General features: G+C 70.5%; 51 protein-coding genes (1 of these 51 running past the window's edge). 27 read left to right on the top strand and 24 right to left on the bottom strand.

From position 1 onward, the window contains the following. The 3 genes from RCO28_RS23495 to RCO28_RS23505 form a co-directional block, all read right to left on the bottom strand. Nucleotides 1-552, bottom strand: a 552-nt coding sequence (locus tag RCO28_RS23495) for an SDR family oxidoreductase (RefSeq protein ID WP_308943206.1), incomplete at its 3' end; no start/stop codon positions are given. A gap of 62 nt (nucleotides 553-614) precedes the next feature. Then, complete coding sequence (locus RCO28_RS23500; RefSeq protein WP_374991228.1) at nucleotides 615-1,424, bottom strand: hypothetical protein; 810 nt, start codon at nucleotides 1,422-1,424, stop codon at nucleotides 615-617. Nucleotides 1,425-1,808: 384 nt separating this feature from the next. Then, a complete protein-coding gene (locus RCO28_RS23505) occupies nucleotides 1,809-3,494 on the bottom strand; it encodes a PucR family transcriptional regulator ligand-binding domain-containing protein (RefSeq protein WP_308943208.1) in 1,686 nt (561 codons plus the stop codon). A 418-nt stretch (nucleotides 3,495-3,912) separates the two neighbouring features. Between RCO28_RS23505 and RCO28_RS23510 the strand changes: the two genes are divergently transcribed. The 5 genes from RCO28_RS23510 (at nucleotide 3,913) to RCO28_RS23530 (ending at nucleotide 10,902) form a co-directional block, all read left to right on the top strand. Then, nucleotides 3,913-4,806 carry an FAD binding domain-containing protein gene (locus tag RCO28_RS23510; RefSeq protein WP_308943209.1) on the top strand — a complete coding sequence of 298 codons (894 nt, stop codon included), beginning with the start codon at nucleotides 3,913-3,915 and terminating at the stop codon, nucleotides 4,804-4,806. Nucleotides 4,807-4,808: 2 nt separating this feature from the next. Then, on the top strand, nucleotides 4,809-5,450 hold the full coding sequence (locus tag RCO28_RS23515; protein WP_308943210.1) for a 2Fe-2S iron-sulfur cluster-binding protein: 642 nt from the start codon (nucleotides 4,809-4,811) through the stop codon (nucleotides 5,448-5,450). Between the two features lie 2 nt (nucleotides 5,451-5,452). Continuing rightward, nucleotides 5,453-7,873, top strand: a complete 2,421-nt coding sequence (locus RCO28_RS23520; RefSeq protein WP_308943211.1) for a molybdopterin cofactor-binding domain-containing protein — start codon at nucleotides 5,453-5,455, stop codon at nucleotides 7,871-7,873. 315 nt (nucleotides 7,874-8,188) lie between these two features. Next, complete coding sequence (locus RCO28_RS23525; protein ID WP_308943212.1) at nucleotides 8,189-9,622, top strand: NCS2 family permease; 1,434 nt, start codon at nucleotides 8,189-8,191, stop codon at nucleotides 9,620-9,622. A gap of 98 nt (nucleotides 9,623-9,720) precedes the next feature. Next, nucleotides 9,721-10,902 (top strand): XdhC family protein, encoded by a 1,182-nt coding sequence (locus tag RCO28_RS23530; protein ID WP_308943213.1) that lies wholly within the window; start codon nucleotides 9,721-9,723, stop codon nucleotides 10,900-10,902. Between the two features lie 16 nt (nucleotides 10,903-10,918). Here the strand turns inward: RCO28_RS23530 and RCO28_RS23535 are convergent, their stop codons facing one another. Further along, the gene (locus tag RCO28_RS23535) at nucleotides 10,919-11,275 is read right to left on the bottom strand and encodes a DoxX family protein (RefSeq protein ID WP_308943214.1); all 357 of its coding nucleotides are present in this window, start codon (nucleotides 11,273-11,275) and stop codon (nucleotides 10,919-10,921) included. Nucleotides 11,276-11,393: 118 nt separating this feature from the next. Between RCO28_RS23535 and RCO28_RS23540 the strand changes: the two genes are divergently transcribed. The 3 genes from RCO28_RS23540 to RCO28_RS23550 all read left to right on the top strand — a co-directional run bounded on the left by RCO28_RS23540 (nucleotide 11,394) and on the right by RCO28_RS23550 (nucleotide 14,702). After that, on the top strand, nucleotides 11,394-12,317 hold the full coding sequence (locus RCO28_RS23540) for a LysR family transcriptional regulator (RefSeq protein ID WP_308943215.1): 924 nt from the start codon (nucleotides 11,394-11,396) through the stop codon (nucleotides 12,315-12,317). Nucleotides 12,318-12,356: 39 nt separating this feature from the next. Continuing rightward, on the top strand, nucleotides 12,357-13,229 hold the full coding sequence (locus RCO28_RS23545; RefSeq protein WP_308943217.1) for a universal stress protein: 873 nt from the start codon (nucleotides 12,357-12,359) through the stop codon (nucleotides 13,227-13,229). A 195-nt stretch (nucleotides 13,230-13,424) separates the two neighbouring features. Further along, nucleotides 13,425-14,702, top strand: a complete 1,278-nt coding sequence (locus RCO28_RS23550; RefSeq protein WP_308943218.1) for a hypothetical protein — start codon at nucleotides 13,425-13,427, stop codon at nucleotides 14,700-14,702. Here RCO28_RS23550 and RCO28_RS23555 read toward each other — a convergent pair. Genes RCO28_RS23555 through RCO28_RS23565 form a run of 3 tightly spaced genes read right to left on the bottom strand, consistent with a single transcriptional unit; the run spans nucleotide 14,689 to nucleotide 16,421 of the window. After that, nucleotides 14,689-15,303 carry a DUF6461 domain-containing protein gene (locus tag RCO28_RS23555; protein ID WP_308943219.1) on the bottom strand — a complete coding sequence of 205 codons (615 nt, stop codon included), beginning with the start codon at nucleotides 15,301-15,303 and terminating at the stop codon, nucleotides 14,689-14,691. The two genes, RCO28_RS23550 and RCO28_RS23555, sit on opposite strands and share 14 nt — an antisense overlap. Nucleotides 15,304-15,309: 6 nt before the next feature. Then, nucleotides 15,310-15,567, bottom strand: coding sequence for a DUF397 domain-containing protein (locus RCO28_RS23560; RefSeq protein WP_308943221.1), 258 nt, complete (start codon nucleotides 15,565-15,567; stop codon nucleotides 15,310-15,312). Next, entirely contained in the window at nucleotides 15,564-16,421 is an 858-nt protein-coding gene (locus tag RCO28_RS23565; protein ID WP_308943222.1) for a helix-turn-helix transcriptional regulator, read from the bottom strand. The genes RCO28_RS23560 and RCO28_RS23565 overlap by 4 nt, the downstream gene beginning before the upstream one ends. Before the next feature lie 103 nt (nucleotides 16,422-16,524). Between RCO28_RS23565 and RCO28_RS23570 the strand changes: the two genes are divergently transcribed. The 6 genes from RCO28_RS23570 (at nucleotide 16,525) to RCO28_RS23595 (ending at nucleotide 22,259) form a co-directional block, all read left to right on the top strand. Next, the gene (locus RCO28_RS23570) at nucleotides 16,525-16,944 is read left to right on the top strand and encodes an ATP-binding protein (protein WP_308943224.1); all 420 of its coding nucleotides are present in this window, start codon (nucleotides 16,525-16,527) and stop codon (nucleotides 16,942-16,944) included. 160 nt (nucleotides 16,945-17,104) lie between these two features. Continuing rightward, nucleotides 17,105-17,857, top strand: coding sequence for a peptidoglycan-binding domain-containing protein (locus RCO28_RS23575; RefSeq protein ID WP_308943225.1), 753 nt, complete (start codon nucleotides 17,105-17,107; stop codon nucleotides 17,855-17,857). Nucleotides 17,858-18,055: 198 nt separating this feature from the next. Then, nucleotides 18,056-18,868, top strand: coding sequence for an ABC transporter substrate-binding protein (locus RCO28_RS23580; protein WP_308943437.1), 813 nt, complete (start codon nucleotides 18,056-18,058; stop codon nucleotides 18,866-18,868). Then, entirely contained in the window at nucleotides 18,868-19,656 is a 789-nt protein-coding gene (locus tag RCO28_RS23585) for an amino acid ABC transporter permease (protein WP_308943226.1), read from the top strand. Before RCO28_RS23580 ends, RCO28_RS23585 begins: the two co-directional genes overlap by 1 nt. A gap of 8 nt (nucleotides 19,657-19,664) precedes the next feature. Beyond that, complete coding sequence (locus tag RCO28_RS23590; RefSeq protein ID WP_308943228.1) at nucleotides 19,665-20,471, top strand: amino acid ABC transporter ATP-binding protein; 807 nt, start codon at nucleotides 19,665-19,667, stop codon at nucleotides 20,469-20,471. Between the two features lie 246 nt (nucleotides 20,472-20,717). Next, nucleotides 20,718-22,259 carry an AMP-binding protein gene (locus tag RCO28_RS23595; protein ID WP_308943230.1) on the top strand — a complete coding sequence of 514 codons (1,542 nt, stop codon included), beginning with the start codon at nucleotides 20,718-20,720 and terminating at the stop codon, nucleotides 22,257-22,259. Nucleotides 22,260-22,365: 106 nt separating this feature from the next. On the opposite strand, the gene RCO28_RS23600 is transcribed toward RCO28_RS23595, so the two are convergent. After that, nucleotides 22,366-23,607 (bottom strand): Tm-1-like ATP-binding domain-containing protein, encoded by a 1,242-nt coding sequence (locus tag RCO28_RS23600; RefSeq protein ID WP_308943438.1) that lies wholly within the window; start codon nucleotides 23,605-23,607, stop codon nucleotides 22,366-22,368. 93 nt (nucleotides 23,608-23,700) lie between these two features. Between RCO28_RS23600 and RCO28_RS23605 the strand changes: the two genes are divergently transcribed. Further along, nucleotides 23,701-25,311, top strand: coding sequence for an AMP-binding protein (locus RCO28_RS23605; protein WP_308943231.1), 1,611 nt, complete (start codon nucleotides 23,701-23,703; stop codon nucleotides 25,309-25,311). Nucleotides 25,312-25,400: 89 nt separating this feature from the next. Here RCO28_RS23605 and RCO28_RS23610 read toward each other — a convergent pair whose 3' ends face one another. After that, nucleotides 25,401-26,126 (bottom strand): hypothetical protein, encoded by a 726-nt coding sequence (locus RCO28_RS23610; protein WP_308943232.1) that lies wholly within the window; start codon nucleotides 26,124-26,126, stop codon nucleotides 25,401-25,403. Between the two features lie 307 nt (nucleotides 26,127-26,433). Here RCO28_RS23610 and gcl point away from each other — a divergent pair, with 307 nt between their 5' ends. Further along, the gene (gene gcl / locus RCO28_RS23615) at nucleotides 26,434-28,230 is read left to right on the top strand and encodes a glyoxylate carboligase (protein ID WP_308943233.1); all 1,797 of its coding nucleotides are present in this window, start codon (nucleotides 26,434-26,436) and stop codon (nucleotides 28,228-28,230) included. 1,103 nt (nucleotides 28,231-29,333) lie between these two features. Here gcl and RCO28_RS23620 read toward each other — a convergent pair. From RCO28_RS23620 to RCO28_RS23690, 15 genes are all read right to left on the bottom strand, one after another. Continuing rightward, complete coding sequence (locus tag RCO28_RS23620; RefSeq protein ID WP_308943234.1) at nucleotides 29,334-30,791, bottom strand: catalase; 1,458 nt, start codon at nucleotides 30,789-30,791, stop codon at nucleotides 29,334-29,336. Between the two features lie 284 nt (nucleotides 30,792-31,075). Then, complete coding sequence (locus tag RCO28_RS23625) at nucleotides 31,076-31,969, bottom strand: 2-hydroxy-3-oxopropionate reductase (RefSeq protein ID WP_308943235.1); 894 nt, start codon at nucleotides 31,967-31,969, stop codon at nucleotides 31,076-31,078. Nucleotides 31,970-32,082: 113 nt separating this feature from the next. Continuing rightward, a complete protein-coding gene (locus RCO28_RS23630) occupies nucleotides 32,083-32,940 on the bottom strand; it encodes a TIM barrel protein (RefSeq protein ID WP_308943236.1) in 858 nt (285 codons plus the stop codon). A 182-nt stretch (nucleotides 32,941-33,122) separates the two neighbouring features. Further along, on the bottom strand, nucleotides 33,123-33,956 hold the full coding sequence (locus tag RCO28_RS23635; RefSeq protein ID WP_308943237.1) for a hypothetical protein: 834 nt from the start codon (nucleotides 33,954-33,956) through the stop codon (nucleotides 33,123-33,125). Between the two features lie 38 nt (nucleotides 33,957-33,994). Further along, the gene (locus tag RCO28_RS23640; RefSeq protein WP_308943238.1) at nucleotides 33,995-34,573 is read right to left on the bottom strand and encodes a hypothetical protein; all 579 of its coding nucleotides are present in this window, start codon (nucleotides 34,571-34,573) and stop codon (nucleotides 33,995-33,997) included. Beyond that, nucleotides 34,570-35,853 carry an MlaD family protein gene (locus RCO28_RS23645; protein WP_308943239.1) on the bottom strand — a complete coding sequence of 428 codons (1,284 nt, stop codon included), beginning with the start codon at nucleotides 35,851-35,853 and terminating at the stop codon, nucleotides 34,570-34,572. Before RCO28_RS23645 ends, RCO28_RS23640 begins: the two co-directional genes overlap by 4 nt. 75 nt (nucleotides 35,854-35,928) lie before the next feature. Further along, entirely contained in the window at nucleotides 35,929-37,230 is a 1,302-nt protein-coding gene (locus RCO28_RS23650; RefSeq protein WP_308943240.1) for an MCE family protein, read from the bottom strand. After that, nucleotides 37,227-38,387: an MCE family protein gene (locus RCO28_RS23655; protein WP_308943241.1), complete on the bottom strand. Its 1,161-nt coding sequence runs from the start codon at nucleotides 38,385-38,387 to the stop codon at nucleotides 37,227-37,229. The genes RCO28_RS23650 and RCO28_RS23655 overlap by 4 nt, the downstream gene beginning before the upstream one ends. Then, nucleotides 38,384-39,394 (bottom strand): MCE family protein, encoded by a 1,011-nt coding sequence (locus tag RCO28_RS23660; protein WP_308943242.1) that lies wholly within the window; start codon nucleotides 39,392-39,394, stop codon nucleotides 38,384-38,386. The genes RCO28_RS23655 and RCO28_RS23660 overlap by 4 nt, the downstream gene beginning before the upstream one ends. Beyond that, complete coding sequence (locus tag RCO28_RS23665; protein WP_308943243.1) at nucleotides 39,391-40,440, bottom strand: MlaD family protein; 1,050 nt, start codon at nucleotides 40,438-40,440, stop codon at nucleotides 39,391-39,393. The genes RCO28_RS23660 and RCO28_RS23665 overlap by 4 nt, the downstream gene beginning before the upstream one ends. After that, on the bottom strand, nucleotides 40,437-41,708 hold the full coding sequence (locus RCO28_RS23670; protein WP_308943244.1) for an MCE family protein: 1,272 nt from the start codon (nucleotides 41,706-41,708) through the stop codon (nucleotides 40,437-40,439). The genes RCO28_RS23665 and RCO28_RS23670 overlap by 4 nt, the downstream gene beginning before the upstream one ends. Nucleotides 41,709-41,713: 5 nt before the next feature. Continuing rightward, nucleotides 41,714-42,532, bottom strand: coding sequence for an ABC transporter permease (locus RCO28_RS23675; protein ID WP_308943245.1), 819 nt, complete (start codon nucleotides 42,530-42,532; stop codon nucleotides 41,714-41,716). A gap of 6 nt (nucleotides 42,533-42,538) precedes the next feature. Beyond that, nucleotides 42,539-43,303, bottom strand: a complete 765-nt coding sequence (locus RCO28_RS23680) for an ABC transporter permease (protein ID WP_308943247.1) — start codon at nucleotides 43,301-43,303, stop codon at nucleotides 42,539-42,541. Next, nucleotides 43,300-44,238: an ABC transporter ATP-binding protein gene (locus RCO28_RS23685; protein WP_308943248.1), complete on the bottom strand. Its 939-nt coding sequence runs from the start codon at nucleotides 44,236-44,238 to the stop codon at nucleotides 43,300-43,302. Before RCO28_RS23685 ends, RCO28_RS23680 begins: the two co-directional genes overlap by 4 nt. Before the next feature lie 324 nt (nucleotides 44,239-44,562). Beyond that, nucleotides 44,563-45,603 carry a sigma-70 family RNA polymerase sigma factor gene (locus RCO28_RS23690; protein ID WP_308943250.1) on the bottom strand — a complete coding sequence of 347 codons (1,041 nt, stop codon included), beginning with the start codon at nucleotides 45,601-45,603 and terminating at the stop codon, nucleotides 44,563-44,565. Between the two features lie 127 nt (nucleotides 45,604-45,730). Between RCO28_RS23690 and RCO28_RS23695 the strand changes: the two genes are divergently transcribed. The 11 genes from RCO28_RS23695 to RCO28_RS23745 form a co-directional block, all read left to right on the top strand. After that, nucleotides 45,731-45,982: a thiamine-binding protein gene (locus RCO28_RS23695; protein ID WP_308943251.1), complete on the top strand. Its 252-nt coding sequence runs from the start codon at nucleotides 45,731-45,733 to the stop codon at nucleotides 45,980-45,982. Continuing rightward, nucleotides 45,979-46,356: a helix-turn-helix domain-containing protein gene (locus RCO28_RS23700; protein ID WP_308943252.1), complete on the top strand. Its 378-nt coding sequence runs from the start codon at nucleotides 45,979-45,981 to the stop codon at nucleotides 46,354-46,356. The genes RCO28_RS23695 and RCO28_RS23700 overlap by 4 nt, the downstream gene beginning before the upstream one ends. Before the next feature lie 180 nt (nucleotides 46,357-46,536). Further along, complete coding sequence (uraD, locus tag RCO28_RS23705; RefSeq protein ID WP_308943253.1) at nucleotides 46,537-47,064, top strand: 2-oxo-4-hydroxy-4-carboxy-5-ureidoimidazoline decarboxylase; 528 nt, start codon at nucleotides 46,537-46,539, stop codon at nucleotides 47,062-47,064. After that, nucleotides 47,061-47,459, top strand: a complete 399-nt coding sequence (uraH, locus tag RCO28_RS23710; protein ID WP_308943254.1) for a hydroxyisourate hydrolase — start codon at nucleotides 47,061-47,063, stop codon at nucleotides 47,457-47,459. Before uraD ends, uraH begins: the two co-directional genes overlap by 4 nt. A 5-nt stretch (nucleotides 47,460-47,464) precedes the next feature. Beyond that, on the top strand, nucleotides 47,465-48,388 hold the full coding sequence (gene pucL, locus RCO28_RS23715; protein ID WP_282533436.1) for a factor-independent urate hydroxylase: 924 nt from the start codon (nucleotides 47,465-47,467) through the stop codon (nucleotides 48,386-48,388). Between the two features lie 70 nt (nucleotides 48,389-48,458). Then, entirely contained in the window at nucleotides 48,459-49,874 is a 1,416-nt protein-coding gene (locus tag RCO28_RS23720; RefSeq protein WP_308943255.1) for a nucleobase:cation symporter-2 family protein, read from the top strand. Between the two features lie 80 nt (nucleotides 49,875-49,954). Beyond that, the gene (locus RCO28_RS23725; protein ID WP_308943257.1) at nucleotides 49,955-51,343 is read left to right on the top strand and encodes an 8-oxoguanine deaminase; all 1,389 of its coding nucleotides are present in this window, start codon (nucleotides 49,955-49,957) and stop codon (nucleotides 51,341-51,343) included. Between the two features lie 335 nt (nucleotides 51,344-51,678). Next, on the top strand, nucleotides 51,679-53,148 hold the full coding sequence (locus RCO28_RS23730) for a nucleobase:cation symporter-2 family protein (RefSeq protein ID WP_374991229.1): 1,470 nt from the start codon (nucleotides 51,679-51,681) through the stop codon (nucleotides 53,146-53,148). 234 nt (nucleotides 53,149-53,382) lie between these two features. Next, a complete protein-coding gene (locus RCO28_RS23735; RefSeq protein WP_308943258.1) occupies nucleotides 53,383-54,474 on the top strand; it encodes a substrate-binding domain-containing protein in 1,092 nt (363 codons plus the stop codon). Nucleotides 54,475-54,695: 221 nt separating this feature from the next. Further along, the gene (locus RCO28_RS23740; RefSeq protein ID WP_308943440.1) at nucleotides 54,696-56,006 is read left to right on the top strand and encodes a sugar ABC transporter substrate-binding protein; all 1,311 of its coding nucleotides are present in this window, start codon (nucleotides 54,696-54,698) and stop codon (nucleotides 56,004-56,006) included. A gap of 166 nt (nucleotides 56,007-56,172) precedes the next feature. After that, nucleotides 56,173-56,684: the 5' portion of a sugar ABC transporter permease gene (locus RCO28_RS23745; protein ID WP_308943441.1), read on the top strand. 340 nt of this gene lie beyond the right edge of the window; the window shows 512 of its 852 coding nt (coding positions 1-512); it begins with the start codon at nucleotides 56,173-56,175; its stop codon lies off the right edge, out of view.

The raw sequence follows: 56,684 nt of genomic DNA on the forward strand, positions 1-56,684 counted from the left end.
CGACGCCTGGCACGGCACCTCGCCGCACGCCCGAATCACCCAAGTACGTCCAGTACGAGGGCGATCCGGGCGCACGCCGATGCACCGCACCAGACGCCGCGGGCTGATCCGCAAAGATCGGGGAGACGGGCCCCAGCCCCGCTCGGCCATCGTCGGCCCGAAGCGCTGCCCGAGCAGGAACGGGGCGTCGAGGTTGACCGCCATGGTGGTGTCCCAGTCCTGCTCGCTCAGCTCGTCGAGCGGGGGCCGCAGGTTGACACCGGCCGAGGTGACGAGGATGTCGGGCTCGCCGTACGCCTCGGCCGCGCGGTCGGCGGCGGCGCGCAGCGTGTCCCGGTCGCCGAGGTCGGCGCTCACCCAACTGGCCTGCAAACCAGCCGAGTTGATCTCATCGGCAACTTCCTTCAGCTGCTCTTCCCGACGGGCCATCAGGACGACCCGGGCTCCGGCACCGGCGAGCGCGTGGGCGATGGCCCGCCCGATACCGGAACTGCCGCCGGTGACGAGGGCCGTGCGCCCGCCGAGGCCGAAGTGTTGTTCGAGGTAGTTCATGGGGGAGAGTCTGTCCTGCTCAGAGCCTCCCTCGCGGAGCCGCCCCCTGGGCCCGGCCGCCCTCAGGCCGCCGGTGCGGGTCGGGTCAACTGGGCGGCCAGCCACGTCGGTACGTTGCCGAGCAGCCGGTAGAGCCGGGCGGCCTCGGCGCGCAGCCGGGTGGCCTCGGGCTCCGTCTCGGCCTCGGCGAGCGAGGTGAGCGCGGGGGCCGTGCCGACGAGGAAGCCGAGTTCTTCGCGGATCCGGAGCGTCTCCGCGAAGCCGTGCCGGGCCTCGGCCAACTCGCCGTCGCGCAGGGCGAGTCCGGCGAGGTGGCGCCAGGTGGAGGAGAGCAGCAGCTGGTCGCCGTTGGCGGTGGCTCCCGCGTGGGCGCGGCGGTAGGCGGCGCGGGCGGCCTGGGGGGAGTCGGCGAGGTGTTCGGCGATCAGGCCGCGCCGGTAGTCGAGCAGGGGGCGGGCCGCGGCGCCCGGTGCGATCAGGGCGGCGGCGCGGCTGAGGGCGACGCGGGCCTCGTCGGAACGGTCGCGGACGCCCAGGACCGTTGCGGCGTAGGCGAGTTGACCGCGCTCGCAGGCTGCGGCGCCGCGTTCGTCGTCCGTACCGGCGAGGGCTTCCGCGGCGCGCAGGGCGTCCTCGGCGTCGCTCCAGCCCTGTTCGGTGAAGAGGCAGCGCTCCACGAGGAGTGCGGTGCGCTGGAGTGCGGCGGGTGGGCTGTCGTCGTGTTCGAGCAGGGCTGCCGCGTCGGTCCAGCAGCCTCGGGAGCGCAGGCGCCACACCGCGTTCTGCACTGCGGAGGCCCGGGCGCCGGGGGCGGGGCCGCCGGGTGCGGGTGTGGACACGGAACCAGAATCAGACATGGCGGTGTCCGCCACATTCCCCTCCCCGGAGCGCGTCATTGAGCTGTGGCGTGCATCTCAGCACGGAATCCTGCGGGGCGCCAAGGGGGTAGGTGAAGGAATTCACAAACGGATGGCTTCCGTATCACGGAAAACTGCTTCCGTTAAGCGGCGATACGGGGCTCCGCCCCGGACCCCGTATCGCGCTGAGGCGCTCGTCCTCAAACGCCGGACGGGCTGGATTTGGGCTCGGCATCCGTGCCCCGAAAGGGGCGCGGGGCTGTGACATGTGCGGCTCCGCCGCGGGGCGCGACCAGCCACGACGGCGCGCCAGCCGAGCGACGGCAAAATCCAGCCCCTCCGGCGCTTGAGGAGCGGGGGCCCGGGGGCGGAGCCCCCAGGGGGCAGGCCCCTCCAACCTCAGCTCATCCGAAGAGCCAAGAAGAAGTCCAGCTTGTCCTCAAGCCGCGAAAGGTCGCGCCCCGTCAACTGCTCGATGCGCCCCACCCGGTAGCGCAGCGTGTTCACGTGCAGGTGGAGGCGGGTCGCGCAGCGGGTCCAGGAGCCGTCGCTGTCTAGGAACGCCTCCAGGGTGGGGATCAGCTCCGCACGGTGGCGGCGGTCGTAGTCGCGCAGGGGGTCCAGGAGGCGGGCCGTGAACGCGCGGCGTACGTCGTCCGGGACGAACGGCAGCAGCAGGACGTGGGACGCCAGCTCCTGGTGGCCGGCCGCGCAGACGCGCCCGGGGCGGGCCGCAGCGACCCGGCGGGCGTGCCGGGCCTCCTCCAGGGCGCCGCGCAGCCCCTCCGCCGAGTGCACGGACGCGCTGACGCCGAGGGTGAGCCGGCCGTCGCCGTCGAGGCCGCCGGACAGCGGGTCGCGGACCGTCTCCAGGAGCGAATCGGCAAGCAGGCCCGGCTCCGCGCCTTCCTGGTCCGCGGCGACCGCGGGCAGCGGTACGAGGGCGATCGCCTCGTCGCCGGTGTGCGCGACGGCGATCCGGTCCGAGGGCTCGGGCCCGGCCGCGTGCGGGTCGACCAGGATCTCCTCCAGGAGCGACTGGGCGACCGGGCCGCCCTCGATGTCCCCGCCCTCCCACTCGACCCGGGCCACCACGACCTGCCAGTGCGGGGCCGCGCCCAGGCCGGGCAGCAGCACGGGGGCCGCGACCCGCAGGCGGGCGGCGATCTCGGCGGGCGCCGCGCCCGTCTGGACCAGCTCCAGGACCTCCTGGGCGAGGCGGCGGCGTACCGTACGGGCCGCGTCGCGGCGGTCGCGCTCGACGGCGATCAGCTGGGTGACGCCCTGAAGGAGGTCGAGCCGCTCCTCCGGCCAGTCGCCCGCGTCGGCCTCGACGGCGAGGAACCAGTCCGACAGGACCGTCTCGCGTACGTCCCGCGCCGCCGCCGTCCCCGTACCGCGGCCGCTGCTGCGGATGGGGAAGAGCGAGTACGTCGTGCCGCCCCCTCCGACCGCCACGCGGTGCGGGCCCCGGCGGCCCGTACGGGAGGCGGCGAGGTGTTCGGCGGCCAGGGCGGCGCAGACCGGCGGGGGCAGCGCGGAGCCCGCGCCGCCGGAACCGGCGATGGGCCGGCCGGTGGGGGAGAGCACCCAGGCCCGCAGGTCCAGGTCGGAGCCGAGCAGGTCGAGGACCACGTCCGGGCCGCCGCCCGCCGGGCCGGAGGTCATCAGGCGGCGGTGCCGGTCCACGACCGCGGCCAGGTCGCCCGCCCGCTCGCCGGAGACCTGGCGGACCACGTGCTCGGTGATCGTGGCGAAGGCGACGCGCTCGTTGACCGCGAAGAGCGGGAGCCGGTGCTGCGTGCAGGCGGCGACCAAGTCCTCCGGTACGGCGCCGAATTCGGCCTCGCCCGCGGCGAGCGCGGCCACGCCCGCCGAGGCGAGGATGCGCACGAAGGGCTCCGAGTCGGCGGGCTCCTTGCGCCAGGCCATACCCGTAAGGACCAGCTCGCCGCCGGAGAGATACCGGCTCGGGTCCCGCAGGTCGGTGGTCATCACGCCGCGGACCGTCCGGTCCAGCTCGTCCTCGCCGCCGAGCAGCCGCAGCCCCAGCGCGTCGGTCTCCAGCAATGCGCGCAGCCGCATCTGTTCGCCGCCGATCCTGTCTCGAACTTGTCGTTGATCTTCGGACGGGTGTCAGCTGGAAAGAGTGAGATCGCCGAGCCCCGTCTTTCATACGAATCTACAAGATGGGCTGGGTCACCAGCCAACTCCTTCATGGTTTCGGTGACTGACCCTGGGACGGTGTTGAGCGGTGTACTAACGCCATTCCGCGTTAACAGAACATGAACGAGTCAGCCGAGCACCAGGGGCGATGGGCCCGAGGCCCGCACCGAACGCCCCGCCCCGAGGACTCGTACCGAACCAGCCGCCACCAGCCGAACCAGCCGCCACCAGCCGAATCGCCCGCCACGAGCCGAATCCCCCCCCACGAGCCGAACCCCCCCCCACGAGCCGCACCACCCACGAGCCGCACCACCCGCCACGAGGAAGAGAGCCGATCATGGACTTCCTTCGCCCCGCCACTTGGGAGGAGGCGCTCGCCGTCAAGGCCGAGCACCCCACGGCTGTGCCGATCGCGGGTGGCACCGATGTCATGGTCGAGATCAACTTCGACCACCGTCGTCCCGAGTACCTCGTGGACCTCAACCGCATCAGCGAGCTCCAGGACTGGCACGTGGGCGAGCAGACCGTCCAGCTCGGCGCTTCCGTCCCGTACAGCAGGATCATGGCGGAGCTCCGCGCCGAGCTGCCCGGTCTCGCGCTGGCCTCGCACACCGTGGCCTCGCCGCAGATCCGCAACCGCGGCGGCGTCGGCGGCAACCTCGGCACCGCCTCGCCCGCCGGTGACGCGCACCCCGCGCTGCTCGCCGCCGACTGCGAGGTCGAGGTCGAGTCGCAGGCGCGCGGCAGCCGGCTGATCCCGATCGACGCGTTCTTCACCGGCGTGAAGCGCAACGCCCTGGAGGCCGACGAGCTGATCAAGTCGGTGCACATCAAGAAGGCCGACGGACCGCAGCAGTTCTCCAAGGTGGGTACGCGGAACGCCATGGTCATCGCCGTGTGCGCCTTCGGTATCGCCCTGCACCCCGAGACCCGCACCGTACGTACGGGCATCGGATCCGCCGCCCCGACCCCCATCCGGGCGAAGGCGGCCGAGGAGTTCCTGAACGCCGCGCTGGAAGAGGGCGGCTTCTGGGACAACGGAAAGATCATCACTCCGTCGATCGCGAAGCAGTTCGCCGAGCTCTGCTCCGGCGCCGCCAGCCCGATCGACGACGTCCGCGGCACCGCGAGCTATCGCAGGCACGCCGTGGGCGTCATGGCCCGCCGCACCCTCGGCTGGACCTGGGAGTCGTACCGCGGCAAGAGCCGCGGCGCGGAAGGAGTTGCTTGACCATGCGCGTCCACTTCACGGTCAACGGCCGTCAGCAGGAAGCCGACGACGTCTGGGAGGGCGAGTCCCTGCTCTACGTCCTGCGCGAGCGCATGGGCCTGCCGGGCTCGAAGAACGCCTGCGAGCAGGGCGAGTGCGGTTCCTGCACCGTCCGCCTCGACGGTGTGCCGGTGTGCGCGTGCCTCGTCGCCGCCGGTCAGGCCGAGGGGCGCGAGGTCGTCACCGTCGAGGGCCTCGCCGACTTCGCCAAGCAGCGTGCCGAGCACGGGAGTTGCGCCACCGGAGCCACCGGAGCCACCGGTGCCTGCGGTTCCGACCAGGGCGCGTCCGGCACGTCCGGCACGTCCGGCACGTCCCTCCAGGACGCCCAGCACTGGCGGGCCGAGGGCACCGACTCGCAGACCGGCGAGGGCACGGACCTCGCGCCCGTCCAGCAGGCGTTCATCGACGCCGGAGCCGTCCAGTGCGGCTTCTGCACCCCCGGTCTCCTCGTCGCGGCCGACGAGCTCCTGGAGCGCAACGACTCGCCGTCCGACGCGGACATCCGCGAGGCGCTCTCCGGCAACCTCTGCCGCTGCACCGGCTACGAGAAGATCCTGGACGCGGTCCGGCTCGCCGCCGCCCGACAGGGAGAGGCGGTCTGACCATGGCTCGTACCAGCGCACAGACCCCCGCACAGACCCCCGCACAGTCCCCCGCGGGCGTCCCCACCAACGTCACCCAGGGCTCCCGGACCAAGGGCGGCGTCGGCGAGTCCACGCTGCGCCCCGACGGAACCCTCAAGGTCACCGGCGAGTTCGCGTACTCCTCGGACATGTGGCACGAGGACATGCTGTGGGGCCAGATCCTGCGGTCCACCGTCGCGCACGCCGAGATCGTGTCGATCGACATCACCGAGGCCCTGACCGTGCCGGGCGTCCACGCCGTCCTCACCCACGAGGACCTGCCGGCCGCGAAGAACTACGGCATGGAGTTCCAGGACACCCCGGTCCTCGCCTACGGCAAGGTCCGCCACCACGGCGAGCCGGTCGCCCTCGTGGCCGCCGACCACCCGGAGACCGCGCGCCGCGCCGCCGCGAAGATCAAGGTCGAGTACCGGGAGCTGCCCCTCATCACCGACGAGGCCTCCGCGACCGCCCCCGACGCCGTACTCGTCCACGAGCACCGCGCCGACCACCACGCCGCGCACGTCCCGCACCCGAACATCGTCCACCGCCAGCCGATCATCCGCGGCAACGCGACCGAGGCCGCCAAGAAGGCCGACGTGATCGTCAAGGGCGAGTACACCTTCGGCATGCAGGACCAGGCCTTCCTCGGCCCGGAGTCCGGCCTCGCCGTGCCCGCCGAGGACGGCGGTGTCGACCTCTACGTCGCCACCCAGTGGCTGCACTCCGACCTCAAGCAGATCGCCCCCTGCCTCGGCCTGCCCGAGGACAAGGTGCGGATGACGATGGCCGGTGTCGGCGGCGCGTTCGGCGGTCGCGAGGACATCTCGATGCAGATTCTCGCCTCCGTGCTGGCCCTGCGCACGGGCAAGCCGGTGAAGATGGTCTACAACCGGTACGAGTCCTTCTTCGGGCACGTCCACCGGCACCCCGCGAAGCTGTACTACGAGCACGGCGCCACCCGCGACGGCAAGCTCACGCACCTGAAGTGCAAGATCGTCCTCGACGGCGGCGCCTACATGTCGTCCACGCCTTCGGTCGTCGGCAATGCCTCGTCCCTGTCGGTCGGCCCGTACGTCGTCGACGACGTCGAGATCGAGGCGATCGGCCTCTACTCCAACAACCCGCCCTGCGGCGCCATGCGCGGCTTCGGCGCGGTCCAGGCGTGCTTCGCGTACGAGGCTCAAATGGACAAGCTGGCCGCGAAGTTGGGCCTGGACCCGGTGGAGTTCCGACAGCGGAACGCGATGGAGCAGGGCACGCTCATGCCGACCGGTCAGCGGGTCGACTCGCCCGCCCCGGTCGCCGAGCTCCTGCGCCGCGTCAAGGCCCGGCCCCTGCCGCCGGAGCGCGACTGGGAGAGCTCCGAGGGCGTCGACGTCCGCGCGCTGCCCGGCGGCCTCTCCAACACCACGCACGGCGAAGGCGTCGTACGCGGGATCGGCTACGCGGTCGGCATCAAGAACGTCGGCTTCTCCGAGGGCTTCGACGACTACTCGACCGCCAGGATCCGCATGGAGGTCATCAACGGCGAGCCCGTCGCCACGGTCCACACGGCCGCGGCGGAGGTCGGCCAGGGCGGCGTCACCATCCACGCGCAGATCGCCCGCACCGAGCTCGGCGTCCAGCAGGTCACCATCGCCCCCGCCGACACCCAGGTGGGCTCGGCCGGTTCGACCTCGGCGGGCCGCCAGACGTACGTGACCGGCGGCGCCATCAAGAACTCCTGCGGGATCGTCCGCGAGAAGGTCCTGGAGATCGGCCGGCGCAAGTTCGGCTCGTACCACCCCGCGTGGGCCAGTGCCGAACTCCTCCTGGAGGGCGGCAAGGTCGTCACCGACGGCGGCGAAGTGCTCGCCACCCTCGCGGAAGTTCTGGAAGACGAGGCCGTGGAGGTCGAGCAGGAATGGCGGCACCGGCCCACTCAGCCCTTCGACCGCGTCACCGGCCAGGGCAACGGCCACGTTCAGTACTCCTTCGCCGCACACCGCGCGGTGGTGGAGGTGGACACCGAGCTCGGCCTGGTCAAGGTCATCGAACTGGCCTGCGCCCAGGACGTCGGCAAGGCCGTCAACCCGCTCTCCGTGATCGGCCAGATCCAGGGTGGCACCACCCAGGGCCTGGGCGTCGCGGTGATGGAGGAGATCATCGTCGACCCGAAGACCGCGAAGGTGAAGAACCCCTCCTTCACGGACTATCTGCTCCCCACGATCCTCGACACGCCGACCATCCCGGTCGACTACCTCGAGCTTGCGGACCCGAACGCTCCGTACGGAGTCCGCGGTATCGGTGAGGCCCCGACCCTGTCGTCAACTCCGGCCGTCCTCGCGGCGATCCGGAACGCGACGGGTCTGGAGCTCAACAGGACGCCCGTGCGTCCCGAGCACCTCACCGGAACGTGACCCCGGCGGGGGCGCCGTGACTCTTCCGAAGCCGCGGCGGCCCCCCGAGGCCACAGCAGCACCCGGCACCACCCAGCAAGTACCCAGCGTCATCCAGCAAGTCCCCAGCACCACCCAGAAAGTCCCCAGCACCAACCCAGCAGTACCCAGCAAGTACCAAGCAGCACCAGGCAGTTCAGTTCCGGGGAGTCCGGCTCCCCCCTGTCCCCCGGAACTCGACCGTTCGTCTCGGGCCGTCCCCCGGGTCGTGCAGCCAAGCAACATCCCAAATTCCGCAGCGTGCGGATGTCCCTGTGAACCTTGGGAGAAGGCCCCATGACCCAATCGTCAGTGGAGCCCAAGACTGTCGCGGAAGACGCGGCCAACGGCTCGCGTGTCCCCGCCGGCAGGTCTTGGCTCGACCGGTACTTCCACATAACCAACCGAGGATCGACGATCCCGCGCGAAGTGCGCGGCGGCATCACCACCTTCATGGCGATGGCCTACATCCTCCTGCTCAACCCGCTGCTGCTCGGCGGTGAGGACGCGCTCGGCAACAAGATGAGCCAGCCGGCGCTGATCACCGCGACCGCTCTGGCAGCCGCGGTCACCACTCTGGCGATGGGTTTCATCGGCAAGGTCCCGCTGGCGCTCGCCGCGGGTCTGAGCGTCTCCGGCGTCCTGTCCACCCAGGTCGCCCCCGACATGACCTGGCCGCAGGCCATGGGCATGTGTGTGATCTACGGCGTCGTGATCATGCTTCTGGTCGCCACCGGCGTACGAGAAGTCATCATGAACGCGATTCCGCTGCCCCTGAAGCACGGAATCACCATGGGCATCGGCCTCTTCATCGCGATGATCGGCTTCGTCAACGCCGGTTTCGTGGGCAAGGGCGCGCCCGTCACCCTCGGCGTCGAGGGGCACCTGAGCGGCTGGCCGGTCGCCCTGTTCGCCTTCACGCTGATCCTGATCTTCATGCTGCAGTCCCGGAAGGTGCCCGGAGCGATCCTCCTCGGCATCGTCGTCGGCACCGTGATCTCGGTCCTCGCCACCTCCACCGGCCTGATCTCGGAGAAGGAGTGGGGCGGCAAGGCCCCGACCCTGCACGGCAGCGTCGTCTCCATGCCGGACTTCAGCCTCTTCGGAGACATCGAGTTCGGCGGCTGGGAGAAGCTCGGCGCCACCACCGTCGGCATGATCGTCTTCACCCTGGTCCTCGCCGGCTTCTTCGACGCGATGGCCACCATCATCGCCGTCGGCCAGGAGGCCAAGCTCGCCGACGAACGCGGCAAGATGCCCGGCCTCAACAAGGCCCTGTTCATCGACGGCGCCGGCGGCGCGGTCGGCGGTGTGGCCGGTGCCTCCGGTCAGACCGTGTTCATCGAGTCGGCGTCCGGCGTCGGCGAAGGCGCCCGTACGGGCCTCTCCGCCACCGTCACCGGACTGTTCTTCGCCGCCTGCCTGTTCTTCACGCCGCTCACCCAGCTCGTGCCGAACCAGGTCGCCTCGGCGGCGCTCGTCGTCATCGGCGCGATGATGCTGCAGAACGCCCGCCACGTGGACTGGACCGACTGGTCCGTCGCGGCCCCGGTGTTCCTGACGGTCGTCCTGATGCCGTTCACCTACACCATCACCGCCGGTGTCGGCTGCGGCGTCATCGCCTACTGCGCGATCAAGCTCGCGCAGGGCAAGTGGAGGGACCCGAGCATCTTCATGTGGATCCTCTCGGCCGTGTTCATCTTCTATTTCGCCACCGGATCCGGGCACTAGGCCGTCTCCCCCGGATCAGGCCAGGGCCTGGTCCGGGGCTGCGGAACGCGGCAAGCTCTCCCGCGCCCGCGCACGTATCGTTTTTGTTGGAGGCCGACATGCTGGACATCGCCGAAGAACTCAACCGGTGGGTCGAGCAGGGACGCGACTTCGCGATCGCCACCGTCGTGGCGGTCAGCGGCAGCGGTCCCCGTCAGCCAGGTGCCGCACTCGCCGTGGACAGCGAGGGCACCGCCATCGGATCGGTATCGGGCGGGTGCGTCGAGGGCGCCGTGTACGAGCTGTGCCAACAGGCGCTCCAGGACGGCCACAGCGTCGTCGAGCGCTTCGGCTACAGCGACGAGGACGCCTTCGCCGTCGGTCTGACCTGCGGCGGAATCATCGACATCCTCGTCACCCCCATACCCGCGGACGCTCCGGGACGGGGAGTGTTCGCGGCCGCGCTGGCCGCCGCCGCCTCTGGTGAGGCGGCGGCGGTCGCGCGGGTCGTCGACGCCCCGTCCGAACTCCTCGGCAACGCCCTGCTCGTCCACCCCGACGGCCGCTACGAGGGCGCCCTCGGCGGCCACCCCGAGCTCGACCGCACCGCGGCCGCCGAAGCCGTGGCCCTCCTCGACGCGGGCCGCACCGGCACCGTCAAGATCGGAGAGGACGGCTCGCGCTGCGCCGCCCTGGACGACGAGACCCCCACCGTGACCCTGCTCGTCGAGTGCGCCGTCCCCCCACCCCGGATGATCGTCTTCGGCGCCATCGACTTCGCCTCCGCGCTCGTCCGCATCGGCAAGTTCCTCGGCTACCACGTCACCGTCTGCGACGCCCGCCCCGTCTTCGCGACCCGCGGCCGCTTCCCCGAGGCCGACGACCTCGTCGTGGACTGGCCCCACCAGTACCTGGAGCGGCAGGACGAGGCCGGGCAGGTCGACGCCCGCACCGTCCTCTGCGTCCTCACCCACGACGCCAAGTTCGACGTCCCCCTGCTGCGGCTCGCCCTGCGCCTGCCCGTCGCGTACGTCGGCGCGATGGGCTCCCGCCGTACGCACGAGGACCGCAACCGCCGCCTGCGCGAAGTCGGCGTCACCGAGATCGAGTTGGCCCGCCTGCGCTCCCCGATCGGCCTCGACCTCGGAGCCCGTACGCCCGAGGAGACCGCCCTGTCCATCGCCTCGGAGATCGTCGCGAACCGGCGCGGCGGCCACGGGGTCTCCCTGACCGGCGCGCACACCCCGATCCACCACGACGGCCGGCAGCCGCCGACGGGACGGATCGGGTCGGTGGCCTGAGCCCCCCAAGCCAGGCCTACGCGGGGACCGCCACCCCCAGCCACAGCGTGACCGCCGAGAGCACCACGAGCCCGGCCGGCGCCCAGAGCGTGCTGTAGACCCGGGCCCGCAGGTGCGTCAGCACGGCCAGGATGAAGAACACCACCAGGCCCACGCCCGCGGCCACCCCGAGCCACCGCCAGCCCGCGAGGCCGAGCAGCAGCCCCAGCGTCGCCGCGACCTTCGGCACGCCGAGCGGCGCGACCCAGGAGACGGGCACGTCCACGGCCTCCGAGGTCGCAAGCACGGCAGGCACCCGACGGAGGTCGAGCACGCCGATCGCTCCGACGACGAGGGCGGTGACGAGGGTGAAGACGACGTACGCGACGAACATGGCGTGGTCCTTCCGACTCCGGCGGCCTCGGTGTCGAGGCCCCGCGGTGATGCGGTCACCTCGACCCTCGCCCCACCCCCGCCTGGCCGTCCAATACCTGCATCCATAACCTGAAGGCATGGATGTGGACTCCCGGCTCTTGCGTTCCTTCGTCGCCGTCGCGGAGGAGGGGAACCTGACCCGCGCCGCCGAGCGCCTCTTCCTCTCCCAGCCGGCCCTGACCAAGCAGATCAAGCAGTTGGAGCAGCTTCTCGGCGTACGGCTCTTCACCCGCTCCCGCAGCGGTATGGCCCTCACCGGACCCGGCCACGCCCTCGCCGAACGCGCCCCCGGCGTCCTCGCCGCCGTCGACACCGCCGTACGCGAGACCCGCAGCGCGGGCCGGGCGGAGGCGCGGGTGCTGCGCGTCGGGTTCCTCGCCAGCGCCGCCAACGAGGCCACGCAGGACATCGTCGCGGACTTCGGGCGCCGCCGCCCCGGACTGCGGGTCGAGCTGCGCCAGGCCGCCTGGTCCAACCCGACCGCCGGGCTCGCCGACGGCGAGGTGGACGCGGCGCTGCTCCGGCTGCCGTTCCCCGGCCAGGACACGTACCGCGTCGAGGTGCTGCTGACCGAGGAGCGGATGGCCGTCCTGCCCTCGGGACATGCGCTGGCCGGGCGCGAGCGCCTCGACTTCCCCGAGCTGTGGGACGAGCCGTTCATCGCCGCCCCGCCCACGACCGGCCCCTTCTGCGACTACTGGCTGGCCGCCGAGGCCCGCCCCGCCGACCGGCCCGCGAAGATCGGGGCCGTCACCGACCAGCCCGACGAATGGCTCAGCGCCATCGCCAACGGCTACGGCATCGCGCTCGCCCCCGCCTCGGCCGCCCGCTTCTACGCCCGGCCCGGTGTGACCTACGTCCCGGTCGACGGCGTCGCCCCCACCTCCGTGGGCGTCGCCTGGGCACCCGCCGACGACGAGAACCCGGTGGTCAGGGACTTCGTCCGCAGCTGCCTGCGCGCGGTGGCCCGCTCGCCGGAAGCCCGCACCTCGGGACCTTAGGCCCTGCCGTCCGACGCCGTCCGGCCGCACGCTGGAGAGATGAGTACGAGCGCTCCGGTCCTGGCCGCGGTCGACGGCTCCGAACCCAGCCTCAAGGCCCTCACCTGGGCCATCGAGGCGGCTCTCGGACATGGCACGGAGGTGGTCGCCGCGCACGTCCGCGCGGGCCGCGGCTCCGCGTCGACGGACGGCCCCGATCCCGTACGCGCCAAGGTCGAGGAGATCCTCGCCGGGTACGGGGAGCAGGCGCCGCCCGTGCGGTACGTCGCCGTCGACGGCCACCCCGCCCCCGCGCTCTGCGAGCTGGCCCGCAAGGCAGGCCTCCTAGTCCTCGGCTCCCGCGGCCTCGGCGGTTTCGCGGCGCTGCTCCTCGGCTCGACCGGCCGCAAGTGCGCCGCGCAGGCCCCGTGCCCTGTGGTGGTCGTCCCGCACGAGTCCCGCACCGCCGAAGCCTCCGGTCAGACCGGTCCGCCCGGCCGGGTCGTCCTCGGGCTCGACCCGGAGGAGACGGCCGACGAGGTCATCGAGTTCGCGTTCGCGGGGGCGGCACGGCGGGGCGTGGAGCTCCAGGTCGTCTCCACGTACCGGGTGCCGCTGCGGGCCCTGACGACGATGGGCGACCTGGTCCCCGGCGACGCGGCGGACGCGCGCGGTGTGGGCCTGGCGCTGACGGCGGGCCAACGCGAACGCCTCACCGCGTTCGCGGAGCGCTACCCGAAGGTCGCCGTCGACCCGGTGGTCGCCCCCGCCGACCCCGCGGGCCGCCTGGTCACGGCCTCCCGCACAGCCGACCTCCTGGTAGTCGGCCGCCACCACCGCCGCCTCACCACGGACTCCCTGATCATGGGCTCGGTCGCCAACGCGGTGCTGTTGCATGCGCATTGTGCGGTGGCTGTGGTGCCGGGGCGGTAAGCCCGTTCGGAGCCGGAAAGTTGACGACTGTGGAGGCCAAGTGGACTCCGTGAGTGGCGAATTGGGGGCGCTGCTACGCAGCGACGGGCCCATGATTTCATGATCACTCAATTGGCATGATCATGATCTAGGGGGAGAGCCGTGAGATCGGCTGCTGCAATATCCCGTACGGCTCTGCGCACGGCCCTGGTCGCCGTGCTGCTGGCGGGCGTGGTGTCATGCGGGCCTGATGAGGGTGCCGACGCGGAGGCCAAGGGCGGCGGCGGCAGGCCTCCCTCGCAGGTGATCGAACCTGCGGGCCGCGCGCCGCGAGCACAGGACGCCGGGGCCGTGAAGTTCGAGTTCGAGCGGACCTGTGCGAAGGTCAAGTCGGCGCTTGGACGGTTCTTGGACAAGGGGCTGGACCGGATCGGTTGCTGGGATGTCGGCAGGGCGACGAAGCCCGAGACGGAGGCCGGCACCGCTGAGCAGATCACGACCCGGGCCGGCGTCGCCTGCCGTGCCAATCCGGGTCGTTGGTGGTACACGCGCTTCGACGCGTGCGGCCGGACCACCCTCACGTACACCGTGATCGACCTGAGGACCAAGCGGCCCACCGGCCGTGCGGCCTTCACCGCCACTCAGCAGATCAAGCTCAGCCATGAGACAGGGCGGGTGAGCACCAGCAACACTCTGCAGCTCACTTCGGCACGAGGTACGGCGAAGGGGCTCACGGCCGCTTGGGGCACATCGTGCAGTGGCGGTGCGTGCCGCGCCGACTCCGCTTGGCCGGGGCCGCGGCCGATGCGTCCGGGACGGGTGCAGAGCGGGACGACTGACCACGCATGGACGGCTGGTGTGCCTGTGCAGAGCTTCCGCATGAAGAGCACGATCACCATTCGCGGCACGGCCCAAGTGCTCATCGCCCCGGCCTGGTTCGGCACGCCCATGAAGATCCGCTGTGACAAGACCTTCAACTTGAAGGCCTCACCGGACGGCAAGAGCCGCGGTTGTGTGTTCCCCGCTGCGGCACCTGTGCTGGAGTTGCCGCTCACGCATGAGGGGCATGCCAATGTTGCCTGGTCGATGAACAACCTCAAGGGGCACTGGGGCTGGCAGGGGCGAGGTAAACCGCTGGTCCGCCAGGCGAACAAGTCCACCCAGCGGACCAACCGGCGGATGATCTGCCGGGACGGAACCTGGAAGAAGGACCGCCGGGTGACGAGTGACAGTTGTGACGAGTTCCCGTTCGCGGCCACCCGGCAGAGCGGTGGCGAGTCCGGACTCAAGGGCAAGGACTGCGCTGAGATTCGACCGGAGAACAAGAACGGCAAGTGGGTCATCCACTACGTCCGCAATGTGACCCCGTCAAGTCGCTGCACCATCGGGCACGTACCGAGCACATACAACGTCTCGGTCGGCGGCACCCTCTCGCGTTTCTACCAGGACCGACGAGTGATCGACGGCGAGAAGTACTGGATCAGCGTGGGCTGAGCTCGCCGAGCAGACAGTCGTCGGCCTCCTGCGCGTCGAACGAAACTCCGGTGTATGCGTGCAGGAGCGCCAACGATGCGAACTGCGGCAGTTCTTCGTCGCCCATGTCGTCCCCGGCAAGGTCGTCCGCAGGCTCGTCGCGGAACCCGACTCGGCGCATGTGGTCCACCAGCCGGTCGGGGTCCGAGCCGTCCTCCTCGTGGCGCAGCTCGGGGGCGTCGTCGTCGAAAAAGGTGATCAACTCGCTGTCCACCCAGTGCTGTACGTAGCCCAGAGCGTTGCCGTTGTAGCAGCAACTGATCAGACGGGTGCCGTGGGAGGCGGCGGCGAGACGGTCTCCGTCGTTGGCAAGCAGGGTTCTGGGCTCAAGGGCCCAGGCCCAACCGGCCGAGACCCCGGCTTGCACGACGCCATGCTCCTGTCCGGCCGCTGCTGACTCCCTGGAGAACTCCTTCACGTCCTCGGGGCCTGCCGAGCGTCGCCTCCGACCTGGCGGGCACCCGAGCCGATCGAGCAGCTCCGAAGCAGTCAGGCCCTCCACCAAGGTCAGGCTGTAGCACATCTGGAACTCGGCGATCCAGGCAAGTGGGTTGTGCGGCATGAAAGTTCAGCGCCTCGCATACGTGAGGAACGCCGACCAGGCGTCGGGGCTGGTGGTGAGGTGGGGGAGGGTGGGGTTCTTGGAGTCGCGGATGTGGATCAAGTGCCCGGTGGTGCTGAGGGATTGGGCGAGTTCTAGGCACTCGCCGCCGCCACCGCCGCTGTACGTGGACTTGTGCCAGTCGTAAGCGACTTCGAGGCACTCGCCGCCTTCGCCGCTGCTGTAACTCGACTTGAACCAGGCGAGTTCCTCTGTGGAGTTCATCGCTTCCCCAGTTTCCTCTCGATCAGCTCCAAGGACTTGCGTGGCGTGAGAGCCGCCGCACGCATGATCCCATAGCGCTCCGCGAGCAGCCGGACTTCGGCGGCGTCGGTGACCAGCCGGGGATGGCCCTGCGATTCGGTGTAACCGATCTGGTGGTTCTGGTCCTTGGGAACCAGGAGGTTGAACGCGCTGTCCAGGCTTGGGTGTTCCTCGCAGTCTGTCGGCATCACCTGAAGTTCGACGTTCCGCATCTGGCCCACCGCAGCGATACGTCGCAGCTGCGTCTCATGTACCTTCCGCCCGCCGATCGGGCGGTCCAGGATGGCCTCTTCCAGTACGTAACTGATCACAGGCGCTGGTCGGCGGGCGAGCACCTTTTGACGGTCCAGCCGGTCTGCGATGCGCTTCTCGATGGTCTCTTCGCCCAAGAGCGGCCGACGGTTGCGGAACACGGACTCCGCATGCTCAGCGGTCTGCAACAACCCAGGTACACCAGCGTTGGCGTAGAAGTGCAACTCCACCGCCTCCCCCTCCAACCGCGCGTACCCCCGATACCACTCCGGATGCCGCGTCCGCGCCCGCGACAACGCCTCCCGTACATCCGGAATCGCCGCTGCCAGCACGCCCCCGGCGTCGAGAGCCTCATCGACCAGCTTCAGGAAGTCCGGTTGCGGGGTGCGAACGCCGCGCTCAACGGCGGACACCAGGTCCAGGCTGCAGTGCACCCGGTCGGCCAGCTCCTTCTGGCTGAGCCCCCGCGCTTCCCGGAACACCTTGATCTGTTTGCCGAGGGCGCTGAACAGATGCGCCGTACCGTCCGCTTCCACCGGCCGCTCAGGTCGTTCCTCACCCATACCCGTACCACCCCGTACACCCAGCGGAGCGGACCCGTACGGCTACGCTCCGTCGTTCAGTCGTCACTGGTCAGCGTAGGAGCAAACGGCCACGCTCGGGGACATGGAACCCCAAATCCGCCTCCTTTCCGTCCAGTTCGAGCAGAGGTTCAGCGCGACCCCGCGCGGCGCGCGCCTCGCTCGGCGGCTCGCTACCTGTCAGCTCGAAGAGTGGGGTTTCCCACACGGCGGTGAGACCTCCGACGCGGTCGCGTCGATCGTGGCCGAGCTGGCGGCGAACGCCGTCACGCACGGCCGCGTAGCCGGACGGGACTTCGCGCTCACCCTGGCGCGGCGCGGTGAACTCCTGCGTATCGAGGTGGCGGACGCCCGTGGGGAGCGTCGTCCGGAGGTGGGGAGCGCGGGCGGTCACGGGCTGCGGATCGTGTCCGCGCTGGCGGATTCCTGGGGCGTACGGGAGCGGGAGATCGGGAAGATCGTTTGGGCCGAAGTGTCGGGAATGAAGGGGTGGGAGGAGGAATGAGGGCGGTGTGCAGACGGCGCGATGGTCTGCATAATCGGTGGCTGCTTCATGGAAGGTGTGTGGACGAACGGTGAGTGGACAGAGCTGCCCCGGATGCGGAACCGCGTTTCAGGCGGACTTCAGGCCCGCCTGCGACTGTGCCCTGCGGGCGCGCGAGGAGGTGACGGCCGAACCCAGCGCCAAGGAGCCGCCTGCGGCCGAACCGAGCACCGCGGAGCCGCCGACGACCGACCCCGTCTTCGGGCACGTCGCCCCGCCCGACGCCGCCGACACCCAGCCGACTCAGGAAGTCCTCCAGCTCTTCGACCGCCCGAGCGCACTGCCGCCACGCGGACCCGTACAGGCCGAGCTCCCGCTCGAAGTGGAGGTCGAGTCAACGGAGTTGAGCCGGGCCGACGGCCCCGGAGCGGCGGGCAAGGGCTGGCGGTACGGGCTGCTCGCCGGGGCCGCCGCCGTCGTCGCGGTGACCGTCGGCGTGGCGGGCGGATTCTTCTCCGGCGGGGGCGAACCGGGTGCCGAGGCGGGCCCGGCGCAGACCGTTCAGGTCACCGATCCGGCCACGTCGGCCTCCCCGACGCCCACGGAGCGCAAGAGCGAGCGCGCGAGCCGCAGCTCGCAGCGGCCGACGACGCCCGCGACGCCCCGGAGCACCACGAGCGACCGCCCGTCCTCCGCAGCCGCCTCCGCCGCCGGAACCCTCCGCAGGGGTGACAGCGGAGAGCAGGTCACGGAGCTGCAACTCCGACTCCAGCAGTTGCAGTTGCTCGTCGCGTCCGCCAACGGCACGTACGGCCCGGCCACGGAGGCGGCCGTGACCCGCTTCCAGCAGGCTCGCGACATCGGCGAGGAGAGCGGTGTATACGGTCCGCTGACCCGGGCGGCGGTGGAGGCGGAGACCTCGGATCCGGAGTGACGGACCGGTCCAGGGCCGGTTCCGGCAGCCGATCGGAATCGGCCACGCGATCACCCCTGTCACAACCACCACGCGCGACTCTAAGATGCAGCAACTCGCCCGCCACGTGCGGCGCGGGACGAACCACGCACCACGCGCACCATGACGTACCACGCTGCTCGGTTGTCCGGCTGCTGCCGCCTTGGAGGCCCCGTGTCCGTGTCACTCCGCCCCGCCATACCCGTGACCGCAGTGGGCGCCGCAGTAGCGCTGCTGCTCACGGGCTGTACCAGCACCAAGTCGGACGGCAACTCCGGCGGCAAGGACGGCGGGGTGCAGCTCGTCTCCGAGGGCGTCCTCAAGACCTGTACGCACCTGCCGTACCCGCCGTTCCAGTCGAAGAAGGGCGGCGAGATCGTCGGCTTCGACGTGGACCTCGTGGACCTCGTCGCCGAGGAACTCGACGTGAAGCAGGAGATCGTCAACACGCCCTTCGAAGGCATCGAAACCGGCCAGGACTTCAACACCAACAAGTGTGACCTCGCCGCGGCCGGCATGACCATCACGCCCGAGCGCGACAAGGTCATGGACTTCTCGACGCCGTACTTCGACGCCACGCAGGCCCTGATCACCCGAAAAGGCAAGCCGTACAAGGAATTCGCCGACCTCAAGGGGCAGAAGTTCGGGTACCAGAAGGCCACCACCGGCGGTGAGTACGCGAAGAAGAACGCGCCGAAGAGTGTGGAGCTCGTCGAGTTCGAGGACGTCGGGCTGCTCCTCGCCGCCGTGAAGTCCGGACAGGTCGCCGCGGGCATCAACGACAATGGCGTGCTCTACGACTACGTCAAGCAGAACCCGGACACCGAGGTCACCGCCGAGTTCGACACCGGTGAGCAGTACGGCATCGGCTTCCGCACCGGCAACGACGCGCTCCGCGAGAAGGCCGACGCGGTCATCAAGGCGGCCAAGAAGGACGGCCGCTACGACAAGATCTACAAGAAGTGGTTCGGCACGGCCCCCAAGAGCAAGTGATGGCGCCCCTCTCCCGCAGACAGCGGGCCCGCGCCTTCCGGGGCGCCCAGTACGCACTGCTCGCCGTCGCACTCCTCGCCGTCGTCCTGCTCGCCGACTGGGAGCGGCTGCGGCAGGCGTTCTTCGACGTCGAGGTGGCGAAGGCGCAGTTCCCCGACATCCTGGTGACCGCGCTTGTCAACACCGTCCTGTACACGCTGCTCGGCTTCGGCTTCGGGCTCGTGCTCGGGCTTGTCCTCGCGCTGATGCGGCTGTCGTCGGTGCCGCCGTACCGCTGGCTCGCCGTCACGTACATCGAGTTCTTCCGCGGTGTGCCCGCGCTGCTCGTGTTCATCGCGCTCGGCTTCGGTGTGCCGCTGGCCTTCGAGGTCGCGCTCGACAAGTACGTGACGGTGATGCTCGCGCTCGGACTCGTCGGCGCCGCGTACATGGCGGAGACCATCCGGGCCGGTATCCGCGCCGTGCCCAAGGGGCAGATGGAGGCGGCCCGTTCGCTCGGGATGCCGCACGGCCGCGCCATGATCTCCGTGATCATCCCGCAGGCGTTCCGGATCGTCCTGCCGCCGCTCACCAACGAGCTGATCCTGCTGACGAAGGACTCGTCCCTCGTCTACCTCCTGGGGCTCTCCCTCGGCCAGTACGAGCTCGCCAACTTCGGCCGGGACGCCCTCAACGAGCACAAGAGCCTCACGCCGATCCTCATCGCCGGTCTGCTCTACCTCATGATCACGCTGCCGCTGGGCCATCTGGTGCGGCGCCTGGAATCCCGTACGGCGAAGGCGAGTTGAGGGCCAGGATGAGTGCTGCTGCTACTACTGCTACCGCTGCCCAGATCGAAATCCGGGGTCTGCACAAGGCGTTCGGGGACCTGGAGGTGCTGCGCGGCATCGACATCACGGTGGCGCGCGGCGAGGTCGTCTGCGTCATCGGGCCGTCCGGCTCGGGCAAGTCCACGCTCCTGCGCTGCGTCAACCTCCTTGAGGAGCCGACGTCGGGGACGGTCTCCGTCGCCGGTACGAAAGTCACCGACCCGGACGTGGACATCGACCGGGTGCGGCGCCGGATCGGGATGGTCTTCCAGTCCTTCAACCTGTTCCCGCACCTCACGGTCCTGGAGAACCTGACGCTCGCCCAGCGGCGCGTACTGCGGCGCGACAAGGCCGAGGCGGGGCGGGTGGCCCGCGCCAACCTGGAGCGGGTCGGTCTGGCCGACAAGGCGTCCGCGTACCCGGCGCAGCTCTCCGGCGGGCAGCAGCAGCGCGTCGCCATCGCGCGGGCCCTGTCCATGGACCCGGAGCTGATGCTCTTCGACGAGCCGACGTCCGCGCTCGACCCGGAGCTGGTCGGGGACGTCCTCGCGGTGATGCGCTCGCTCGCGCAGGAGGGCATGACGATGCTGGTCGTCACGCACGAGATGAGCTTCGCCCGGGAGGTGGCCGACCGGGTGGTGTTCATGGACGGCGGCGTGATCGTGGAGGAGGGGCCGGCGGCGCGGGTGGTGGGGGATCCGCAGCACGAGCGGACTCGTACGTTCCTGGCCCGCGTCCTTGATCCGGCGGCGGCGCCGGCGCCGTCATTGGGGGAGGTCGGCAAGGAGGCCTAGACCGAGCCGCCGCACGCCGATCGCGCTCCGCGCTCGTCCTCAAATTCCCCCAGCTACCGCTGGGAGGTGCCCCCAGACGGGCTGGATCTGATCCCCTCCCCTTCCCGGCTGTGTCCGATATGCGGCTGGCGCCGCGTGGCTGCGGCGCTTCGGGGCTCCGCCCCGGACCCCGCTCCTCAATCGCCGCAGAGGCTCAAAATAGGGGGTGGCACGATGTCAGTGACCACCGGACGACAGGAGACAGGCATGCGGACACCGATGACCGTCGCGGACTTCCTCGACCGGGCCGAGCTGGGGTTCGCCTCAAGGCCCGGCGTGATCGACGAACCCGCCCAACCAGCCCTCGCTGTACCGGAGTTGACGTACGGCGGGCTCGGTGAGCGGGTTCGGGCCTGGCAGGCCGGGCTCGACGCGCTCGGTGTCGGCGAGGGCGAGCGCGTGGCGGTCGTCAGCCACAACTCCACGCGCCTGCTTGAGCTCCTCTTCGCGGTGCCGATGAGCGGCCGGATCTGTGTGCCGGTGAACTTCCGCCTCAAGCCGGAGGAGATCGAGTACGTGGTGCGGCAGAGCGGCGCCTCCGTGCTGCTCGTCGACCCCGAGCTGGACGAGGCGCTCGCCGGGGTCAAGGCCCGGCACCGCTTCGTGCTCGGCGAGCAGACCGACACGGAGCTGATGCGCTTCGGCGTCGAGCCGCGCCCCTGGTCGAACCCCGACGAGGACGCCACCGCCACCATCAACTACACGTCCGGCACGACCGCCCGCCCCAAGGGCGTCCAGCTCACCCACCGCAACATCTGGGTCAACGGCCTCACCTTCGGCCTGCACACCCGCTCCTGGGAGCAGGACGTCTACCTGCACACCCTGCCGATGTTCCACTGCAACGGCTGGGGCATGCCGTACGTGATGGCCGGGCTCGGCGTGAAGCAAGTGGTGCTGCGCAAGGTGGACGGCGCGGAGATCCTGCGCCGCGTCGAGGAGCACGGCGTCACGCTGATGTGCGGGGCGCCCGCCGTGTGGAACATGGTCCTGGACGCGGCCGCGAGCTGGCAGGGCGAGATCCCGGGCCGGGACAAGGTGCGCATCGTGTGCGCGGGCGCGCCGCCGCCCACCAAGATGATCCAGCGTGTCGGCGACGAGCTGGGCTGGGAGTTCACCCAGATCTACGGCCTGACGGAGACGTCCCCGGTGCTCACCTTCAACCGGGCCCGCCCCGCCGACGCGGAGCTGCCCGCCGAGGAGCGCGCCCGCAAGCTGTCCCGCGCCGGACTGCCCGCGCTCGGCGTCAAGTTGAAGGTCTCGGACGCCGGTGAGGTGCTTGCCCGCTCCAATGTCGTACTCGACGGATACTGGGAGAAGCCCGAGGAGACCGAGGCGGCCCTGGAGGGCGGCTGGTTCCACACCGGCGACGGCGGCACCCTCGACGCGGCGGACGGTCACCTCACGATCTCCGACCGCAAGAAGGACGTGATCATCACCGGCGGCGAGAACGTCTCGTCGATCGAGGTCGAGGACGCCATCTTCAGCCACCCTGCGGTGGCCGAGGTCGCCGTGATCGGCGTCCCGCACGAGAAGTGGGGCGAGACCATCAAGGCCCTGGTGGTCCTCGCCGAGGGCGAGGAGGCCGAGGAGGCCGACATCATCGCCCACTGCAAGGCGCGCATGGCGGGCTACAAGGCCCCCACGAGCGTCGAGTTCCGCGAGGAGATCCCCCGCACGGCCACCGGCAAGATCCAGAAGTTCAAGCTGCGCGAGCCGTACTGGGAGGGGATGGGGCGCACGGTCAACTGAGCCCCCGCTCCTCAATCGCCGGAGGGGCTGATAAACCCTCCGGCGATTGAGGAGGCCCCTCCGGCAGGACTGTCGGGAAGGGGCGGGGTGGGGGAGGAGAAGCCCCTCAACCCCCGATCACCGCCGCATGCAACCGCTCCGCCGCCCCCCGCCCGAACTCCGGATCGTTGAGGTGCGTGTCCACCTCGACCACCTCCACCGCACTGCCGCGCAGCCCCTCCCGCAACGCCCCGAACAACGCCTGGTCCAGGGTGGGTTCGTGGTACGGGCCGCCGGGGCAGCCCAGGGTGGAGAGGCCCTGCAACGGCAGGTACAGCGTCGTCGGCCCTGTGGCCCCGCACAGTTTCGCGGCGACCCGGCGGCCGAGCTCGGCGGCCTCCTCGACCGTCGTGCGGACGACGCTGATGGACGGGTTGTGCACGCGCGGCCCCCGGTCGCGGAACCGCTCGGGCACCGTGTCCATCGGCCCGAACTTGATCATGTCGAGGGCGCCGGGCGCGACCACCTGGGGCAGTCCGGCGCGCCCGGCGGCGGTCAGGCGGTCGGGGCCCGCGGTGAGGATCCCGCCGAGCGCGTCGTCGGCGATCTCGCAGAGCGTCAGGTCGAGCACCCCGGCGAACAGGCCGCGCCCCGCCAGCTCCTCCAGGGACCGGCCGCCCGTACCGGAGGCGTGGAACACCAGCACCTCGTAGCCGAGTTCGGTGAGCCGGGCGCGCGCCGCGTCCACGCCGGGCGTCGTCACCCCCGCCATGGACGCGGCGACCAGCGGCCGGTCACCGGCGGCGAACTCCACGGACCGCTCGGCCCGCACGGCCGCCGCGTACCCCTGCGCCATTCCGGCGGCCGCGTCGGCCGCGTTGGCGAGGACGGGCCGGGACACGCGGTTCACACCCGCGATGTCGACGATGCTGTAGAGCATGGCGATGTCGGTGCTGCCGACGTACGGCGACACGTCCCCGGCCGCCATCGACGACACCATCAACTTCGGTACACCGAGGGGGAGTTCACGCATCGCCCTGGTCGCGATCGAGGTGCCGCCGCTGCCGCCCACCGCGAGGACGGCGTGCAGCCGCCCGGCCTCGTGCAGTTCGGTCACGACCCGGGCGGCGCCGCGCGCCATCACGGTCACGGCCGCGCCCCGGTCGCCGTCCCGCGCGAGCCGCGCGACGTCGCTCCCGGCGGCCCGCGCCACCACGTCCCGCGGCACATCGGGCTCCACCCGCGGCGGGCCGACGATCCCGGCGTCCACGAGCAGCGTCCCGACCCCGCGCTCCCGCAGCCGGTCCCGGACCCATCCGTACTCCTCACCCTTGGTGTCCAACGTCCCGACCAGCACAACTATGGGTATCGGCATGAAGATCAGTGTTCGCCGCGGGGGACACGGCGGCAAGACCGCGACGGGCCCTAGCCGTACCCACGGGGTGCGAGGCATCCTGGCGCCATGCTGCAGACCCAGCCCCTCTCGTACGTACACGGCCTCGGCGACACTCCGCTGATCGGCGACACCATCGGACGCAACCTCGACCGGGCCATCGCCCGGTTCCCGGACCGTGATGCGCTCGTCGATGTGCCGTCCGGGCGGCGCTGGACGTACGCCGAGTTCGGTGCGGCCGTCGAGGAGGTCGCCCTCGGACTGCTCGGCCGGGGGGTGGCCAAGGGGGACCGGGTCGGCATCTGGGCGGTGAACTGCCCGGAGTGGGTGCTGATGCAGTACGCCACCGCCCGGATCGGCGCGATCATGGTGAACATCAATCCGGCCTACCGTGCGCACGAGCTGGAGTACGTCCTGGGCCAGGCCGGCATCGGTGTCCTCGTCGCCTCCCTCGGCCACAAGACGAGCGACTACCGCGCCCTGGTCGAGGAGGTCCGGCCGCGCTGCCCCGGGCTGCGCAGCACGTACTACATCGGTGACGAGGTCAGCTGGGCCGCGCTGCTCGCCGACCCCGCGGAGCGTGACCGACTCGCCGCGCGCGAGGCCGAGTTGAGCTGTGACGACCCGGTCAACATCCAGTACACCTCGGGCACCACCGGCTTCCCGAAGGGCGCGACCCTCTCGCACCACAACATCCTCAACAACGGTTACCGCGTGGGGGAGTTGATCGGCTACAGCGAGCAGGACCGGATCTGTCTGCCCGTGCCCTTCTATCACTGCTTCGGCATGGTCATGGGCAACCTCGCGGCCACCGCGCACGGCGCCTGCATCGTCATTCCCGCCCCGTCCTTCGAACCGGCCGCGACCCTGCGCGCGGTGCAGCAGGAGCGGTGCACGTCCCTGTACGGCGTGCCGACGATGTTCATCGCGGAGCTGAGCCTGCCCGACTTCGCCTCGTACGACCTGAGTTCGCTGCGCACCGGGATCATGGCGGGCTCGCCCTGCCCCGTGGAGGTCATGAAGCGGGTCGTCGCCGAGATGCACATGGAGCAGGTGTCGATCTGCTACGGCATGACGGAGACGTCCCCGGTGTCGCTGCAGACGCGCATGTCGGATGACCTGGAGCGGCGCACCGGCACGGTCGGCAGCGTGCATCCGCACCTGGAGGTCAAGGTGGTCGACCCGGCCACGGGGGTGACGGTGCCGCGCGGGGAGCCGGGCGAGCTGTGCACGCGCGGCTACAGCGTGATGCTCGGCTACTGGGACGAGCCGGAGAAGACCGCCGAGGCCATCGACTCCGGCCGCTGGATGCACACCGGGGACCAGGCGGTGATGCGGGAGGACGGGTACGTCCAGATCGTCGGCCGCATCAAGGACATGATCATCCGCGGTGGGGAGAACATCTACCCGCGCGAGATCGAGGAATTCCTGTACGGGCACCCGCTGATCTCCGACGTCCAGGTGGTGGGCGTTCCGCATGAGAAGTACGGCGAGGAGGTCCTGGCCTGCGTGATCCTGCGGGACGAGTCGGCCGGGCTGAGCCTGGACGAGCTGCGCGAGTACTGCCGCGACCGGCTCGCCCACTACAAGATCCCGACGCGGCTCCAGATCGTGGAGGCCTTTCCGATGACGGTGTCGGGGAAGGTGCGGAAGGTGGAGCTCCGGGAACGGTTCGCGTAACCCCCGCACCCCCAGGGGGCTCCGCCCCCGGCCCCCGCTCCTCAATCGCCGGAGGGGCTGATTTTCGTGCGGGGCGAACGTCCGGAGGACTAGCCCCCGCCTCCCGTGGTCACCAGCTCGTCCGCAGGACTGTTCACCGGCTGCGGCGTGCCCGTGAAGTCGAGGACGAAGAGGGGGACGGCGAGGGTGTCCGCGCGGAAGCGGGCCTCCTCCGTGTACCCGGCGAGCGAGAAGTGCACGGGCACCACCGACTCGGCGAGCGCCGACAGCCACAGGGTCTCCACGTCCCGCACCGTGGTCCGCCGCGTGGACGGCTCGACCCGGGCGACCAGGCCTGGCGCGTGCAGGCCGACGGCGGCGCCGTTGTGCGGCTCGACGTGGCGCACGTCCCGGTAGCCGAGCCACTTCAGGTACAGCGCGGCGGCGGTCACCGCGTCCCGGGCCGTTCGGATGGTCACCGGGTGGAAGGCGGGCCGGGGCGCGGGCGCCGTGGGCGGCAGCGGTATGTGCAGGGGCGGGGCCGCCTGCGGGGAGCCCTCGCAGGCCCCGGTGGCGACCGAGCGCACGATGATGCGCAGGATCGTCCCGCAGGGGCAGCCGAGCTCCGGGTGCGGCCACTGGTCCTGGCGTCCGCAGGACAGGCAGCGGACGCTGACCCACTCGTCCGACCAGGTGCGATGCGTGATGCGCACGGGCGCGGCGCCCCGCACCAGGGGCGGGCGGACCGGCGCCCCGCAGGCGCAGGGGAACACCGGCGCCGCGTACACATGCTCGCGCCGGCAGGCCGGGCATCGCACCGGCACGCTCTCAGCCATCAGCGCCGCCCCTCGCCATGGTCGCCCCCTTCGCTGTGACGCCCCGTGTGCCATGCCGCGCCCCCATCGTCCACCAAGGACGCGCTTCTGGGGAGGGAGTTGGCCAGGTTGGCGGGAGTACGGGCCGAAGGGGGGCGTATGCGGGGGCCTGAGAGGCCCTCGCCGCGATTTGGCTCTTGACGACCTCGACACCCTGCTTCTACATTGCTTCCGTATAGCAGAACATTACTTCCGCATAGTGAAAACCACCGGAAACGGCCAGGTGGTGGCGGTGGAAGTGCCCGACAGGTCGACGCAGGAGTACTCGATGCCTCGAATGACAGCCGCCGCGGCGGCAGTGGAGATCCTCAAGCGCGAGGGCGTTACGAACGCGTTCGGTGTGCCGGGCGCCGCGATCAACCCCTTCTACAAGGCCCTCAAGCAGGTCGGCGGGGTCGACCACACGCTGGCCCGCCACGTCGAGGGCGCCACGCACATGGCGGAGGGCTACACCCGTACCAACCCTGGCAACATCGGTGTCGCCATCGGTACGTCCGGCCCCGCCGGCACCGACATGATCACGGGTCTGTACTCCGCGATCGGCGACTCCATCCCGATCCTGTGCATCACCGGCCAGGCCCCGAGCCACCTCCTCGCCAAGGAGGACTTCCAGGCCGTCGACATCGCGTCGATCGCCAAGCCGGTCGCCAAGATGGCCGTCACGGTCCTGGAGGCCGCGCAGGTCCCCGGCGTCTTCCAGCAGGCGTTCCACCTGATGCGCTCCGGCCGTCCGGGCCCGGTCCTGATCGACCTGCCCATCGACGTCCAGATGGCCGAGATCGAGTTCGACCCGGAGACGTACGAGCCGCTGCCGGTCTACAAGCCCGCCGCGACCCGCGCCCAGATCGAGAAGGCGATCCAGTTCCTGGTCGCCGCCGAGCGCCCGCTGATCATCGCGGGCGGCGGCATCATCAACGCGGACGCCTCCGACCTCCTGGTCGAGTTCGCCGAGATCACCAACACCCCGGTCGTGCCGACCCTGATGGGCTGGGGCACCATCCCCGACGACCACGACCTGAACGCGGGCATGGTCGGTCAGCAGACCGCCCACCGCTACGGCAACGCCACGTTCCTGGAGTCGGACTTCGTCCTCGGCATCGGCAACCGCTGGGCCAACCGTCACACCGGCTACAAGCTGGACGTGTACCGCGAGGGCCGCAAGTTCGTCCACGTCGACATCGAGCCCACCCAGATCGGCAAGATCTTCCCGCCGGACTACGGCATCACGTCCGACGCCAAGCCGGCCCTGGAGCTGTTCGTCGAGGTCGCGCGCGAGCTGAAGGCGGCCGGAAAGCTGCCCGACCGCTCCGAGTGGGTCGCCTCGCACCTGGAGCGCAAGTCCACGCTGCAGCGCCGTACGCACTTCGACGACATCCCGATGAAGCCGCAGCGCGTCTACGAGGAGATGAACAAGGCCTTCGGGCCCGAGACGCGCTACGTGACGACCATCGGTCTGTCGCAGATCGCGGGCGCGCAGATGCTGCACGTCTACAAGCCGCGCCACTGGATCAACTGCGGCCAGGCCGGCCCGCTCGGCTGGACCATCCCGGCCGCGCTCGGCGTCGCCAAGGCCGACCCGGAGACCCCGGTCGTCGCGCTCTCCGGTGACTACGACTTCCAGTTCATGATCGAGGAGCTGGCGGTCGGCGCGCAGCACCGCATCCCGTACGTCCACGTCCTGGTCAACAACGCCTACCTGGGCCTGATCCGCCAGGCGCAGATCGGTCTGGACATCAACTTCCAGGTCAACCTGGAGTTTGAGAACCAGAACAGCCCCGAGCTGGGCGTGTACGGCGTCGACCACGTCAAGGTCGCCGAGGGCCTCGGCTGCAAGGCGATCCGCGTGACGGACCCGAGCGAGCTCGGGGACGCCCTGGAGCAGGCGAAGAAGCTCGCCGCGGAGCACCGCGTCCCGGTCGTCGTCGAGGCGATCCTGGAGCGCATCACGAACATCGCGATGAGCAAGACCGCTGACATCAGCGACGTCACGGAGTTCGAAGAGGTCGCGACGGAGGACTGGCACGCGCCGACGGCCATCAAGTCCCTCAAGCCCGCGAAGGCCTGAGAGTTCGTCAAAGGCCGTAGTCCCGGCCTGACTTGAAGGGGCGGTCCACCCGTGGGGGGTGGACCGCCCCTTCGGCGTGCCCGGCGGGCTCTGAGCGGCGGGCTGCTTTCTCCCCTCCCCGCCCCTTCCCGCTGTGCGGCTGGCGCCGCGTGGCCTCAGCGGACGGCTCCAGGGGGCGAGCCCCCTGGCCCCCGCCCCGGGGCTCCGCCCCGGACCCCGATCGCCCTTCGGGCTCGTCCTCAAACGCCGGACGGGCTGAGATTGGGCTCGCGCTCCGGGCGGCAGCTGGGCTGGGATTGGGCTCGCGCTTCGTGCGCCGGGCGGGCGGGATTGGGCTGGCTCTTCGGGCGCCGGGCGGGCGGGATTGGGGCTCGCGCTCGTGCGTCGGACGGGCTTGATTTGAGCTCGCTCCCCGTGTGCCGGACGACGGGCTGGGTTTGGGCTGGTTCCCCGCCTCGGACGCGTGAGCTCTGGTCGTCGCTCAGTGCTGGCGCAGGGCTGGATTCGTCGGTCTGGGGGTGAAGGCGCAGCCAAATCCAGCCCGTCCGGCGTTTGAGGACGAGCGCGTTCAGCGCGATACGGGTCCGGGGTGGAGCCCGAAGCGGGTGTCTGGGGGCGCAGCCCTCGGCGCTGTCCGCTGAGGCCACGCGGCGCCGGCCGTACAAGCGGGAAGGGGCGGGGAGGGGAGAGGGGCGCAACGGCGCACGCAAGGCCCCGGCCCCCCAACCCCGCGGACGCGAAAGAGCGCCGAGTCGCGGGACCGTCCGCAACTCGGCGCTCTGGCTCAGGAGTTGTCACTATGCCGTTGTTGCCGTCCGACGGCGCAAGGCTGGCGCGACAGGACGTTCGCGCCGCCGGACGGAGTCTGTGGTGCTGGGACCGCGGCGGATGCGATGGAGCCCGGTCTCCCCTCCCTCAGGTCGAGAAGGGCCCGTCGCACCTTTACCACCGCACTGGCTCGCACACCGCCGCGGTCTTAGCAGTCCGCCGGAGCGGACGCCCTGCCCTGGACCACCCCTCATCCGGGTCCCTGGCGAGGGCATACCCGTACGATGCCTGACCTCCCGTCAAACACCGTACGGAGCCTGCGAGTCGAAGCTCGCTCAGTCCTCGCGCAGGGCGCGGACGGCCTCCTCGACGCGCTTGCCGTAGTCGGCGTCGGCGGCGTGGAAGTGGGCGAGGTTCTTCTCGATGACGTCGTCGCGGGTGACCTGCGAGAGGCCGCCGGCGATGTTGGCGACGAGGCGCTTCTTCTCCTCCTCGGACATCAGGCGGTACAGCTCGCCCGCCTGGAAGAAGTCGTCGTCCTTGGTGTGGGCCGGGGCCTCGTGGGTGCCGGTGTGGCCGGTCACTGCCAGCGGGGCGGCCAGCGGCTGGCCGGTCTCGACGGGGCCGTCGTACGAGTTGGGCTCGTAGTTCTTGGCGCCGCGGCCCTGGGCGTTGGCGGCCATGAGGCCGTCGCGGCCGTAGTTGTGCGCCTCGGTCGCCTTCGGCGCGTTGACCGCGAGCTGGGTGTGGTTGACGCCCAGGCGGTAGCGGTGCGCGTCCGCGTAGGCGAACAGGCGGCCCTGCAGCATCTTGTCGGGGGAGGGGCCGATGCCCGGAACGAAGTTGTTCGGGGAGAACGCGGCCTGCTCGACCTCGGCGAAGACGTTGTCGGGGTTGCGGTCCAGGACCAGGCGGCCGACGCGCTGCAGCGGGTAGTCCCTGTGCGGCCACACCTTGGTGAGGTCGAACGGGTTGAAGCGGTAGTCCGCGGCCTCGGCGGCCGGCATGACCTGCACGTACAGGGTCCAGGACGGGTTCACGCCGCGCTCGATGGCCTGCAGCAGGTCCGTCTGGTGCGAGTTGGCGTCCTGGCCCGCGAGCTCGGCGCCCTGCTCGGCGGAGAGGGAGCGGATGCCCTGGTTCGTCTTGAAGTGGTACTTGACGAAGAAGGCCTCACCCTGGGCGTTGGTCCACTGGTACGTGTGGGAGCCGTAGCCGTTCATGTGGCGGTACGAGGCGGGGATGCCGCGGTCGCCCATGAGCCAGGTGATCTGGTGCGTGGCCTCGGGGGCGTGCGCCCAGAAGTCCCAGACGTTGTCCGGCTCCTGCTTGCCCGTGAACGGGTCGCGCTTCTGGGAGTGGATGAAGTCGGGGAACTTGATCGGGTCCTTGATGAAGAACACCGGGGTGTTGTTGCCGACGAGGTCGTAGTTGCCCTCTTCGGTGTAGAACTTCAGGGCGAAACCGCGCGGGTCACGTACGGCGTCGGCGCCACCGAGGCTGTCGGCCACGGTCGAGAAGCGCAGGAACGTCTCGGTGCGCTTGCCGACCTCGGAGAGGAACGCGGCGGAGGTGAAGCCGGTGACGTCGTCGGTCACCTCGAAGTGGCCGTACGCGCCGGAGCCGCGGGCGTGCACGACGCGCTCCGGGATGCGCTCCCGGTTGAAGCGGGCGAGCTTCTCCAGGAGGTGCTGGTCCTGCAGGAGAATCGGGCCACCGACGCCGGCGGTGGCGGAGTTCTGGTTGTCGGCGACCGGGGCGCCGGACTCGGTCGTAAGCACGCGCTTCGACATGGTGACCTTCCGTGCGGGAGCTGCTGAGCGGAGGAATTCCGCGGTGCCGCGGAAAGACTTTTCCGCTGTGTGCTGGAGCGTAAGTTCGGCCCGGGCCGAACGTCAACAGTTTGTTGAAAAAATGCCGGGGGCCGGTTCGCGGCATGCCTGACGGGGCCCTGGCGCTCGATGGCCAGGACCCTCGTGCAGGAGTGAACTGCGAATGACCCGGGCAGCGCCCGCGCCTGGGCGCGACAGGACAGGTGTCAGCGCGGGCGCCGCCCGGAGATCTGGGGGACGGGCCGTCAGGCGACCTGCTGGCCCGAGAGGCGCTCCACGGCGCGCAGCAGCGCGGAGTGGTCGAGGCCGCCGTCGCCCTGGGCGCGCAGCGACGCGACCAGCTGGGCCACCACGCCGCCGACCGGCAGCGACGCACCGACGTTGCGGGCGGCGTCGGTGACGATGCCCATGTCCTTGTGGTGCAGGTCGATGCGGAAGCCCGGCTTGAAGTCCCGGTTCAGGAAGTTGTCCTTCTTCCGCGTCAGCACGGTCGAGCCGGCCAGGCCGCCGTTGAGGACGTCGAGCGCGGCCTTCAGGTCCACGCCGGACTTCTCCAGGAAGACCACGGCCTCGGCGCACGCCTGGATGTTGACCGCGACGATCAGCTGGTTGGCGGCCTTCACCGTCTGGCCGGAGCCGTGCGGGCCGCAGAGCACGATGGTCTTGCCGAGGGCGTCGAGGAGCGGCTTGGCCTCGTCGAAGTCCGCCTGCTCGCCGCCGACCATGATGGACAGGACGGCCTCGATGGCACCGGCCTCACCACCGGAGACGGGCGCGTCGATGACGCGGATGCCCTTCTCCTTGGCGTTCTTCGCCAGGTCCACGGAGGTCTGCGGCGTGATCGACGACATGTCGACGATCAGCGCGCCCGACTTGGCGTTCTCCAGGATGCCGTCGGGGCCGTACGCGATGGCCTCGACCTGCGGCGACGCGGGCACCATCGTGACGACCACGTCGGCGTCCTTGACGGCCTCGGCGATCGACTTGGCCGCGGTGCCACCGGCGGCGGCCAGGCGGTCCAGCTTGTCCTGCTCCAGGGTGAAGCCGGTGACGTCGTAGCCCGCCTTGATCAGGTTCTCGGACATGGGGGAGCCCATGATGCCGAGGCCGATCCACGCAATCTTGGGAAGGTTGCTCATGAGGGTGCCTTTCAAAGCGCTTGATACGAAGGGGGAGTTGCCGCCCGCCGCACAGTCGGGCGGCAACTCGGGCGCGTCGAGGGAACGCGCGGGGGAAGCTCGGCGAGCGGGGCTCAGCGAGCGGCGCGGGCCTCGGCCGGCAGCCAGTCGAAGGCCTCGGCGCTCGGCTTGTCGCCGGGCTTGTACTCCAGGCCGACGAAGCCCTCGTAACCGGCCTGCTTCAGCTGGTCCAGGAGGGACTCCAGGGGCAGGTCACCGGTGCCCGGAGCGCCACGGCCCGGGTTGTCGGCGATCTGCACGTGGCCGGTCTTCTCGGTGTACTTGGCGATGATCTCGTCGAGGTCCTCGCCGTTCATGGACAGGTGGTACAGGTCCATGAGGAACTTGGCGTTGCCGAGTCCGGTGGCGGCGTTGACCGCGTCCACGATCTCGATCGCCTTGGGGGCGCTCACGATCGGGCACTTCGGCGACTCCGGCGCGTTGAGAGCCTCGATCAGCAGGATCGCGCCGACGCGGTCCGCCTCGGCAGCGGCCAACTTGAGGTTCTCCAGGGCGAGTTCGTCCTGCGCGGCCGGGTCGACGCCGTCGACGCGATTGCCGTACAGGGCGTTGAGCGCCTTGCAGCCGAGCGACTGCGCGAAGTCCGCGGCCACCTTGAGGTTGGCGCGGAACTTGTCCGACTCCTCGCCGGGGATGGACAGCGCACCGCGGTCCGGACCCGGCAGCTGGCCGGCATAGAAGTTCAGGCCCGTGAGCTGCACTCCGGCGTCCTCGATCGCCTTCTTCAGGGCGTCGAGCTCAGCCTGCTCGGGCGTCGGGGAGTCGACCCAGGGCCACCACAGCTCGACCGCGGTGAAGCCCGCCGCGGCGGCGGCCGCGGGGCGCTCCAGGAGCGGGAGCTCGGTAAAAAGAATCGACAGGTTGACGTTGAAACGCTGGTCCGCGGCTGCATCCATCGAAAAGCGTGGCATGAGGGGTCGGCGCTCCTTCCGTATTGCGGAAGTTACTTTCTACTTGATGGAAAGATTGCCTGGAGGTGGGGAGGGCTGTCAAGACCGGCCGCAAGACCGCCCGCAAAAGGCCCGCAATACCGGCCGCAAAAAGAGCGCCTCCCCAGGTGGGGAGGCGCTCCGGGAACGGGCGGACGGGACGGCTACAGCGCGTCCACCGCACTCACCTTCCAGCCCTCGGGCGTCCGCGTGAGCGTCATCCGCACCCGGCTCAGATCGACCCGCGAGTCGGAGACGCGCGTGCTGCGCGTGACCTGGTTGACGAAGAGCAGCACCACGGCGCGGTCCGGCGTCGCCGACACCACCGAGGCCGCCGGCGCGCCCCCGTCGGGCGGCGCGACCACCGAGGCCTTGACGACGCCCTTGTACTTCTTCGCGGTCGGTGCCACCACCTTCTTCGTCGTCCGCCCGTACTCCTCCCGGAAGGAACCCGTCAGGTGCTTGCGCGCCGCGGCGAAGTCCTTGTCGAGCCGCCGGTGGTCGTACGACAGGACCAAGGGCGCGGCCGTACGCGCCGCCTCCACGGCCGCCGTACGCGCCTCCTGGACCCGGCGGCCCTCCTGGTACTCCAGGCCGAGCGCGGCGGCCGTGACGAGCGCGGCCACGGTCAGCACGGCGAGCAGGGCCGTCAGCCGGGCGCGGGCGGCGCGGCGCGGGACGTCCGGCTTCGGTGCGGGCTTCGGTGCGGGCTTCGGTGCGGGCTTCGGCCGCTGCTCCGGAGCGTCCTTCTCCTCCGGCTCCTCCGGCTCCTCCGGTCCCGGCGCGGGGGTGCTCAGGACCTCGCCGACGACCCGCTCCACCTCCGGCAGGCCCGTACGGTCGTTGACCAGGTCCTCGGGCACATCGGCCAGCGGGTCCCGGGACTGCGGGCGGGCGCCGCCGGACCGCTTGGCCGCGGCGCGCGCCGCCGCGTTCAGGGTGCGTCGGCTCGGGGAGCCGGGGCCGGTGCCGCGGCCTCGGGTGCTGGTGTTCGCCACGGTTTCTCTCCTCACGGGCGGGGCGGGGACTGCGCGGGTCAGCCGACGAACTCGACGCCGGAGGTCAGCCAGCGCCCGCCTTCCAGGCGCAGATCCAACTGGAGCCGGTACGTGCGGGCCTGGCCCTCGGGGGCGGCGGTGTTGGTCACCTTGCTGTCGGCGACCACCAGGACGCGGGCGGTGCGTTCGTCGGACCGCGTGATGCCCGCTTCGAGGACCTGGCCCTTCGACACCGACTTGTTCTTCTCGACGAGCTCCGTCAACTGCCCGGTCTGCGCCGCGAACTGTTTCTTGAACTCGCCGGTCGCGGACTTGAGGACGTTCCTGCTGTCCCGCTCGTAGTGCCGGTGGTCGAGCGAGGTGAAGTTGACGGCGGACTGCCGGGCCGCGGCCAGGATGTCCTGCTGCCGCTGCTCCGCCGCCCGCTGCTCGTACACCTTCAGGCCGAGCCAGACCGCGAGCGCCGACACGGCGACGGTCGCGAGGGCCAGTCCGATCGCTGGGACGCGCGAGCCGCGGGCGATGCGCGTGAGCCGGGAGCCGAGGCGGCGCAGCGCCCGCACCGGAGGGGCGGAGAGCAGGCTCCCGGCCGCGCCGGAGCCCTTGCCTCCGCTCATGCCATCGGTCCTACGAGCAGCCATTGCCACGAGTCCTTTCCGAACGCGTTCTGTTCGCCGCCGGTCGAGCCGATCTCGACGGGCCTGCCGTCCGGCCCGGCGACGGTGCCGGTCTCCGGGTCGTACGGGGAGACGTGCGCCGCCGGGTCTGCGCCGGACGTGCCGGACGTACGGGGCGAGGCGCGGGGGGTGTTCTGGGCGCCGCGCACGGAGGTGTCGCTGCCACGGGGCTCCGTGCAGCGCGCCCCCGTGTTCGCGGGCCGCTCCCCGGTGTCGGCCGGGTCGCGCCGCTGCGTGTCGTAGCCGCTGCGGCACGGCGCCGGATCGTCCTTGCCCGCGACCAGGCCGAAGTGGGTGGTGCCGTCGCCGGGGACCACGGTGTAGCTCCCGGCGACGGTGAGCGGGAACGTCACCAGGGCCTGCTCCACGCCGGGGAGCCGGGCCACGGTCACCTGGCCTCCGCTGATCAAGTTGCCGAGCAGGACCGGGAGTTGGCTGCGGTTGGCCTTGAGGAGGGCGTCCAGCTCGTGCGCGGCGGGCGCGCCGTTCCCGATCAGCCTGCGCAGGTCGCCGTCGCGGGCCTTCAGCTCGTCGGTGAGCGCGGCCAGGTCGCCGGAGAACGACTTGATCGCCGAGCCCTGGTCGGACTGGGTCTTCAGGACCTTCCGCGCGTCCTCGATCAGCGCGACGGTCTCCGGCAACGCGCCGGAGGCCGACTCGACCAGGTCGTTCCCGGAGTCCACCAGGCGGCCGAGGTGCGGGCCGGTGCCCGCGAAGGCCTTGCCCAGCTCGTCGACGGTGACCTTCAGGTCCTTCTTGCCGACCGAGTTGACGAGCCGGTCGAGGCTGAGCACCAGGTCGGTGGTGGCGAGCGGCACCCGGGTGTCCTCGCGGGCGATGGTGGCGCCGTCCCGCAGCACCGGCCCGCCGTCGCTGCGCGGCTGCAGGTCGACGTACTGCTCGCCGACCGCCGAGCGGTGCGCCACCACCGCCAGGGTGTCCGCCGGGACGCGGGCCCCGTCCTCGATGTCCAGCTCCACCGACACCCCGTCCGTGCCGCCGAGCCGCAGCTCCCCGACCCGGCCCACGGGCACTCCGCGGTACGTGACCTCGGCGCCCTCGAAGATGCCGCCGGACTCGGCGAAGTCGGCGCGCACCGAGTACCGGTCGTCGAAGAGCGCGTCGCCGATGCCCGTGTACCGGGCGCCGACATAGCTGCAGCCGACGGCCGTGACCGCGGCGAAGGCGATCAGCTGGACCCTGACCATGCGGGTGAGCATCAGGACGGCCCCCTCGGAACGACCATGCGGGTGAGCATCAGGACGGCCCCCTCGGAACGACCATGCGGGTGAGCACTAGGACAGCCCCCTCAACAGGAGTTCGGCGAGGTCGGGATCGACCCCGGGCGGCAGACCCGAGCCGCCCCCGTAGGGGCCGTACGCGGAGTACCCGACGCCCGTGCACACCGGCGGGCACAGGCCGCCACCGCCGCTGCCTCCGCCCGGATCGTCCGGCAGCTCCGGCTTGTCCGGCAGCCTCGGCGGCTTCGGGACGTCGGGGGCGCCGGGCAGGTCCGGTACGTCCGGGAGTCCGGGCGGCTTCGGGAGGTCCGGGGTGTCCGGGCCGCCGGGCTTGCCGGGCTTCCCCGGCTCGTCGGCGAGGTTGCCGTAGATGCTCGCCAGGTCCAGGTCGGCGGTGATCTTCAGGTTGACGTAGTCGCCCTTGATGGCGTCGGTCGCGCTGCGCGGGAACGGGTAGGTGGTGAGCAGTTCCAGGGAGTCGGGCAGGTTGTCGCCCGCCTTGTTCAACTGCTCCAGGATCGGCCGCAGATGGCGCAGGTTGGCGACGACGTCGGCGCGGGACGCGTTCACGACCTTCGTGCCGGTCTTGCCGAGCTTCGACAGCGAGGTGAGCATCTTCGTCAGGTCCTCGCGCTGGTCCGCGAGCACGTCGAGGGCGCCGGGCAGGGTGTCCACGGCCCGGCCGATCGTCCGCTTCTCGCCCCGCAGCCGCTTCGCGAGCCGGTCGACACCCTTGAGCGCCCGCACGATGTCCGCGCGCTGCTCGTCGAGGCCGCCGATGAACGTGTCCAGCTCCTTGAGCAGCGACTTCAGCCGGTTCTCGCGGCCCTCCAAGGCCTTGTTGAGCTCCACGGTGATGGTCTTCAACTGGGCCACGCCACCGCCGTTGAGCAGCGCCGAGAGGGCCGACAGCACCTCCTCGATCTCCGGGTTGCGGCCGCTGCGGGACAGCGGGATGCGGTCCCCGTCGCGCAGCCGGCCCACCGGCTCGCCCTGCGGCGGCGCGGAGAGCGCCACGTACTTCTCGCCGAGCATGCTGGTCTGCCGCAGGCCGGCGACCGCGTTGCCCGGCAGCTTCACCTTCCGGTCCACCCGCAGCCGTACGCGCGCGTGCCAGCCCTTCAGCTCGACCTTCTCGACCGCGCCCACGGTCACGTTGTCGACCTTCACCGCGGACTGCGGCACCAGGTCGAGGACGTCCCGGAACTCGACGGTGACCCGGTAGGCGTCCGCGTCGTCGGCGGCGCCGCCCGGCAGGTCCACGTCGTACAGGCCGTTGAAGTCGCAGCCCGCGAGGAACAGCGAGCCGAGCGCGACCCAGGTGGCCGCGCGGCTCCCGCGCGGCAGGGTACTCATGCCGCCTCCAGGATTCCGCCGAGCGTCCTGTCGGTCGACGCCAGGCCCGAACCGCCCCGCTGCCGCGTCAGTTCGGGCAGTGAGTCGAAGAGCTTCTTCAGCTCTTCGCACTCCGCGTCCCGCCGTTCGCCGGTCGTCCCGAGCAGCGAGCAGAGCAGCGCGGCCGGGTCCTGGGCGGTCTCCGACGCGTTGTTGCGGGTGTCGAGGGTGCCGGAGCTCGCGTTGTACGCGTTCTGCAGGTTGCCCAAACCGGTCGGCGCGGTGTCGAGGATCTCGGCGAGCGCGTCCTGCTGGGTGACCAGGACCTTGGTGACCTTGGTGAGCCCCTTCACGTCGTCCGTGAGCGCCTTCTTGTTGTCCCGTACGAACTCGGTGACGTCGGCGAGTGCCACACCCAGGTGCTTGAGCGCCGCCGCGAGGTCCTTGCGTTCACCGGCGAGCTGGTCGGCGACCTTGCGCAGGCTGGTGTTGAACGACCGCACGCTCTTGTCGTCCTTGGCGAGCACGGCCGTGAAGACCTGCAGATTCCGTACGGTGCCGAACAGGTCGCCCCGCCCGTCCGACAAGGTGGTGACGGCCTTGGACAGGTCCTCGACGGTGGTGTGCAGATCGGCGCCCTGCCCTTCGAGGCTGTCCGCGCTCACGCCGAGCAGCCGGGCGAGCGAGCCCTCCTTGTTGGCGCCGCGCGGGCCGAGCGCCTCCGCCGTGGTGTGCAGCGAGTCGAAGACCCGGTCCAGCTCGACCGGGGCGGCGGTGCGGCTCTGCGGGATGACATCGCCGCCGCGCAGCGCCGGGCCCTTGCGGTACACCGGGAGCAGCTGCACGTAACGGTCGCTCACCACCGAGGAGTTGATGATCGCGGCCTTGGCCTGCGCGGGCACCTTGCGCTCGGCGTCGTAGGCGAGGACGACCCGCACCCGCTCGCCCTCCGGCTCGATCTCGAGCACCTCGCCGATCCGCACGCCGAGGACCCGTACGTCCGATCCGGGATAGATGCCGACGGTGCGCGGGAAGTACGCGGTGACCCGGACCGGTTCGGGGCTCGGCCACAGGACCACGGTGAGGGTGGCGACCAGGGCGAGGGCGGCCACGAGCGCGGTACGCCGCAGCAGCCGTACGCGCTGTCCCAGCCGTATCGGCGTCGTGGGCTTTCTCATCGGGAGTCTCCCTTGCGCGGGACCACCGGGGTGGCGACCAGGTTCTGGATGTAACTGTCGAACCAGCGGCCGTTGCCGAGGGTGTTGCTGAACAGGCGCACGAACGGGGCGAGCAGTTGGACGCTGCGCTCCAGGCTGGAGTAGTTGCGTTCGAGCATCGACACGACCCGGTCGAGGCCCTTCAGGGCGGGGCCGATCTGCTCGCGGTTCTCCTTCACGAGCGCGGACAGCTCGATACCGAGGGTGGCCGAGCTCTTCAGCAGCTCGTGGATCGCGGTCCGCCGTTTGGCGATCTCGGTGAGGAGTTTGTCGGCGTCCTTGACGAGGGTGCCGAATTCGTCCGAGCGGTCGGCGAGGACGTCCGTGACGCCGTTGGCGTGGTCGAGGAGTTCGCGGAGCTTCTCGTCCCGGGAGGCGACCGTGCGGGAGATCCGCGACAGGCCCTTGATGGACGCCTTCACCTCGGCGGGGGAGTCCTCGAAGGTGGCCGAGATGGTGTCCATGGCCTTCGCGAGCCGGGCCGTGTCGACTTTCTCCGTCGTGGTCGTCAGATCGCTGAACGCCGTCACCACGTCGTACGCGGGTGTCGTACGGCGGATCGGGATCTCGCTGCCCGCCGCCAACTGCCCCGGCCCTTCCGGCTCCAGGGACAGGTACTTGGCGCCGAGGATGGTCTTGATCCGGATGGCCGCGCCGGTCCTCGTGCCGAACGCCGGGTCGCCCTTGACCCGGAAGGTGACCTTCACGTGGTCGCCGTCCAGGTCCACCTCGTCGACCTTGCCGACCTTCACGCCGGCGATCCGCACCTCGTCGCCCGGCTTCAGCCCGCCCGCCTCGGAGAACGCCGCGCTGTACGTCTCGCCCGCACCGATCACCGGCAGGTCGTCCGCGTTGAACGCGGCGGCGGTGAGCAGGCCGAGCGTGGTGAGGCCGACGACACCGACCGTCACCGGGTTGCGCTCCCGGAACGGCGTCGTCCGCCACGGCAGCCGTATCCGCGCCCTCATCCGCCGCACCTCGCCCGCGCCACGTGCAGCTCGGGGGTGAGCACCTTCGGGGCCTCGCCCTTGCGTGTCGGCAGCACGACGCGGCCGTCGAAGTCGCAGAGGTAGAAGTTGAACCAGGAGCCGTAACTCGCCGTCCTGGTCAGCTTGTTGAGCTTGTTCGGCAGCCGCTTCAGGACGCCCTCCACGGTCTTCTCGTTCCGGTTCAGGGTTCCGGTGAGGTCGGTCAGCTCGGCCAGGTCGTCGCGCAGCGGCGGCCTCGCCTCGTGGATCAGGCCCGAGGTGGCCTCGGTGAGATCGCCGATGTTCACCAGCGACTCGCCGATCGGCTTGCGGTCCGCCGCAAGGCCCGACACGAGCCGCTGCAACTGCTTGAGCAGCGAGGAGAACCGGGCGCCGCGCTTGTCCAGGGTGGTGAGCACCTCGTTGAGGTTGTCGATCACGGAGCCGATCAGCCGGTCCCGGTCGGCGAGCGTGCTGGTGAGCGAGGCGGTGTGCGCGAGCAGGCTGTTCACCGTGCCGCCCTCCCCCTGAAGGGTCTTGATGATCTCGGTGGCCAGCTGGTTCATGTCCTTCGGGCTGAGCGCGGCGAACAGCGGCTTGAACCCGGCGAGCAGTGCGTTCAGGTCGAGCGCGGGCTGCGTACGGGACAGCGGGATCTCCCCGCCGGGCCGCAGCGGGGTGTCGCCGCCCGCGCCCTCGGTCAGGGCGATGTAGCGCTGTCCTACGAGGCTGCGGTAGCGGATCACGGCGCGGGTGCTGGTGAACAGCGGCCGCTCCTCGGTGACCGTGAACGCCACCTCGGCCCGCGTGCGGCCCTTGATCCGGATCTCCTCGACCTCGCCGACCCGCACCCCGGCGACCCTGATGTCGTCGCCCTCCTCCAGGCTCGTCACATCGCTGAACACCGCGCGGTACGTGTGCTCGGGCGTAAGGCTGATGTTGACGATCGTGGCCGCGAGCAGGGCCGTCGCGACGACGGTGACCACCGCGAACAGCAGGAACTTCACCAGCGGCGCGGCCACTTCGGTGGCTTTCCCGACCCTCATGCGACGCTCACCGCCGTCCCGCGCGCCATCGGCCCGAACAGCAGCGTGGCCACCGGCGGCACCCGGTCCGGGGACGTCCCCAGGACGGGCGCGACGAGCGAACCGACCGCCCGTTGCTCGGCCTTGGTGCCGGACACCGTCGGGGCTCCGGGCTTTCCGCCACCCCTTCCGCTGCCGTTCGTGCCGTCGGCGAGATCGGTGTGCGGGGCCGGGACCCCGGGGTGCGGCAGGCCCCGGCAGTCGGGCCCGGAACGCTCCCGGTACCGCGGTTCGTCGCCCGGCTCGTACGCGTCCTGCGGATGGACGAACTCCAGGGTGATGTGCATCTTGCCGCCTCGATAGGTCGGGTCGGACGCCTTGTCCTGCCGCACCAGGCCCTCCAACAGGCACGGGTACTGCGGCGCGTAGCGGTCGAAGAGGGCGAGCGTCGGCCGTGACACCCGGCCGAGGGCGATGAGGCGTTCGCCGTTCGCGTCGAGGAACTCCTCGCCGGTGCCGGCCGCCGTGGCCGTCCCGGTGAGCGCGGCCGCCAGCTGGTCCCGCTTCTCCACGATCGTGCGGCTGGTCGTCACGGAGTTCTCCAGGATCCGCATCAGGTCGGGAGCCGCGTCGGCGTACACCTCGGCCACGTCCGCGAACCGCGCGATGTCCTCCTTCAGGGACGGCAGATGCGGGTTGAGGCGGCGCAGGTACTTCTCGACGCGGGTCAGGTTGTCGCCGATCCGCTCCCCACGCCCGTCGAGCGCGGTGGCGAACGCGTTCAGGGTGGCGTTGACCTCGCCGGGCCGCACCGCACGCAGCAGCGGCAGCAGGTCGTTGAGGAGTTGCTGCACCTCGATGCCGACCGTCGTACGGTCCTGCGTGATGACGTCGCCCGCGCGGATGGCCCGCCCGGACGCGGTGCGCGGGGCGACCAGCTCCACGTACTTCTCCCCGAACAGGGTCTTGGGCAGCAGCCGCGCGTGCACGCCCGCCGGGATCCGCTCGACGTGCTCCGGCTTCAGCGCGAGGCCGAGCGTCGCCTTCTCCCCGTCGGCGCTCACCTCGCGCACCTCCCCGACGAGCAGCCCGCGCAGCTTGACGTCGGCGCGCGGCTCCAACTGGTTGCCCAGTTCGTCGGCCTGCAGCGTGATCCGCACGACGGGCGTGAACGCCTGCTGGTAGGTGGCCACCGAGAGCCCGAGGAGCAGGCCGATCACGGCGATGAACACGACGCCGTACAGCCGCAGCCGGACCGCGCGCGAGCCGAGGTGTAGGGGAGTTCTCATGGCGGCTACCCCGCTATCCGTACGGTCGTGACGGCGCCCCAGATCGCGAGGCTGAGGAAGAAGTCCAGGACGTTGATCGCGACGATGGAGGTGCGCACCGCCCGGCCCACCGCGACACCCACACCGGCCGGGCCGCCGCTCGCGTAGTAGCCGTAGTAGCAGTGCACGAGGATGATCACGACGGCGAAGACGATCACCTTGCCGAAGGACCAGAGCACGTCGACGGGCGGCAGATACTGCTGGAAGTAGTGGTCGTACGTGCCCGCCGACTGGCCGTAGTAGCCGGTGGTGATGGTGCGGGCGGCGAAGTACGAGGACAGCAGCCCGATCACGTACAGCGGGATCACCGCCACGAACCCGGCGATCATCCGGGTCGTCACCAGGAACGGCAGCGAGGGCACGCCCATCACTTCAAGGGCGTCGGTCTCCTCGCTGATCCGCATCGCGCCGAGCTGCGCGGTGAACCCGGCGCCCACCGTCGCGGACAGCGCGAGCCCCGCCACCAGGGGCGCGATCTCGCGGGTGTTGAAGTACGCGGACAGAAACGCCACGAAGTTGGACGTGCCGAGCTGGTTGAGCGCCGCGTAGCCCTGGAGCCCGACCTCGGTGCCGGTGAAGAACGACAGGAACGCGATCACACCGACGGTGCCGCCGATCACGGCGAGCGCGCCGCGGCCGAAGCTCACCTCGGCGAGCAGCCGCAGGATCTCCTTGCGGTAGCGGCGCAGGGTGCGCCCGGTCCAGGCCAACGAGCGTCCGTAGAAGGCGAGTTGAGTGCCCAGCTCCTCCAGGGAGCGCAACGGGCGGTCCAGGAGACGACGCATCGACCGCTACCCCCTCTGCGGGACGAGTTGGAAGTACACGGCCGTCATCACGAAGTTCGTCACGAACAGCAACATGAAGGTGATGACCACGGACTGGTTCACCGCGTCCCCGACCCCCTTGGGCCCGCCCTTCGCGGTCAGCCCCTTGTACGAGGCGACGAGCGCGGCGATCGCCCCGAACACCAGCGCCTTCAACTCGGCCGCCCACAGGTCCGACAGCTGGGCGAGCGTGGTGAACGAGGCCAGATAGGCGCCCGGAGTGCCGTTCTGCAGCACCACGTTGAAGAAGTAGCCGCCCGCCACACCGACCACCGACACCAGGCCGTTGAGCAGCACCGCCACCACCATCGACGCGAGCACCCGGGGCACGACCAGACGATGGACCGGGTCGATGCCGAGCACCTGCATGGCGTCGATCTCGTCGCGGATCTTGCGCGCCCCGAGGTCCGCGCAGATCGCCGTACCGCCCGCGCCCGCGATGAGCAGCGCCGTCACGATCGGCGAGGCCTCCCGCAGGACCGCGAGCACGGACGCCGCACCCGAGAACGACTGCGCGCCCAGCTGCCGGGTCAGACCGCCGATCTGGAGGGCGATCACCGCGCCGAACGGGATGGAGACGAGTGCGGTCGGCAGGATCGTGACGCTCGCGATGAACCAGGCCTGCTGGATGAACTCCCGTACCTGGAACGGGCGTCGGGGCAGCGTGCGCAGCACGTCCAGGCTCATCGCGAAGAGGCTGCCGGAGTGCCGTAGGGCGTTGACGGGCTTCATGACCGGCTCACCTCCCGCTCGGCTTCCTTCTCCGCGATCGCCTGCCAGCGGGGCGGCCGGGTGATGCCGGGGCCGGGAAGCAGCCGAGGCGTCATGGAGAGCCGGCTCGGCGCGTCGTCCTTGGCCCCCTTGTCGCCGAAGTGCACGGCCTCCCGCGCCATCGTGGCCGCGTCCTTCTCCTCGGCCATCCCGATCGGCCCCTGCATCCGCCCGTTCAGAAACTGCCGTACGACGGGCTCCCTGCTGGTCAGCAACTTCTCGCGGGGCCCGAACATGACCAGCTCGCGGCGGAACAACAGCCCGATGTTGTCCGGGACCTGGCGGGCCGAGGCGATGTCGTGCGTGACGATCAGGAAGGTCGCGTCGATCTGCGCGTTGAGGTCGACGATCAGTTGGTTGAGGTACGCCACCCGCACCGGGTCGAGGCCCGAGTCCGGCTCGTCGAAGAGGATGATCTCCGGGTCGAGCACCAGTGCCCGCGCGAGTCCGGCCCGTTTGCGCATGCCACCGGATATCTCCCCGGGCAGCTTGTCCTCGGCCCCGATGAGGCCCACCATCTCCATCTTCTCGAGCACGATCCGCTTGATCTCGCTCTCCGTCTTACGCGTGTGCTCGCGCAACGGGAAGGCGATGTTGTCGTACAGGTTCATCGAGCCGAACAGGGCGCCGTCCTGGAAGAGCACGCCGAACAGCTTCCGCACCTCGTACAGGTCGTGCTCGCGCAGCCGCGTGATGTCCGTCCCCGCGATCTTGATCGACCCGTGCTCCGGCTTGAGCAGCCCCACCAGGGACTTCAGGAAGACGGACTTGCCGGTGCCCGAGGGGCCGAGCAGCACGGACACCTCGCCGGCGGGCAGGGTCAGGGAGACGTCCTGCCAGATGACCTGCTCGCCGAAGGACTTGGTCAGCCCTTCCACGCAGATCTCGACACCCATCCGGTTCACCCTCCAGCCGTGAGCGGGGCTTTCATCTGCTCTACGGGGAGGGGGGCGACGTCCGTCGCGGGGATCCGGAAGTTTTTTCCGGGGTGGACTCGGTTGCCGTCGCATCGCCCTGCGGGCTCGTCCTCAAACGCCGGACGGGCTTCCTTTTGATCCCCTCCCCGCCCCTTCCCGAAAGACTGCCGTCGGCTGCGGGGGCTCCGCCCCGGACCCCGCTCCTCAAACGCCGGAGGGGCTGCAAATTCAGCCCCTCCGGCGTTTGAGGAGGCCCGTCCGGCAGGACTTTCGGGAAGGGGCGGGGCGGGGAAAGAAACGCCCCTACGGCCGCGGCCGCCCCAACTCGACATCCGGCACGTCGAGTTCAACGCCAGGAGCATCCGGGGAGGGCACCGGCGCCGGACCGCTGGGGGAGTGGAGCTCAGGGGTCGTCAGGGACGGCGTCGGGACGGGGAGCTGGGGCGGGTCGACCGGGAGGGTCGGCAGCTCACGCTCGGGCAGCCGGTCCAGCTCCGCCAGCGACACCTCGGGAAGCCCCACCCCCGGCAGCGCCGACACGAGCGGGAGCGGGCCGCGGCCCGCCGTCGGCCGAGTGCCCCCGGGCGACGGGGACGGCCGCGCCCCCGACCCCGCGGAGCGGTCACGTTCCGAGCCGCCCCCGCCCGCGAGCGAACCGGAGTCCGCCGTCCCGCCCGGCCGCGGGGAGGCGGGCCGCGGCCCGCTGTCCACATGCGGCAGCACGAACCCGGCCACGGCCAGCGTCACCGCCGTCGCGGCGACCGCCGCGGCCTGCACCTTCCCGCCCGTGGCCGGGCGGCCCCGGCCGAGCAGCCAGAGCAGCAGGCCGAGCGTGGCGGCGAGCGCGCTGCGGAGCGTACGGCGGGCTCTGGCCAGGAGCGACTCGACGGTCCGGTAGCTCAGGCCCATCTTCGTGGCGACCTGCGCGACGTCCAGATCCTCCGACTTCAGCCAGATCGCCTCGGCCTGCCGCGCAGGCAGCTCCCCGCTGCGCGCGGCCAGCCAGCGCGCCTCGGCCCGGTCGCACACCGACTCGTCCACGGGCGCCGGGAGCGGCGTGGCCAGCCGGGGGCTCACGCGGATGTCCGCCTCGCGGCCGACCTGCCGGTGGCGGTCCACGCACAGCCGGATCGTCACCGTCGTCAGCCAGGCGCCCAGGCGTTCGTCGTCCAGGTGCGGATGCTCCATCGCGCGGACCATCGCCTCGTGCACGGCGTCCTCGGCGTCCTCGGCGCTCATGGAACGGCGACGGGCCACCCTGAGCAGCTGCTCGCGGTGACTCCACGCGCGCAGCCACCGCTCGGAGCGCCCGTCCGGCTGCCCAGGGTGCATCTCCGTCGCCACAGGCTCCTCCGTGCTCACCAGCAGTTTCGGCTCGTCGCCGCTCGGCGGGTACGCGACATTACCGCCCGGTATCCGCGTTGGGGAGGGGGACTGCCGGAAATCGCGGGCCGCGCAGTAGGTTGACCGGGTGCGATTGAGAGTGGAGTTCACGACCGAGCCCTTCGACCTCGACGAGGCGCCTGCCCATGCGGTGGTGGCCCGGGACGTCATCCAGGCGGCCGAGCTCGACGCCGTCGACGTAGGCCCCTTCGGCAACACCGCGGAGGGCGGCGCCGACGAGGTCCTGACCGCGGTGGACGCGCTGCTGCGCAAGTCCCTGGCCGCCGGTGCCACCCGCGTCTCGCTGCAGATCAACGTGGTCGGGGAGGGCGAGCGGTGACCGAGCCCCGTGACCACCCCTTCGTCACCGCGGTCAAGCCGCTGGTCGACGCCATGGGCGGCGAACTGCTCAGACCCGACGAGGCCGAGGGCGACGACGTCGTCCTCAGCTGGGAGGGCGAGGAGGTCCTCGCCGTACGGCTGCCCCAGCTCGCCGACTCCCTCGACCACATCCTGGCCGCCCTGGAGCGCCGCTACGGACAGCCGCTCGCCGAGCTCGACCGCAAGGCCAAGCAGGAGGTCGTACGGATACTGGAAGGGCGCGGCGCCTTCTCCGTACGGCACGGGGTGGAGACCGTGGCCGGGGCGCTCGGGGTTTCCCGGTTCACCGTCTACAACTACCTGAACAGGGAAAACGCCGCGAAAACCAACTAGTGCAACGCCTCGGGCGCCCCTTGTGTCCGAGGTGTCCCGTCACGCGGAGTGGAGAAGCCGTCGCCCGGAGGCCGGGCGGCGGCTTCTTTGTTCAAGATATTTCAACAAAGTGTTGACGCGGTGTTGTTCAGGGTCTTAGCTATTCGCAGCCCGTCCAGCACAGCCACGGAAGGCAATCCCGTGACTTCGAGCACCACACCGGGACTCTCCCGGTTCAACGCTCTCGAGGAGGCTGCGGCCACCGCAGAACTCCACGAGGTGTGCAGCAGTCCGGCCTGGGGCAGCAAGATCCTCGCCCAGCGCCCGTACGCATCGGCCGACCTTCTCTTCGCCGCGAGCGACGCCGCCATGGGCGAGCTGACCCCCGCGGATATGGAGGAGGCCATGGCGGGGCACCCGCCGATCGGCCGCCCGAAGCCGGGTGACCCGACCTCGGCCCGCGAACAGCGGGGCATGGCCGGGGCCTCCGAGGAGCTCAAGGCCGAACTGCTCGAACTGAACCTGGCCTACCAGGAGAAGTTCGGACACGTCTTCCTCATCTGCGCCACCGGCGCCACGGCCGAGTTCATGCTCGACCAGATCAGGACCCGGATCGAGAACGGGCCCGAGCAGGAGCGCGAGATCGTCCGCACCGAACTGGGCAAGATCAACCGCATTCGGCTCACCCGACTCGTCGAGGAAGCAGCAGAGGAAGGAAGCAAGGCATGAGCACCGCCACCACGGCATCGGTGTCCACGCACATCCTGGACACCAGCAAGGGCCGCCCCGCAGAGGGCGTCGCGATCCAGCTCTCCGCCCGCAGCGGCGGCACGGCTGAGTTCGTCGCGCTCGGCGGCTCCAAGACCGATGCCGACGGGCGCTGCAAGGACCTGCCGGCCCTGCCGGAAGGCACCACCCACGTACGACTCGACTTCGAGACCGAGGCGTACTTCCTGACCAAGCACAACCAGCAAGCCGAGGCGCAGCAGGACGCCCCCGCGAATCGGGACAGCGGTGCGTTCTTCCCGGAGGTGGCGATCACATTCGCCGTCAAGCCGGGCGAGCACTACCACGTACCGCTGCTGCTCAACCCGTTCGGCTACTCCGTTTACCGAGGGAGCTAGCAGACATGCCCACGATTCTCGGCCAGAACCAGTACGGCAAAGCAGAGAACCGCGTCGTCAAGATCACGCGGGACGGCGACACCCACCACATCAAGGACCTGAACGTCTCGGTCGCCCTCTCCGGCGACCTGGAGGACGTGCACCTCTCCGGCTCGAACGCCAACTGCCTCCCGACCGACACCACCAAGAACACGGTGTACGCGTTCGCCAAGGAGTACGGCATCGAGTCCGCCGAGCAGTTCGGCATCCACCTCGCCCGGCACTTCGTGACGTCGCAGGAGCCGATCAAGCAGGCGCGCATCCGGATCGAGGAGTACGCCTGGGAGCGCATCGAGACCTCCGAGGCCAACTCGAAGTTCATCGGCTCCGACGAGGTCAAGCACTCCTTCGTCCGCAAGGGCCAGGAGACCCGGGTCAGCGAGATCACCTACGACGGTGAGAACTGGCAGGTCATCTCCGGCCTCAAGGACCTCATCGTCATGAACTCCACCAACTCGGAGTTCTGGGGCTACATCAAGGACAAGTACACGACCCTCCAGGAGGCGTACGACCGCATCCTGGCCACCCAGGTGTCGGGCCGCTGGCGGTTCAACTGGACCGACGACGAGCAGCGCATGCCCAACTGGGAGAAGTCGTACGACCAGGTCAAGAAGCACATGCTGCAGGCCTTCGCGGAGACCTACTCGCTGTCGCTGCAGCAGACCCTGTACCAGATGGGTTCGCGCATCATCAACAGCCGTTCGGAGATCGACGAGGTCCGTTTCTCGCTCCCGAACAAGCACCACTTCCTGGTGGACCTGGAGCCGTTCGGCCTGAAGAACGACAACGAGGTCTACTACGCGGCCGACCGTCCCTACGGCCTCATCGAGGCCACGATCCTGCGGGACGGCGTAGAGCCCCAGATCCCGGTCGACATGACCAACCTCTGACGCGGGACGTGCGCGCCCCCGTCCGTCCGCAGCGGACGGGGGCGTGCCACACCGGAGGGAACGCACCGCCATGGCACAGCCTGCAAAAGGGCCGGTAGAAGGCCCGTGTTCCACCCCATCGGAGACCGGCAGCACGGCAACTCCCGACTGCCACCCGGTGGATGAGAAGCTCCACCCCACGCGGCTCATCCCCGCCGCCCTTCAGCACATCGCCGCCATGTACGCGGGCGTCGTCACCCCTCCGCTGATCATCGGCCAGGCCGTCGGCCTGGACACCGCCGCGCAGACCCGGCTCATCGCCGCGGGCCTGCTCATCGCGGGACTCACCACCGTCCTGCAGACCCTCGGCGTCAAGAACTTCGCCGGCAACCGGCTGCCGTTCGTCAACGCCGCCTCCTCCGCGGGCATCGCACCGATCCTCGCCATCGCGGAGACCAACGCCCACGGCGAGCAACTCCCCGCCATCTACGGCGCGGTGATGGTCGCCGGTGTCTTCTGCCTCGTCGTCGGACCGTTCTTCGGACGGCTCCTGCGCTTCTTCCCGCCGCTCGTCACCGGCGTCGTCATCACCCTCATCGGGGTGACGCTGATGCCCGTACCGGTCGGCTGGGCCCAGGGCGGCGACAAGGAAGCCGCCGACTACGGCGACATGAAGTACCTCGCGCTCGCCGCGTTCACGCTTGTCGTGATCCTGCTCTTCCAGCGCTTCGGACGCGGCTTCCTCAAGCAAGTCGCCCTGCTCATGGGTCTGTTCATCGGCACCGTCGCTGCGATCCCGTTCGGCATGGCGGACTTCTCGTCCCTGGCGTCGGCCCCCGTCGCGGCCCTGCCCACGCCTTTCGACTTCGGCGTACCGACGTTCCAGCCCGCGGCGATCCTCTCGCTGTGCATCGTGATGCTGGTCCTGATGACCGAGTCCGCGGCCGGCATGATCGCCGTCGGCGAGATCTGCGAGCGCAAGACCGACGGGAAGACCATCACCCGCGGCCTGCGCACCGACGGCATCGCCACCCTCCTCGGCCCGGTCTTCGGCGGCTTCCCCACCTCGGCCTTCGCGCAGAACGTCGGCGTCGTCTCGCTGACCCGGGTGCGCAGCCGGTACGTCGTCGCCGTCGCGGGCGGCGCGCTGATCATCCTCGGCGCGTTCCCGGTGCTCGGCGCGGTCGTCTCCCTGGTGCCGATGCCGGTCCTCGGCGGCGCGGGCATCGTCCTGTTCGGCTCGATCGCGGTCAGCGGCATCCGTACGCTCTCGGAGGCCGGGCTCGACGACAGCTCCAACATCATCCTGGTGGCCGTCTCGCTCGGCGCGGGCATCATCCCGCTCGCCGCACCGACGTTCTACGCCGACTTCCCCGCCTGGGCGCAGACCGTGCTCGGCTCCGGCATCAGCGCCGGTGCCCTGGTCGCCGTCACGCTGAACCTGTTCTTCCACCATCTCGGCACCCGTGGCCGCGCCCCCGCGCCCGCGGCACTCAAATCCTCCTAGGGTCCTGCCGTGCCCCTCCCCGCCGTCCGCCCCCGGGCGGCGGGAGCACCACCACCGCCACACACAGAAGGAAGCGCACCATGGCACCTTCGGCAGCCCCTCAGCGCATCGTCATCGAGAACGCGGCGATCGCCACCGTCGACAGCCAGGACTCCGAGTACGCCTCGGGCCACCTGGTCGTCGCCGGCAACAGGATCGAGTCCATCGGCGCGGGACCCGCACCCGAGGGCTTGGAGAACGTGGTCCGGCGTATCGACGCCACCGGCCACCTGATCACGCCGGGTCTGATCAACACGCACCACCACTTCTACCAGTGGATCACCCGCGGCCTGGCCACGGACCACAACCTGTTCGACTGGCTCGTCGCCCTCTACCCGACGTGGGCGCGGATCGACGAGCCGATGGTCCGCGCCGCCGCGCAGGGCTCCCTCGCGATGATGGCCCGTGGCGGGGTCACCACCGCGATGGACCACCACTACGTCTACCCGCAGGGCTCCGGCGACCTGTCCGGCGCGATCATCGGCGCCGCCCGCGACATGGGGGTGCGCTTCACCCTCGCCCGCGGCTCCATGGACCGCTCCGAGAAGGACGGCGGCCTGCCCCCGGACTTCGCCGTCGAGACCACCGAGGGCGCGCTCGCCGCGACCGAGGAGACCGTCAAGAAGCACCACGACGCCTCCTTCGACGCGATGACCCAGGTCGCCGTCGCCCCCTGCTCCCCGTTCTCCATCTCCACCGAACTCCTGCGTGAGGGCGCCGCGTTGGGCCGTCGGCTCGGCGTACGCATGCACACCCACGGCTCGGAGACCGTGGAGGAGGAGAAGTTCTGCCACGAGCTGTTCGGCATGGGCCCGACCGACTACTTCGAGTCCACCGGATTCCTCGGCGAGGACGTGTGGATGGCGCACTGCGTCCACATGAACGACTCCGACATCGCCGCCTTCGCCCGTACGAAGACCGGTGTCGCGCACTGCCCGTCGTCCAACGCCCGCCTCGCCGCAGGCATCGCTCGCGTCCCCGACATGCTGAAGGCCGGCGTGCCCGTGGGCCTCGGCGTGGACGGCACCGCGTCCAACGAGTCCGGCGAGCTGCACACCGAGCTGCGCAACGCGCTCCTCATCAACCGGCTCGGCGCCCACAAGGAAGCCGCGCTCAACGCCCGCCAGGCCCTGCGCCTCGGCACCCACGGCGGTGCCCAAGTCCTCGGCCGCGCGGACCAGATCGGCTCGCTCGAAGCGGGCAAGCTGGCCGACTTCGTCCTGTGGAAGGTCGACGGCATCGGCCACGCGTCCATCGCCGACCCGGTCACCGCGATCGTCTTCGGCGCGGCGGCCCCGGTCACCGCGTCGTTCGTCAACGGCAGGCAGATCGTCGAGGCGGGCCGCCTGCTCACGGCCGACGAAGAGTCCATCGCCCGCGACACCCGCGCCGAGGCCCAGCGCCTCGCGAGGATCGCGGCTTCGGGCTGACCCAAAGAGTCCGGCTGAGGGGGACGGCCCTCGGCCGGTCGCCGTGGACCCGAGCGGGGCCCACGGCAGCCGGAACCGGTGGGCGCGGCGCCATCGCCACGCCCACCGGGGACGGTGAAACCGTCCACGCAGGAAACGGACTTGTACGTCCGGGTCGTACGACCCGTCCCCGTACGACTCGACCCGTACGACCGCACAGCGACCGCACATCGCGACCCCTCGCTACAACCGCATACCGCTCAGCAGCAACGCACGTAGCACCACCGTTTGCACACCATCTGTACGACCTCCACCCCGCGTCGCTGGCGACGCGTAAACAGACCGGAGGAACCGCCGTGGCAGCAACGCCCAGGGTTCAAAAAGCAGTCGCCGTGCCAGAGGACGACACCGTCCGCGACCAGATGCCCGAAAAGCACCCGGTCGACGAGACGTTGCCCCCTCTCAAGATGATGACCAGCGGCCTTCAGCATGTGGCCGCCATGTACGCGGGTGTGGTCGCCCCGCCGCTCATCGTGGGAGCCGCCGTCGGGCTCTCCGCGAAGGAGCTCACCTTCCTCACCGGGGCCAGCCTGTTCACCGCAGGTCTGGCCACGTTCCTGCAGACCCTGGGCATCTGGAAGATCGGCGCCCGGCTGCCGTTCGTCAACGGTGTCACCTTCGCGGGCGTCGCGCCCATGGTGGCGATCGTCAACCAGACCCCGGACAAGAAGGACGCGCTGCCGATCATCTTCGGCGCCGTGATCGTCGCCGGTCTGCTCGGCTTCCTCGCGGCACCCTTCTTCTCCAAGCTGGTCCGGTTCTTCCCGCCGGTCGTCACCGGCACCGTGATCACCCTGATCGGTATCTCCCTGATGCCCGTCGCCTTCGGCTGGGCGCAGGGGCCGGATCCGGCCGCCAAGGACTACGGCTCGTTCAAGTACCTCGGCCTGGCCGCGATATCCCTGGTCATCGTGCTGCTGATCCGCCGCTTCACGCGCGGCTTCGTCAAGCAGATCGCCGTACTTCTGGGTCTCGTACTGGGCACACTCATCGCCATCCCGTTCGGCGTCACCGACTTCAGCCCGCTCGGTGAGGCGGACCTGGTCGGCTTCCCGACGCCGTTCCACTTCGGCGCCCCGCAGTTCGCCCTCGCCGCGATCGTGTCGATGACCGTCGTCATGGTGGTCTCCATGACCGAGTCCACCGCCGACATGCTCGCCCTCGGTGAGATCGTCGACCGCCCGGCGGACGAGAAGACCATCGCGGCCGGTCTGCGCGCCGACACCCTCGGCTCCGCCCTGTCGCCGCTCTTCAACGGCTTCCTGGCGAGCGCGTTCGCGCAGAACGTCGGCCTGGTCGCGATGACGAAGATCCGCAGCCGGTTCGTGGTCGCTGTCGGCGGTGGCTTCCTGGTCCTGATGGGCCTGTGTCCGATCGCCGCGTCCCTGATCGCCGTTGTGCCGCGCCCGGTGCTCGGCGGTGCGGGCATCGTGCTGTTCGGCTCGGTCGCGGCGAGCGGTATCCAGACCCTCGCGAAGGCCGGGCTCGACAAGGACAACAACGTCCTGATCGTGGCCGTCTCGATCGCCGTCGGCCTGATCCCGATCGCGGTGCCGACCTTCTACCACGCGTTCCCCGAGACCGCGATGATCATCCTGGACTCCGGGATCTCCACGGGCTGTGTGGCGGCCGTGGTGCTGAACCTGGTGTTCAACCATGTCGGCAGGAGCAACGATGCGGCGGATGTGACGCATCCGATGGAGGGCGGCCAGGACATCGCGGGCTCGCCCCCGGCGAAGCGTACGGAGGAGGCTCCGGCCCACTGATTCGTTTCGCCTTGGCGTGGCGCGTACGGCAGTTTGTGCCGTACGCGCCACGCGCTTTGCCCCGTCAGGGGCGCGGGGAACTGCGCGACCAGCCACGACGGCGCAGCAGACGAACGAACAGCGCCGCAGGCTTTCGGGAAGGGGCGGGGAGGGGAAGAAGACCGATCGAATCGATCGCAAGCGATCGTTATGCTGGCGGCGCGCGCCGGACCCACCGGCACGGAGGGGAGAGCCATGCGCCTGCATGTCGACCAGCGTCACGAGCGGGTCCTCGCACTGGTGAGAGAGCACGGCAGCATGCGCGTCGCCGAACTCGCCGCAGAACTGGGCGTCTCCGCCGTGACCCTGCGCCGCGACGTCGAGACCCTGGCCGGCCAGGGCCGCGTCCACCGGCTGCACGGCGCCGTCGTCTGGCCGGGCGAGCGGGACGAACCCGAGCAGCACCTCCCCGCCCCGCGCCGAGACGCCGACGGCCTCGTCCTCGGCATGGTCGTGCCGACCACCGGCTACTACTACGCGGACGTCGTCCAGGGCGCCCGCGAGACCGCCGAGGCGCACGGCGCGCGCCTGGTCGTCGGCCTCTCGCACTACCTGCCCGACGAGGACGGCCCCCAGGTCAAGCGGCTGCTCTCCACCGGCGCCAACGGCCTGCTCCTGACGCCGAGTTGGGAACGGAGCGCCCCCGAGCCCGGCACCGGCGCCTGGGTCGCCGAGCTCGACGTGCCGACGGTCCTCGTGGAGCGCTGGGCACCGCTCGGCCACCCCGCCGCCGCCCTCGACCGGGTCCGCACCGACCACGCGTACGGTGCCGCCCGCGCCGTCCAGCACCTCGCCGGCCTTGGCCACCGCAAGGTCGCCATCGCCGCCCAGGAGAACCCGCACCGCGGCCGCCTCCAGGCCGGGTACGAGGCGGCCGTCGACGCGCTCGGCCTGGAACCCGCCCCCGTCTCCCCCCTCGACGGCAAGCCCGCCGCCACCCGCGCCGAACGCTTCGACCGCACCCTCGACTACCTCTGCGAGGCGGTCGAGCGGCACGGCGTCACCGCGGCCCTCGTGCACAGCGACGCCGACGCGATCGTCCTGATCCCCCGCCTCCAGGCACGCGGCGTGCGCGTACCGGAGGACCTGGCGGTCATCGCGTACGACGACGAGGTCGCCCCGCTCGCCGACGTACCACTGACCGCCGTCGCCCCGGCCAAGCGCGAAGTGGGCGCGCGGGCGGCGGAGTTGCTGATCGACCGGCTGACCGGGAGGCCGGGCGCGCGGCGCCACCTCGATGTACTGCCGGAGCTCAAAGTCCGCGCCTCCTGCGGCGAGTTGGGCTAAGGGGCCCCGATAGGGGCGCGGGGCTGTGACATGAGCGGCTTCGCCGCGGGGCGCGACAAGCCACGACGGAGCCGCAGTCGAACGATGAACCGGCAGCCAGTAACGATCGTTTTGATCGAGTTGTTCGTTCGCTCTTGACCGGCGATCGTCAACCCGCCAAAGATGACGTCGTTCGCCCCCAACTGCCCGCGCAGCGACCGCCGTAGGAGCCGTGCATGCCGATGCCACGTACGCCCCGAACAGCAACAGCAACAGCAACAGCAACAGCACTCACCGCCTCCCTCGCCCTGCTGGCCACCGCCTGCGGAGGCGGCGAGGGTTCCGGCGCGGCCGGGGCGGACGGGGAGCCCGTCACGCTCACCTACTGGTCGGCGACCAACGGCGCCAAGGAGACGGTCGAGGCGTTCAACACGAGCCAGGACCGCATCAAGGTGAAGTTCTCCCTCGTCCCGTCCGGGCCCGAGGGCGTCACCAAGCTCTCCAACGCGGTCAAGGGCGGCAACGCGCCCGACGTCGCGACGATGGACTACTCGCAGCTCCCCGAGTACGCGAGCGAGGGCAACCTCGAGGATCTCACCGAGGCCGCCGGGGACACCGTCGACAAGAAGTTCCCGGACAACATCAAGTCCCTGGTGAACCTCGGCGGCCGCACCTGGGCCGTGCCCTTCGACGTCACGCCGATCGAGCTGTTCTACCGCAAGGACATCTTCAAGAAGCACGACGTGGACGTGCCCAAGACCTGGGACCAGTACCGCGCCGCCGCCGAGAAGATCCACAAGGCGGACCCCGACGTCACCATCACCAACTTCGGCGGCGGCGACCCGGCCCTGCTCGCCGGCCTCTCCTGGCAGGCCGGTGCCCGCTGGTACGGCACGAAGGGCGAGGCCTGGAAGGTCGGCATCGACGACCCCAAGTCCCGTAAGGTCGCGGCCTATTGGGACGGCCTGCTGAAGGACGGCCTGGCCTCGAAGACGCCGCTGTGGGGCGAGGGCGAGGCCAAGGAGCGCGCCACCGGCAAGGTCGCCACGATCATCGGCGCCGCCTGGAGCGCGGGCAACTTCCCGACCGGCTACCCCGACAGCAAGGGCAAGTGGGGCATCGCCCCCATCCCCACCTGGGACGGCAAACCCGCCACCGGCATGTACGGCGGCACCTCCTTCATCGTCCCCAAGGGCAGCGAGAAGACCGAGGCCGCCGCCGAGTTCATCGAGTGGGCCGCCACCTCCCCGGCGGCGATGAAGGCCCGGATCACCTCGCAGAAGACCCCGAGCACCGCACTGCCCGCCAACGAGGCCCTGCGCGAGGTCGCCGCGAAGGAGTATGACGGCTCGTACTTCCCCGGCCAGGACGTGTACGGCATCGCCGGCGAGGCCGCCGACTCCATCGTGCCCGGCTGGACCTGGGGCCCCGTGCACGCCAAGGTCACCGCGGCCCAGCTGACGACGGGCGCCGACCACACGAAGGCGCTGCGCGACGGGCAGAGCACGGCGGAGCAGGTGATCGCCGAACGCGGCCTGAAGCTGGCCGAGTAGACCCGCGCCCAAGACACCCGTCGTGGGCGCGCGTTCACGACACCCCGCGCCGGAACCGAAGGAGCCCTGGGTGGCTGTCCCACTCGCCCGACCCGTCAAGTCACGTACCAGGGGCGGCAGTTCGTCCTCACGGCGACGCCAACAACGCGGTGCCGTCGCCCTGTTCATGGTCCCGTTCTTCGTCCTGTTCGCGGCGGTCACCCTGGCCCCGCTCGGCTACGCGGCCTGGATGAGCCTCTTCCGCGAGGAGTCCTCGGGCCTCGGATTCGGCGGTACGGAGCGGGTCTTCGCCGGGATCGGCAACTTCGCCGAGGCGCTCACCGACCCGGCGTTCCTCGGCTCCTTCGGGCACATCGGCGTCTACTGCCTGATCTACATCCCCGTGATGATCGGCGGCGCCCTGGCGCTCGCGCTGCTCGTCGACTCCGCGCTCACCCGCGCCAAGCGGTTCTTCCAGATCGCGTACTACCTGCCGCACGCCGTGCCCGGACTGGTCGCCTCGATCATCTGGCTGTACCTCTACACGCCCGGCCTCAGCCCGGTCACCGAGGCGCTCCAAGGGCTCGGCGTGCACTGGAACTTCTTCGGCGCGGACGAGGCGCTCTACTCCATCGTCAACGTCTCGGCCTGGCAGTGGATCGGCTACAACATGATCATTTTCTACGCGGGGCTGCAGGC

This window comes from Streptomyces sp. LHD-70 (genome assembly GCF_031157275.1).
Lineage (GTDB): Bacteria > Actinomycetota > Actinomycetes > Streptomycetales > Streptomycetaceae > Streptomyces.

Excerpts from the sequence above, each read along its gene's own strand:
- RCO28_RS23505 (WP_308943208.1), bottom strand. The coding sequence starts at position 3,494 with ATGCGGCTGCGCGCATTGCTGGAGACCGACGCGCTGGGGCTGCGGCTG.
- RCO28_RS23510 (WP_308943209.1), top strand. The coding sequence starts at position 3,913 with ATGGACTTCCTTCGCCCCGCCACTTGGGAGGAGGCGCTCGCCGTCAAG.
- RCO28_RS23515 (WP_308943210.1), top strand. The coding sequence starts at position 4,809 with ATGCGCGTCCACTTCACGGTCAACGGCCGTCAGCAGGAAGCCGACGAC.
- RCO28_RS23520 (WP_308943211.1), top strand. The coding sequence starts at position 5,453 with ATGGCTCGTACCAGCGCACAGACCCCCGCACAGACCCCCGCACAGTCC.
- RCO28_RS23525 (WP_308943212.1), top strand. The coding sequence starts at position 8,189 with ATGACCCAATCGTCAGTGGAGCCCAAGACTGTCGCGGAAGACGCGGCC.
- RCO28_RS23530 (WP_308943213.1), top strand. The coding sequence starts at position 9,721 with ATGCTGGACATCGCCGAAGAACTCAACCGGTGGGTCGAGCAGGGACGC.
- RCO28_RS23535 (WP_308943214.1), bottom strand. The coding sequence starts at position 11,275 with ATGTTCGTCGCGTACGTCGTCTTCACCCTCGTCACCGCCCTCGTCGTC.
- RCO28_RS23540 (WP_308943215.1), top strand. The coding sequence starts at position 11,394 with ATGGATGTGGACTCCCGGCTCTTGCGTTCCTTCGTCGCCGTCGCGGAG.
- RCO28_RS23545 (WP_308943217.1), top strand. The coding sequence starts at position 12,357 with ATGAGTACGAGCGCTCCGGTCCTGGCCGCGGTCGACGGCTCCGAACCC.
- RCO28_RS23555 (WP_308943219.1), bottom strand. The coding sequence starts at position 15,303 with ATGCCGCACAACCCACTTGCCTGGATCGCCGAGTTCCAGATGTGCTAC.
- RCO28_RS23560 (WP_308943221.1), bottom strand. The coding sequence starts at position 15,567 with ATGAACTCCACAGAGGAACTCGCCTGGTTCAAGTCGAGTTACAGCAGC.
- RCO28_RS23565 (WP_308943222.1), bottom strand. The coding sequence starts at position 16,421 with ATGGGTGAGGAACGACCTGAGCGGCCGGTGGAAGCGGACGGTACGGCG.
- RCO28_RS23570 (WP_308943224.1), top strand. The coding sequence starts at position 16,525 with ATGGAACCCCAAATCCGCCTCCTTTCCGTCCAGTTCGAGCAGAGGTTC.
- RCO28_RS23585 (WP_308943226.1), top strand. The coding sequence starts at position 18,868 with ATGGCGCCCCTCTCCCGCAGACAGCGGGCCCGCGCCTTCCGGGGCGCC.
- RCO28_RS23590 (WP_308943228.1), top strand. The coding sequence starts at position 19,665 with ATGAGTGCTGCTGCTACTACTGCTACCGCTGCCCAGATCGAAATCCGG.
- RCO28_RS23595 (WP_308943230.1), top strand. The coding sequence starts at position 20,718 with ATGCGGACACCGATGACCGTCGCGGACTTCCTCGACCGGGCCGAGCTG.
- RCO28_RS23605 (WP_308943231.1), top strand. The coding sequence starts at position 23,701 with ATGCTGCAGACCCAGCCCCTCTCGTACGTACACGGCCTCGGCGACACT.
- RCO28_RS23610 (WP_308943232.1), bottom strand. The coding sequence starts at position 26,126 with ATGGCTGAGAGCGTGCCGGTGCGATGCCCGGCCTGCCGGCGCGAGCAT.
- gcl (WP_308943233.1), top strand. The coding sequence starts at position 26,434 with ATGCCTCGAATGACAGCCGCCGCGGCGGCAGTGGAGATCCTCAAGCGC.
- RCO28_RS23620 (WP_308943234.1), bottom strand. The coding sequence starts at position 30,791 with ATGTCGAAGCGCGTGCTTACGACCGAGTCCGGCGCCCCGGTCGCCGAC.
- RCO28_RS23625 (WP_308943235.1), bottom strand. The coding sequence starts at position 31,969 with ATGAGCAACCTTCCCAAGATTGCGTGGATCGGCCTCGGCATCATGGGC.
- RCO28_RS23630 (WP_308943236.1), bottom strand. The coding sequence starts at position 32,940 with ATGCCACGCTTTTCGATGGATGCAGCCGCGGACCAGCGTTTCAACGTC.
- RCO28_RS23640 (WP_308943238.1), bottom strand. The coding sequence starts at position 34,573 with ATGAGCGGAGGCAAGGGCTCCGGCGCGGCCGGGAGCCTGCTCTCCGCC.
- RCO28_RS23645 (WP_308943239.1), bottom strand. The coding sequence starts at position 35,853 with ATGCTCACCCGCATGGTCAGGGTCCAGCTGATCGCCTTCGCCGCGGTC.
- RCO28_RS23650 (WP_308943240.1), bottom strand. The coding sequence starts at position 37,230 with ATGAGTACCCTGCCGCGCGGGAGCCGCGCGGCCACCTGGGTCGCGCTC.
- RCO28_RS23655 (WP_308943241.1), bottom strand. The coding sequence starts at position 38,387 with ATGAGAAAGCCCACGACGCCGATACGGCTGGGACAGCGCGTACGGCTG.
- RCO28_RS23660 (WP_308943242.1), bottom strand. The coding sequence starts at position 39,394 with ATGAGGGCGCGGATACGGCTGCCGTGGCGGACGACGCCGTTCCGGGAG.
- RCO28_RS23665 (WP_308943243.1), bottom strand. The coding sequence starts at position 40,440 with ATGAGGGTCGGGAAAGCCACCGAAGTGGCCGCGCCGCTGGTGAAGTTC.
- RCO28_RS23670 (WP_308943244.1), bottom strand. The coding sequence starts at position 41,708 with ATGAGAACTCCCCTACACCTCGGCTCGCGCGCGGTCCGGCTGCGGCTG.
- RCO28_RS23675 (WP_308943245.1), bottom strand. The coding sequence starts at position 42,532 with ATGCGTCGTCTCCTGGACCGCCCGTTGCGCTCCCTGGAGGAGCTGGGC.
- RCO28_RS23680 (WP_308943247.1), bottom strand. The coding sequence starts at position 43,303 with ATGAAGCCCGTCAACGCCCTACGGCACTCCGGCAGCCTCTTCGCGATG.
- RCO28_RS23685 (WP_308943248.1), bottom strand. The coding sequence starts at position 44,238 with ATGGGTGTCGAGATCTGCGTGGAAGGGCTGACCAAGTCCTTCGGCGAG.
- uraH (WP_308943254.1), top strand. The coding sequence starts at position 47,061 with ATGAGCACCGCCACCACGGCATCGGTGTCCACGCACATCCTGGACACC.
- pucL (WP_282533436.1), top strand. The coding sequence starts at position 47,465 with ATGCCCACGATTCTCGGCCAGAACCAGTACGGCAAAGCAGAGAACCGC.
- RCO28_RS23720 (WP_308943255.1), top strand. The coding sequence starts at position 48,459 with ATGGCACAGCCTGCAAAAGGGCCGGTAGAAGGCCCGTGTTCCACCCCA.
- RCO28_RS23725 (WP_308943257.1), top strand. The coding sequence starts at position 49,955 with ATGGCACCTTCGGCAGCCCCTCAGCGCATCGTCATCGAGAACGCGGCG.
- RCO28_RS23735 (WP_308943258.1), top strand. The coding sequence starts at position 53,383 with ATGCGCCTGCATGTCGACCAGCGTCACGAGCGGGTCCTCGCACTGGTG.
- RCO28_RS23740 (WP_308943440.1), top strand. The coding sequence starts at position 54,696 with ATGCCACGTACGCCCCGAACAGCAACAGCAACAGCAACAGCAACAGCA.